Here is a 56,856-nt window from a genome sequence, read left to right as displayed (position 1 = left end):
ACGGCCAACCGGAAGACGTGTGGATGGACTTGCACTACAGCCCGCTGCCCGACGACGACGGCGCGCCGGGCGGCGTGCTCGCCGTCGTGATCGAGACGACCGAGCGCGTGCTCGCCAGACGCCATCGCGAACACGCGGAAGCGGCGCTGCAGGCGTCCAACGATGCGCTGCGCCGCCTGACCGAAACGCTCGAACAGCGCGTGGCCGATGCGATCGCGGAGCGCGCGGCGATCGAGGAACAGTTGCGCCACGCGCAGAAGATGGAAGCGATCGGCAGCCTGACCGGCGGCATCGCGCACGACTTCAACAACGTGCTGCAGGTGATCAGCGGCAACCTGCAAATCCTCTCGGTCGAGCTCGGCGAACGCGCGAGCGCGCAGCCGCGGATAGAAAGCGCGAACAACGCGGTGCGGCGCGGTGCGCAACTCGCATCGCACCTGCTCGCCTTTGCGCGGCGCCAGCCGCTGTCGCCAACGGTGCTCGATCCGCGCCAGCTGATCGACGGCATGAGCGAGATGCTGCACCGCGCACTCGGCGAAACCGTGCGGATCGTCCCGGCGCTTGCGTCCGACGTCGGCAACGTGCTCGCCGATCGGCACCAGCTCGAAAACGCGCTGCTCAATCTTGCGATCAATGCGCGCGACGCGATGCGCGGCGACGGTACGCTGACGATTGCCGCGTACAACGACGTGGCGCCGCCGCCGGCCCCGGGCGCACGTCACGCGCCGTTGCCGCCCGGCGACTACGTGACGTTCGAGGTCACCGACACCGGCAGCGGCATGACCGCGGACGTGCTCGAGCGCGTGTTCGAACCGTTCTTCACGACCAAGGGCGACGGCGAAGGCACGGGGCTCGGGCTCAGCATGGTATTCGGCTTCGTCAAGCAAAGCGGCGGCCACACGTCGATCGACAGCACGCCGGGCCAGGGCACCACCGTGCGGCTCACGTTTCCGCGCTGTCACGAGACGTACGCCGAGGAGCCGGCCCGTGCGCCGCAGCACGATCCCGTGCGCGGCCGCGAAACCATTCTGGTGGTCGAGGACGATGCCGACGTCCGGCTCACCGTGGTCGACATGCTCGCGCAGCTCGGCTACAAGGTGCTCACCGCGTCCGACGGCGAAGCCGCGTTGCGGATGCTCGACAGCAGCACGCCGATCGACCTGCTGTTCACCGACGTGATCATGCCGGGCCGCATCAAGGGCAGCGAGCTCGCGCGCCGTGCCGCGCAGCGCACGCCGCCGCTGCCTGTGCTGTTCACCTCCGGCTACACGCGCGACGAAATCTTCCACTCCGGGCGCCTCGACCCCGGCGTCATGTTGCTCGGCAAGCCGTATCGCCGTGACGAACTCGCAACCCGGATTCGCGGCGTGCTGGACGCGCACGCAAAGGCGGCGTGAGCGGCGCACGGGCGCACGGCAGTGTGCGTGGCTGTGCGCCGCTCCGGCCGACGGTCCGATGAATTTTTTTCGGGAGATGTCGATTCGCGCGATCGTCGCGCGTCGTAGTGTCGTAACCGCTCGTTTTGCCGGCCGCACGGCCGGCCGACGGCGGGTTCCCCCTTTCTCGTTCAAGGAGTAACGACAATGCGCGTCATGGTGATCGTCAAGGCCACGGCCTCTTCCGAATCGGGTGCGATGCCCGATACCGAACTACTGACGGCAATGGGCCGGTACAACGAGGAGCTGGTGAAGGCCGGCGTGATGCTCGCCGGCGAAGGGCTTCACCCGAGTTCGCGCGGCAAGCGCGTACACTTTTCCGGCAACGAGCGGACCGTCATCGACGGCCCGTTCGCCGAGACCAAGGAGCTCATTGCCGGCTACTGGCTGTGGCAGGTGAATTCGATGGAGGAAGCGGTCGAATGGGTCAAGCGCTGCCCGAATCCGATGCCGACGGAATCGGACATCGAGATTCGTCAGATCTTCTCGCCCGAAGACTTCGGCGAAGCGTTCACGCCGGAATTGCAGGAACAGGAAGCGCGGCTGCGGGCGGAAATGGAGGGCAAGTCGGGCGCGTAAGCCCCCCCGCCACCTGACAACCTCGTAGGATTCGCCGAAATTTGGTTGAAAGGCGCCGTTGCTAGAGTCGCCTGACAGGGTTTTCCCGATGCCCGACTGCCGAACGGAAACGACACATGCGAGGCTCCATGAACCTGGTACGCACGTTCTGGCTACTATTGCTGCTCGCCACCGCCGGCCCCGCGCTTGCCTACCAGGCGCGGGTCGTCGCGATCCCGAGCGCGGCGATGAACCAGACGCTGCAGGCGACCGTCGTGCTGCCGGACGCGTACGCGCGTCTGCATCACGGCCCCGAGCGCAGCGTCGAACGCTTTCCGGTCGTCTACCTGCTGCACGGCTCCGGCGGCGACCACACCGACTGGACCGCGAACACGCGGATCGCCGCGCTGGCCGACCGCTATCGCGTGATCCTGGTGATGCCGGACGGCGGACACGAAAGCTGGTACATCGACAGCCCGTTCGACTCGGGCAGCCGCTACGAAACCTTCGTCGGCGACGAAGTCGTGTCGTACATGGACATGCACTTCCGGACGATCGCGACCAAGGGCGCTCGCGCGATCACCGGGCTCAGCATGGGCGGCTTCGGCGCGTTGCGCATCGCGCTCGACCGGCCCGACACGTTCGGCGCGGTCGGCAGCATCAGCGGCGCGGTCGATCCGCGCTGCTGCGAGGACGAGCCCGGCATCGATCACGTATTCGGCGACCCCGTCCGCCATCCGTCGTTCTGGAACCGCAGCGCGATCGTCGAAAACGCACGCGCGTTCGTCCGCGCGCATCTGGACCTGATCATCGACTGCGGCCGCGACGATTCGTTCGTCGGCTCGAACCGCACGCTGCATGAGCGGCTCGTCGCGCTCGGCGTGCCGCACGATTATGCCGAACGTCCGGGCGGCCACACGTGGGACTACTGGGCGCATGCGATCCGCTATCAGATGCGGTTCTTCGCGACGTCGTTCCAGCACGGCGGCTACGCATAGAGCTCACCGTTCACGACGCGAGACGTCGAGCGCGTTGCCACATCGTCGCGGCACCGCAGCGCGCCGGGGCCGATGGCAGAATGCGCGGGCATCGACCACCACCCGACTTCGCCGATGCCGCGCGACAACTTTGCGCTTGCCCGACTTCGCTCATGCCGCCGGGGCGTGCATCGGCACAGGGTCTATGAATCCCGGTTGGACGATCGGCGGGCTGAACGTGTGAGGCCAATCGAATCAAGCGGACGTGCGTTACGCGCCTGCATGATGGGGTGTGCGCGATGGGCCGCCGGCGGACGATGAATGAACGACGTGCCGGGTGCTATCGTGACGCGCGTCGAACGCCGCACGATGCAGCGTAGAACAAAACGAAAAAAAGAAAGCGACAGACGCAAAGGCCGCAACAGCGCCTTCGGTTCAGTTGCCGTGCGGCGCGTCGGCGCTCACCACGCGATCGAAGAATTCCTGCGCACGTGCCAGTTCATCGAGCGCACGATCGAGGCGCGACATCGCGCGTGCATAGTCGGCCGACGAGATGTCGTCATCGCCTTCACCGCGTACGGCGCGAAACGCCTGATCGACGTTGCGCGTCGCTTCGACGAAGCGTTGTGCGGCCCGGGCTTCCCGCGAACAGATGTGGGTCGACATCGACACTTCTCCTTCAGGGTTGCTATGTGAAGCAAGCCGGCGCTCAGTGTGCGCGGCACGCATGTCGGCCGCGTGAACGCCGGCAGGCAGCCTGCCGGCGCACGATCGCCGTGCAGCGCGCTTCGTCGCGATTGTCGCTCCACACTCGCCGAACCGCTACGGCGAGATTGCAACAAATTCTTGCGCGCCGAACGGCGGCGACATCGATGCACGCCGCCGCACGCGCGTTCAACCGCGCGACTTCACATCATGCGCCGCATGCAGGCGGGCGAACATCATGCGCGCCCGATACGCGAATGCGCGAGACCGCCGAACGCGGCCGCTTCACCAGGCGACAGATCGAACAGGTCGCCGGTGAGTTCGCCCGGATGCTCGGCCGCGGGCCGGCTGCGCAGTCGCACGGCATGGGTGGGCGCAACATAGGCGGCTGCCGTTTCGATCGGCGGCACGTCGAACAGATCGCGCGTGACGCCGCGCACGGCATCCGTCGGCGACTTGCCGCGCAAGCGCGCGACCAGCTCGACGAATCGATCGAAATCGCCGGCGCGCGTCGCCTTGTTCACGTCGGCGAGATCGCGCGCCTTCAGCACGCTCGGCTGCGCGAGCCGCACGAAATACGGTGCTTCAAGCTCGACCGACAACGCGAGCGGATAGCTCTTGCCCGTTTGCTCCTTCGCACGCCCGATGCAGTCGACCACGGCCGCGCCCTGCGCGACGCCGAGCGGCTTGCCGGTGCTCACGCTGCGCAGGTGGTCGGGAAACACGCGCAATTGCGTGCCGACCGTCAGCGCGGTGGACGATGCGCAAACCAGCGCGTAGTGCTGCTCGCGACGCCGGCCCGACGGCAGCGTCGCGCGGCTCGCGATGAACGTGTGCGGCGGCAGCGGCCGCACCTGGCCGCTGGCATCGACCCATGCATTCCACAGCAGCGCGTCCTCGCGCTTGCGCTCGCCGGGACGCGTGCGCGACGCAACCGGCGAGAACAGCGCGAGCAGCGAGCCCGTGCGATGCGCGGCCACTTGCGCGCTGTTGCCGAGCGGCTGGCTGATGCCCCACAGGAAACGCCCGCCCCCCAGCCGGCGCTCCCATTCCTTGCGGAGCACGACGGTCGGCAGTTCCTCGCCGGACTCGGTACCGATCTTCGTCCAGCAGAACGTGGGAGGGAGGTGTTTCAGTGTCATCAACTTTCTCGGGATACAGCCTCGCTGGTGACAGCAAGCCCATTCAACAACCGTAACTGTATAGGTATAATGCATCGCATGGAAGCCCCGGATCATGATTTTCCTGTACAAGACCTGTTACGCCGTCTGCTGGCGGATACGCGCTCGTCCAGCGAAATTGCGCGACTCTCCGGGGTCAGCCAGCCGACGGTGTCGCGGCTGCGGCAGTCGAATGGACGACGGCTGCGGCGCAGCGCGCCATTCAATAAGCTATGCAGTTTCTATGGCGTCGATACCGGCCCGGCGCGCCGCCGCTATAACGATCTGCTGCGCGACGCGATCGTCGACGCGTGGGACGGCTCGGACGAACACGGGCGCGCGCTGCTGGTCGTGATCCAGGGGTTGAAGGATCTGCAGGCGAAGACCGACGACAGCTGATGGCGCGCGCGCCGGTCATTCGTCGAGATCGAACCTGACCGGCGCGCACGTCCGGATCCGCGCCGGCCCCTGTTCTGCGCAGGCGCCGCGCAGCGGCTCGCAGCCAGCGTCACGCGGCGCTGCATCGAGGCACGGATCACCCGCTGCCGGTCACGCCCCCCCCGGCGCCGCCCCAGTCTGCCGTATCGATCTCCAGTTTGACGAGGCGGTGCCGTGCCGGCTCGTGCAAATCATGCGATCGGCATCGAGAGGACTGCAGATCGGCCATTCCGACTCCCGTTACTCCGTATTGCCTCGCTCGCCTGAGCCGTCGTGGTCGACTCGCCGCGCGCCGTCGGCCATCACACTCCGCCGCACATTGCGCACCTGAATTCTTCCCGATGCGAAAGCCCGGCGGCGGTTCGCAGCGCGTCGCGCAACGCTGCGCGAATTGGCCAGCCCGCTCGACCAGGTCGACCTGGTCGTCATGGGCGGACGCTCGATGTTTACCCGACCTCAAGTCCGCGGCCGTGCGGCCGTCAAGTCAGGAACGCGCGCCCAATATCCGCGGGAACCCGGCGTGCATGCCATCAAGGAGACCCAGCAACGTGAACTTCTTCGGATTCGGCCGCGGCCGCCGTTCGTCGCGTGCGCTCGTCGGCGACATCGCCGAGCAGGCAGGCAGGCTCGGCATCGAGATCTGCGACGTATCGGGTCACGTCGAGGAAGTCGCGGCCCGCGTCGCCCGGCAGGCGGAGGTCTGCCACACGCTGCGCGAATCGGCCGCCGTCACGCTGCGCGGCAACCACCGGATTGCCGAGGCCGCGCAGCAGGTGCGCGACGTCAGCGCCAACGCGTCGAATGCGGTCCGGCAGTCGCAGCAGACGATCGAGGCCTCGCTTGCCGACATTCACGGACTCGTCGAGGGCGTCACCACGATCAGCGACCAGATGGGCACGCTGCGCGACGCGCTCGACCATGTGCGGGCCGTGTCCGAGGAGATTTCGGTCATCGCGCGCCAGACCCACCTGCTCGCGCTGAACGCCGCGATCGAGGCCGCGCGCGCCGGCGACTCGGGTCGCAGCTTCGCGGTCGTCGCGGCGGAGGTCAAGAATCTGTCCGCGAAGACGGGGCAGGCGACGGCCCAGATCGAAACGACTCTCGCGCGGCTCGCCGAGCAGACGGAACACCTGCTCGCGGAAGGCGCCGACAACGCCGCCCGCGCGCATCGCGTGCGCGAGGGCACGCGCACGATCGGCGAGGTCGTGCACGCGACCGGGCACGCAATCACCGAACTCGCCGGCGAAGCCGAACAGATCGCGTCGCTGACGGACGAAATCGAGACGCAGTGCCACCGGCTCGACGAGCAGGTGGGCGAGATGGCGTCCGGTGTCGAGAACTCGGCCGGAAATTTCTCGCAGGCCAAGGACCGGCTCGGCAACCTGCTCTCCGTCTCCGAGAGGCTGATCGAGCTCACCGCCGCGACCGGCATCGAGTCTCCCGATACGCGCCTGATCGACACCGCGCGGAGCACGGCCGCCGCGATCAGCAAGCTGTTCGAGGACGCAGTCGGCCGTGGCGACATCGCACTCGACGCGCTCTTCGACACGCACTACGAACCGATTCCGGGCACCGACCCGCAGCAGTTCATGACACGCTTCACGGCGTTCACCGATCGCGTGCTACCGGCCGTCCAGGAGCCGGTGCTCGACCTCGACGAACGCATCGTCTATTGCGCGAGCTTCGACCGGCAATGCTACCTGCCGACCCACAACCGGAAATTCTCGCAGCCGCAGCGCGCGGACGCCGCCTGGAACGCGGCAAACTCCCGGAATCGCCGGATCTATACGGACCGGACGGCCCGCATGTCGGTATCGCACGACAAGCCGTTCCTGTTGCAGACCTATCGGCGCGACATGGGCAACGGCCAGTTCGCGCTGATGAAGGATGTGTCGGCGCCGATCTTCGTCGGCGGACGCCCGTGGGGCGTCCTGCGCATCGGCTACAGCGTCTGAACCGGCGCGGCCAGGCCGCGCCTGCCCCGCCAGCCCCACACCCAACGGCCGCCGGTCGCGGCGCCCGTGGTCGTCGGCCACCTGCACCGCGTAGCGGCCGCCCATGCCGGGCCGCCAGAACAGCGCGGCGCCCGGCGCGCTGCGGTCTACATACGCATCGTCGACGATTCTGCGCAGCACATGCGCACTCGCATCGGCGGTCGCGTTGAACGCGATACGCGCCACCTCGGAGGTCTTCACGCGCAACGCACCGGTACTGCTGCGCAGCGCCGGCGCGATGCGCGGCGGATCGCCTTCGCTCTGTCCCGCATCGCGACAATCCGCATTCTGCGACGGCTGCCGACGCGGAATGCCGGCCTGCGCGACACCTGCTTTCGTCGCTTACGGCCGGCCTTCCGCGGAAGTTGAAGTCGCACCCCGCGCGCATATCGAAACTTTGTTTGACATGAACTAAAAAAGTTTGACACGCGCATTTCACTGCGATAACTTTGCGCAAGCTTCCGGAAAGCAATCCGGCCAGCGTGCCGGCCTCGCGTCGCGCTTTCCTGGGCCGTTGCAGCACCGCCGTTCGCAACATTCCCGCCTCATCGCATCGTGCCGCTCCGTTTCATCCGAAACCTGAAGGAAGCCTGGGCATGCCTGCATTTGATTCGCACTCCTGCATTCGTAGCGAACCGCCGCACTGACGATTTCCGTTCGGGGCGATGCGCTCGCCTCGACGCCAGCCGGAAGCGCGCCGCCCGACGTGCGCCGGCACCGGGCGAGACGCTCGTACGTGTTGCCCGCCGCTTTTGATGGTGCAGTTCCGCTTCATCCGCGCAGCACCCGGTAGGCCGCAGGGGGCGTATCGCGAGCCGGCCGGTTCCACACAATCACAAGAGACGAGGTCGATTCAATGAACATTCATCGAACCGGAATGCATCGCGCATGGCTGCCCGCGCTCGTCGCAGCCGCGACGCTCGCCGCTTGCGGCGGCGACGACGGCGGCGGCGTGGCCGGTGTGTCCGCGCTCGCGCAAGGTCAAGGCCAGGCTCAGGATCAACAGGCCGATAGCGCAGCGCAGCGACGCGTGTCGCCGTCCGGCGTCCCGTACGCCAACCTCGCCGGCAGCGGCCGCTACAAGCCGGTGATCAGCAACGGCCAGGTGCAGCCATCGCTGTCCGGCGGCACGATCGAGGAAAACGCGTGGGTCGACACGCCGGTCGATTCCGACCGCGACGGCACGAAAGACCGGATCCACGTGCGCATCGTGCGCCCGTCCGAAACCGCGAGCGGCGCGCGCACGCCGGTCATCGTGCTCGCGAGCCCGTACTACGCGGGACTCGCCGACAGCCCGAACCACGACGTCGACGTCGAACTCGACGGCACGCCGCATCCCGCCGCGGCCGCGGCTGCCGCCGGCGGCGCATCCACGCGCGTGATGGCGGCCGCGCCGCAGGTCCGGATGCTGCAGCAGCTCGAAGCGGCCGCGGCCGGCCGCTCATGGATCGAAAGCTATTTCATCCCGCGCGGCTTCACGATCGTTTATGCGGATTCGCTCGGCACCGCCGGCTCCGACGGTTGCCCGACGATCCTCACGCGCGACGAATCCGTCGCGATGGCGTCGGTGATTCGCTGGCTCGGCCGCGATGCGGCCGCGAAGGACGCGAGCGGCAAGGCAGTCGTCGCGAGCTGGTCGACTGGCCACGTCGGCATGTACGGTGTGTCATACGACGGCACGCTGCCGAAGATGGTCGCGAGCCTGCGCACGCGCGGGCTCGATGCGATCGTGCCGGTCGCCGGGCTGTCGAACATGTACGGCTACTACCGATCGGGCGGGCTCGTGCGCGCGCCGGAGGGCTATCAGGGCGAGGATGTCGACGTCTATATCAAGGCGCTGCTGACGAATGCGCATCCTGAACGCTGCACGCATCTGGTCGACGAAGCGCTGCAACAGGAAGACCGCAAGACCGGCGACTATTCGCCGTTCTGGGCCGCGCGCGACATTCCGACCGCGCATGCGGTCGCGCCGGCGCTCGTCGCGCAGGGGCTGACCGACGACAACGTGCGCGTCGACCAGTCGACGTCGTGGTATCTCGCGATGCGGCGCCAGAGCGTGCCGACGCAGCTGTGGCTGCATCGCCTGAAGCACACCGACCCGACCCGCGTGCCCGCGATGGCCGACGCGTGGACTGCAGAGGTGAACCGCTGGTTCACGCGCTACCTGATCGGCGTCGATAACGGTGTCGAGGGCGATCCGCGCGCGGTGGTCGAGCAAGCGGACGGCACGCTGCTGAAGGAAACGGACTGGGCCGCGCGGCGCGCGACGCCGGTCGCGTATTTCGCAGGTGGCGACGGCGCCGGCACCGGCACGCTGTTGCGGACGCCGAGCGGCGGCCCGCTCGCGCGCTTCACCGACGATGCGACGATTCCGGCGCTCACGCTCGCGAACGCGACGACCGGCGAGCATCGCGGCCGCTTCGAGACCGCGCCGTTCGCGTCCGCGACGCGGATCGCCGGCACCGCGACCGCACGTGTGCGGCTGACGTTCACCGGTGTCGCGAACGTGACGGCGCTGCTGGTCGACCGCGCACCGGACGGCACGGCGACGATCGTCACGCGCGCGTGGACCGATCCGCGCAATCGCGTGTCGGACTGGTTCTCCGAACCGGTGCTGCCGGGGATGCCGTATGACTTGAAGCTGACCTTCATGCCGCGCGACTACAAGCTCGAAGCGGGCCACAAGCTCGGCCTCGTCGTGCTGTCGAGCGACAACGAGGCGACGCTGCGGCCGGCGCCGGGCACGGGCCTCGCGCTCGATCCGGCAGGAACGTCGGTGACGGTGCCACTGGTTTCATCCTGAGCGCCGTCGGCATGACGCGCGTGCGATCGTTGACGATCGCACGCGTGCGGCGCCGGTTCCGCCGAGCCGCCGCAACCAGCGCGGGCCAGCGTTGACTCTTCATCCAGCGTCAATGCGGCGCGGCGGCACTGCGGAGGTAGTCGTCGCTCGTCTCCATGAACGCGCGGCTCCGGCGACGGCCGGGCCGCATCGAGCGAAAAGTTGTGTCAGCCGAGTCGATATTTCGGTTCTGAAAGGTACGCCGCGATGCGTTTTTTCCGGCTTTTGCACGCCAGTCGCGGACAAGGCGGTTCGTATCCGCTTCCGCAGCACCCCGCCGCGCCGCTCACACCGGCGTCAGCACCGGCTCCCCCGCGAAATGCCGCACGGCATTGTCGAGGAACTGCTGCACCGAACGATCGAGCGCCTCGGGCGACCAGCCGCCCATGTGCGGTGTCAGCACGACATTGTCGAGATCCGTCAGCGCGCGCGGCGGTTCGGGCTCGCCTTCATACACGTCGAGCCCAGCGCCCGCGATGCGCCGTTCGCGCAGCGCGTCCGCCAAAGCAGCGGTATCGACAACGCTGCCGCGCGACACGTTCACGAGAAAGCCGCCGGGCCCCAGCGCGTCGAGCACCGCGCGGTCGATCAAATGGCGCGTGCCCGCGCCGCCCGGCGTCGCGACGATCAGGAAATCGGCCCATTGCGCGAGCGTGTCGATGCGGTCGAAATAGCGATACGGAACGGGTTTCGCCGCGCGATTGTGATAACCGATCTCGATATCGAAGCCGGCCGCGCGACGCGCGCATTTCTCGCCGATCTTGCCGAGCCCGACGATGCCGAGCTTCTTGCCCGACACGTTCGGCGGCATCGGCAGCCCGTCGCGCCATACGCCCGCGCGGGTTTTCGCATCGAGCTGCACGACGTCGCGCACCACGGCGAGCAGCAGCGCGAACGCGTGATCGGCGACGCAATCGTCGTTGGTGCCGGCCCCCGTCACCACGGTGATGCCGCGCGCCTTCGCGTGCGCGACATCGATGTGCTCGTAGCCGGCGCCGAGCGCGCTGACGAACGTCAGCTGCGGCAGACTGTCGATCTCGCCGGCAGTCAGGCCCGTGCTGCCGTTGGTGAGCACCGCGCGAATCGTGGTGCCGTGCGCGGCGATCGCGCGCTCGCGTTCGTCGGCGGTGGGCGCATAGTGGACGTCGTACGACGCGGCAATCTGGCGGTGCGCGTCGCCGCGCAGCGCGATCAGGACCAGCAGCTCGGGCTTCATGTCAGCAAGTGTCCGCAGGCGGTGACGCGTTCCAGTGTAACAACGGCGCGTGACACGCGCGGGTTATCCCCACGCGCGCTGTGGACGTCCCGCCGCACGCGGTTTGCCAAAGCGGACTCACTCAAGTAACTTTCGGCGTACGTCCCCGTTCTGGAGATTGGCCCAGATGAAGCTCGCCCTGCCCGCCCGAATCCTGGGCTTCGCGTTCGCCGCCGCTGTCGTCGCACCCGGTGCGTACGCCGATACTCCCGTCGTCGTGTCGTCGAAGATCGACACCGAAGGCAACCTGCTCGGCAACGTCATCGCGCAGGTGCTGAAAGCCCACGGCATCCCCGTCACCGAAAAGATCGCGCTCGGCACGACGCCGATCGTGCGCAAGGCGCTCACGAGCGGCGAGATCGACATCTACCCCGAATACACGGGCAACGCCGCGTTCTTCTTCAACAAGGCCGACGATCCCGTGTGGAAGAACGCGAGCGACGGCTACGAGAGCGCGAAGAAGCTCGACTACGCGGCGAACCATCTGGTGTGGCTCACGCCCGCACCCGCGAACAATACGTGGGGCGTCGCCGTGCTCGCGCAGGTCGCGCAATCCCAGCATCTGAAGACCTTCTCCGATTTCGGCAAGTGGATCGCGGGCGGCGGCAAGCTGAAACTCGCGGCATCGGCCGAATTCGTGAACAGCGCATCGGCGCTGCCGTCGTTCGAGAAGGCATACGGCTTCAAGCTGAAACCCGACCAGCTCGTCGTGCTGTCGGGCGGCGACACGGCCGCGACGATCAAGGCCGCCGCGAACCAGACCGACGGCGTGAACGCGGCGATGGTCTACGGCACCGACGGCGGCATCGCCTCGAGCGGCCTCGCGGTGCTCGACGACGACAAGCACGTGCAGCCCGTCTACGCACCGGCGCCGGTGATCCGCGAAGCCGCGCTGAAAGCGCATCCGCAGATTGCCGACTTGCTGAAGCCCGTGTTCGCGAGCCTCGATCTGAAGACGCTGCAGATGCTGAACGCACGCATCCAGATCAACGGCGAACCGGCAGCCGGCGTCGCGAAGAGCTACCTGAAGTCGAAGGGCTTCGTTAAGTGACGGGACGCGCGATGGCGTCCGCGCGGCGCATCACGCTCGACAAGGTCGGCATCCTGATCGGTGTGCTGACGATCGCCGCGGTGTTCGCGATGCCGTTCATGGTGCTGCGGCCGAACCGCATCGCGGCCGGCACCGGGCTGTCGCTGTTCGCCGCGCTGCCCGCGATGCAGGGCGCCGCGCTCGCCGCGCTGTGGATCGCCGGCGCGCTATGGGCGATGACGGCGAGCCGCCCCGCGTGGCGGCTCGCGGCCGGCTGCACGTGGCTCGCGACGCTCGCGTACGCGGTCGGCGCGGCAGCCGCGCACGTCGTCGCGCCCGACGACATGCTTGCGCGCGTGTCGCCCGCGGCCGGCGTCTGGCTGCTGCTGTTCGCCTGGGCGGTGCTCGTCGCGGACGCGCTCGCGCGGCTCGCATTCGGCCCATGGCGGCGCCTCGTCGCGCTCGTCGTCGCGATAGCGGCGATTTCGCTGCCGCTCGCGAGCGGCTGGTGGGACGGGCTGTCCGTGATGCACGAATACGCGGTGCGCAGCGACGACTTCTGGCGCGAGGCGATCCGGCACGTATCGCTCGCCGGCGGCTCGGTCGCCGCCGCGCTCGTCGTGGGCGTGCCGCTCGGGATCGCATGCGCGCGGATCGCACCGGTTCGCACCGTCGTGATGCCGGTGCTCAATATCGTGCAGACGATCCCGAGCATCGCGATGTACGGGCTGATGATGGCGCCGCTCGGCCTGCTGGCCGCGCACGTACCGCTCGCGGCCGCGTTAGGCATTCGCGGAATCGGCGTCGCACCGGCGGTACTCGCGCTGTTTCTCTACTCGCTGCTGCCGATTGCGTCGAGCGTCGTGGTCGGCCTCGAGCAGGTGCCGCCGCACGTGACCGAAGCGGCGCGCGCGATGGGGATGACGCGCGCGCAGCGGCTGCTGCGCGTCGATCTGGTGCTCGCGCTGCCGGTGATCCTGAGCGGCGTGCGCATCGTGCTCGTACAGAACATCGGGCTGACCGCCGTCGCCGCGCTGATCGGCGGCGGCGGATTCGGCACCTTCATCTTCCAGGGGATCGGGCAATCGGCCGCCGATCTCGTGCTGCTCGGCGCGATCCCGACCATCGCGTTCGCACTGGCGGCCGCCGTCGTGTTCGAAGCCGCGACCACACTCGCGAAGGGACGCACCGCATGATCGAGATCGAACGCATCGGCAAACGCTTCGGCGATATCGTCGCCGTCGATGACGTATCGCTGACGATGCAGCGCGGCACGATCACCGCGCTCGTCGGCGCATCGGGCAGCGGCAAATCGACGCTGCTGCGGATGATCAACCGGCTGATCGCGCCCACCGGCGGCACGATTCGCATCGACGGCGTCGACACCGCGAGCGTGCCGCCCGAGCAGCTGCGGCGGCGCATCGGCTACGTGATCCAGGGGCATGGCCTGTTTCCGCACTGGAGCGTCGCACGCAATATCGCGACCGTGCCGCGCCTGCTCGGCTGGCCGGCGCAGCGCATCGACGCGCGCGTGCGCGAACTGCTCGACCTGTTTCACCTGAACCCTGCGGAATTCGCGGACAAGCTGCCGCACGAACTGTCCGGCGGGCAGCAGCAGCGCGTCGGCGTCGCGCGCGCGCTCGCGGCCGAGCCCGCGATGCTGCTGATGGACGAGCCGTTCGGTGCGCTCGACCCGATCATCCGCAACAAGGCGCAGGACGATCTGTACGCGTTGCAGCGCCGCCTCGGCATCACGATCGTGATCGTCACGCACGATATCGAGGAAGCGCTGAAGCTCGGCGACACGATCGCGGTGATGGACGGCGGCCGGCTCTTGCAGGTTGCGTCGCCGGCCGAAATACTCGGCAAGCCGGTGCCGGGCGTCGTCGGGCAGCTCGTCGCCGGCGTCGACAGGCCGCTGCGCCTGCTCGCGCTGACGCCGATCGATGCCGTGGCCGAGCCAGGCCACGCCGATGGCGAGCCGATCGCTGCGACGCGCACGCTGCGCGATGCGGTCTCGGAACTGCTGTGGCGCGGCGCCGACGCGTTGCCCGTCGACGACGGCCACGCACACGCCGTGCGCCGCATCACGCTCGACGCGATCCGCGCGCACGCGAGGCAGCCCGCATGACGGCGCGGCCCGCGAGTTCGGCGCCGGCGCATCGGCTGGCGGCCCATGTCGCGCGCGCCGCCGCGCTCGCGCTGTTGCTCGTGCTGCTGTTGCGTCCCGCGTGGCTGCAGGGGCTGTTCGCGCCGTTCGCGGACAATGGCGCGCCGGTGATCTACGATCGCGCGAGCCTGCTCGATCTCACGCTCGCGCATCTCGGCACGGTCGCGCTGTCGAGCCTGATCGGCACGATCGTCGCGGTCGCCGCCGGCATCGCAGTCACGCGGCCGGCCGGTGCGGATTTCCTGCCGGTCGCGCGCAGCGTCGTCGACATCGGCCAGACCTTCCCGCCCGTCGCGGTGCTCGCGCTCGCGGTGCCGGCCGTCGGGTTCGGGCTAAAGCCCGTGCTGATCGCGCTCGTACTGTACGGGCTCCTGCCGATCTTCGAGAGCACGATCGCGGGGCTCGAAGACGTACCGCGCGACGTCGTCGAAGCCGCACGCGGGATGGGGATGAGCGGCTGGCAGCAATTGTCGTCGGTCGAGCTGCCGCTCGCGCTTCCGGTGATCGTGAACGGCATCCGGCTCGCGGTCGTGATCAATCTCGGCACCGCGACGATCGGCTCGACGGTCGCCGCACGCGGTCTCGGGGACGTGATCATCGCCGGCCTGCAGACGTCGAACACGGCGTTCGTGCTGCAAGGCGGCGTGATCGTCGGGCTGCTCGCCGTGCTGGTCAGCGATGCGATCGGCACACTCGGGCGGGCGCTGAGCGCGCGGCGCGCGTAGAAAGCCGTCGCGAAATTTACGAAGGAGACGCCATGGCCGTTCTGGATACGGGCCCGTTTTTTCATGGCACGAAAGCGGATTTGCGGATCGGCGATCTGCTGACCGCGGGCTTCCGGTCGAATTATCGGGACGACGTCGTGATGAACCATGTTTATTTCACTGCGCTGCCCAAAGGCGCAGGCCTTGCCGCGGAAATGGCCAAAGGCGACGGTAGGCCGCGCGTCTACATCGTCGAGCCCACCGGCGAATTCGAAAACGACCCGAACGTGACGGACAAGAAATTCCCGGGCAATCCAACGCGATCGTATCGAAGCGCACTGCCGCTGAAGATCGTCGGCGAACTCGACAGCTGGGAGCCGTACGACCCCGAGTTCATCGAGCAGCTCAGGGCTCGCATCGAAACCGGCATCGGCGAGATCATCAACTAGCGTTTCGGCTGGCCGATTCTCGGACAAAGCCCGAACCGCGCGACGAAGGGAACGAGCGAGCCGAGGCCATTCCTCGAATACTGGCGAACGATCGCGTAAAAGGGCGAAAACGGGACGGACAATCTCCCGTTCATCCGGACTGCGATGCGTGTGCGTGCAACGATCGGCGCGCGGACCATTGCGAATGCAACAAGCCTACACACGGCTTTCATTCGAGCCGGCGCTCGACCGCAGGCTTCGATTGGCCGATATACTGTGCGCCTTCCATTTCCCCGCACTCGACCATGCGACGACGGTTTTTCTGGCTGATCGTGCTTTCGCTCGGCATTGCGCAACAGGCGTCGGCGCAGCAGGCGCCCGCACTGCCTGCATCCGCGCCCGAAGCGGCCGCATCCGCGCCGGCGGCCTCTGCGCCGTTCGCGAACGATCAGCCGAACGAAGAAAACCGTCGCATCACGGCCTATCTGACGAAGAAATTCGGTGTCGCGAAGGAAAAGGCCGCGAAGCTCGCCGATATCGTGAGCGTCACGGCGACGAAATATTCGCTGCCGCCGGCACTCGTTTACGCGATCATCTCGATCGAATCGCGCTTCCAGGAAAAGGCGCGCGGCCAGCATGGCGCGACCGGGCTGATGCAGGTCGTGCCGTCCGCGCACCGCGGCATGCTCCGCAACGTGAAGGATCTGACCGAACCGAATGCGAACGTCGACGCCGGCTCGCGCATTCTGTCGGGTTATGTGAAGGCGGCCGGTGGTAACGTGCAGGCCGGGCTGAAGAGCTACAGCGGCGGATCCAGTGCGTATGCGGCAAAAGTGATGCAGCGGGTCGATACGTTCCGGTTCGTGCTCGAACCCCATGACGACGCGAAAAGCACGAATGCCGCGAACGACGGGAAGGCGCACATGGTGCCGGTCAGCGATCCGTCCGGCGCGACGCCGGCCGCGAGCCGCAACCTGAAGTAACCGGTATCGGGATGTCGCGACGCCGCGCGCAGCGGCGCCGTACCAGTGGCCGGTGCAGCGCCCGCTTAGAGCAGCGCGGCGTCGACCTTCGGCACCATGGGCGCAATGCGCACGATACGCTCGGCCTGAGTACGTACGTAGTCCGAAATGCGATGCACCCATGCACGCTCGTCGCCCGTGTAGATGTCTGATTCGGCCAGCGCGGGAGCCAGCTTTGCAGCCAGCGTCGCCATGCGCGTCATTTCACGCGCAACGAGCGCCGGCCGAATCTGCACACGATGCGCGAAGTCCGCGAGCGCGAAGGCGGTCAATTCCTCTGTGCGAAACACGTCGCCATACGCCATCGCCATGTCCTGCACATAAGCATCGCCGTACACGTTCACGCAAACCAGGTCGTAAAGCGGCGCCGGTTCGAGGCCGCCACTACTGACGAAAAACGAAATGTTCTTGCCGTGCGCGTCGCTATTGCCGATCAGCAACTGTAGCAACGCCCAGCGCAGCATGGCCGAACGCGCGGCGGCCGGCGCTTCCAGAAACGGTGTCAACGAAAACAGTTTCTCGAAACTCACGCCTTCGCGGATATTGCGCACGTCCGCGTGGTTGCCGAGATTGCGTTCGTACTTGAGCATCGCCGGCAAATCGAGCGCCTGGCATCCGTCGATGACGTGACGTCGCCGCACCGCACTCACGCGCTGACGATCATTTGGCTCGGTCATCACGAGCCGGTCGAATCGTTCGACCAGCAAGATCGGCTCCGGGATACGCCGAATCTCGACATGCGCCACCGGCAAACCCATGCGCGCCGCCAACGTCATGCAGAAATGCTCGTTGGCGACCATGAACGGCGCATTTGGGCTGCGGGATTCGGGCTTGAGAATGTGCGAACTGCTGAGCGCTCCGTCGACGAGCGCGAAGTGCTCGCCTTCGACGAGCACTTGCAACTTGTCCTGGTGACCGGCGAGCGACAAGCGCACGCGGTCGTCCCAAACCGCGAACGGTATCGCGTCGCGTTTGCGGATACGGTCGGTCAACTCCTCCGCGCCGATCGGCCGCCGCACCGGTTCTTGCGTGGCGAGCGACCGCACGGCGTCATCGTCGTCGGGAACGAAGCTCAACGCACCGACGGGCTCCTTGCCGAGCATCCGGATCAAGCCGAATACGTTGTCCTTCGATATTTGATACATCGATGCAGCGACGTCGAGTGCACGGCCCTCGGGAAGCAAGTTGCCCACGAAGCGCTGGATCGCGCCCACCGGCGGCCTATCGCCATGGAGCGGAATGCACGGCGACAATGCGAACGCGTCCGCGCGCTCGAGCCACGCCGGATCGTAGGAAAAGTCGTAGTCGTCGCGACGGGCATCGTAAGTCAGCTGCCCGACGGACACGCCATCGGCGGCAATACGGAGGCGATGGATCATCGCGCGCGCTCGTTCGGACGGGACGAGCCCGGCGGACTCGGGTGTCCCGTTGCGTGATCATGCAATGCGCTGCGCACGACCGGGACGTCTCGTTTCGGCACGACGAACAAGTTGAGGCCGAAGCCGTCCAGTACCTTGAACAGCTTGTCGAGACTCACCGCCCGGCCGTTTTCGAGCCGGGACAGCACGTCCTTGGACACGCCGAGCATATCGGCCGCATCGTCGATCCGCATCTGGTTTTGCGCTCGCCGGTTGCGCACGAGCGCGCCCAGCGCGGCGAGATTCAGGGCCAGCGGATCGGGGGTGGCAATGGGTTGCGGTAAGGTGCGCGCCATAATTCCGGGATTTCAGGAATAAAACTCCGTCGCATGTCGAAGGCGACTTAGTTACGAGAATATCGGAATTATAGTGCAAGCTGGGATTGGCGGCGCATTGTTCCGATATTTCAGGAATAAATCGACGGCTTGCCCCGGACCGCGGGTTGTTCGCATATTTCAGGAACTATAAACGCGTACGGCGGCGCATTCGCGCCGCCGTCCCGTGAGATCACCGGATCATCTTCCTCGTGCGTTGATCCAGCCCCGATGATCAAAGCTGCCCGGCCGCCCCCGTCCACCGCAGGTAGTCCCCGCGCGTCCAGTCCAGCGACACGCCGACGCGCTTCGTCCCCGGCCGGATCTTCGGCTTGTACATCGACAGCGTCAGCGACTCCAGCGCCGGCCATTCGCGGAACGACATCACCGCGACATCCGCGACGAGCGTCTCCAGCAGCCGCGTGTGCGGCTTGTGCGACAGGAACGACGCGACGCGCGCGCAGTACCCGTCGTAGTCGATCCATTCGCCCTGCTCGCTCGGCTCGCACCGATAGCCGAGCCGCGCATCGATCACGACCGGCTGCGGCGCCTCGTGCTCGTGCGCATGGATGCCGATCCGCGCAGGCACCTTCAATTCGTCGACGAACACGCTCCAGCCACGCCCGCGCAGGCGCGGCGCGTCGATCGCCACGAACGGTTCGTCGAACGGCTTCATGACACGAGCGGCGCCGCGGCGTCGAGCATGATCCGCACGAAATAGTCGGCGAAGCTGCGACGCACGACGATCTCGAACGTATCGTCGCCGGTCGGGATCAGCGTGATCGGCGACTTGAAGTAGTGCGACTGCGCGCACTGGCCCGGCTTGAACACGCGCGGATGCAGATCGAGCGGGCAGCCGCGCGCGATCACGTCGCGCACGCGTTCGCCGGTGACTTCGACGACCGTGTAGCCGCTGCCGACGTCGACCGCCGCCGCGTACAGGCCCTGCACGGCCTCCGCCAGCTTCGCTTCAAGCACACCCGCCTGAACGGGCCCGTTGGATCGCACGAGCCATTCGTCGGGGCCGAGCCACAGCACGTCGTACTCGGCGCCGCGCGCGACCGTATTCGGGGCCGACGGCGGCCGGCAGCCGACCACGCGCTCGAACGCGCCGACGAATGCCGGGTCGCTCAGCTCGCCGCGCACGTTCACGAGATCGAGGAACGGCCGCTCGCGCAGCAGGAACTTCTTCGACGCGCGCGCCTGGTGCGGCTTCAGCACGTCGGCCGCGCCGACGAACGGCGATTCGAGCGTCACGCCCGTGCCCGCCACCGGCGTCTGGTTTCTCGTTTCATTCCACATGCTGGCGCACCCCTTCGGTATCGTAGAAAACCGGGCTCGAGATTTTCGCGGTGATGCGCTTGCCGTTGGCCAGCGGAATCACGACGCTCTCGCCCATCTTGTTCAGGCCGCCCTTCACCACCGCGAGCGCGATCGAGCGCTTCAGGATCGGGCTGTAATAACTCGACGTCACGTGGCCGATCATCGGCGTCGGATCGACCGCCGACACCTGCGTGTCCTTCGCGATGATCTGCGCGCCTTCCGGCAGCACGAACTGCTCGTCTTCGGTCAGCAGGCCGACGAACTGCTTGCGGCCCTCCTTCGCGGTATCCGAGCGCGACAGCGACCGCTTGCCGAGGAAGTCCTTCGACTTCGCGACGAGCCCGCCCATCCCGAGGTCGTACGGCGTGATCGAGCCGTCCGTGTCCTGGCCGACGATGATGTAGCCCTTCTCCGCACGCAGCACGTGCATCGTTTCCGTGCCGTACGGCGTGATGTCGAATTCGGCACCGGCCGCCATCAGCGCTTCCCACACCGCACGGCCCGCGTTGGCCGGCACGTTCACTTCATACGCGAGCTCGCCCGAGAAGCTGATCCGCATCACGCGCGCCTTCGCGCCCGCGACGGTGCCGTTCCGGTAGCTCATGAACGGGAATGCGTCGTTGCCGAAGTCGATGTCCTGGCACACCTTCTGCACGACCTTGCGGCTCTTCGGGCCGACCACAGCGAACGTCGCCCAGTGATCGGTGACGGACGCGAGCCGCACCTTCATGTCCGGCCATTCGGTCTGCAGCCAGCGCTCGAGCCACGTGAGCACGCGCGCCGCGCCGCCGGTCGTCGTCGTCATCATGAAATGCTGGTCGGCGAGGCGCACCGTCACGCCGTCGTCGAACACCATCCCGTTTTCGTCGAGCATCAGCCCGTAGCGGCACTTGCCGACTTCGAGCTTGTTCCACGGGTTCGTGTACATCCAGTTCAGCAGCTTCACCGCATCCGGGCCCTGGATGTCGATCTTGCCGAGCGTCGACGCATCGAGGATGCCGACGCCGTTGCGCACGGCGAGGCACTCGCGCTTCACGGCCGCATGGAGATCCTCGCCGTTCTTCGGGAAATACCACGGTCGCTTCCAGTTGCCGACGTCCTCGAACATCGCGCCGTGCTCGACGTGCCACTCGTGCACGGCCGTCTTGCGGATCGGATCGAGGAAGTCGCCCGTCTCGCGGCCGGCGAACGTACCGAACGACACGGGCGTGTAGTTCGGGCGGAACGTCGTCGTGCCCGTTTCCGGAATCGTCTTGCCGAGCGCCTGCGCGAGGATCGCCATCCCGTTGATGTTGCCGAGCTTGCCCTGGTCGGTGCCGAAGCCCATCGCGGTATAGCGCTTCACGTGCTCGACCGACTCGAAGCCTTCGCGCGCGGCCAGCAGGATGTCCGCGGCGGCCACGTCGTTCTGGAAGTCGACGAACTGCTTCGGACCGCGTGCGGCAGCCTCGCGGCTGCCGACGAGCCACAACGGCTGCAACGCGCCTTCGACCGTTTCGGCGACCTGCGGTGCGACAGGGCGCTGCGCGGCCGTGAAGCCGGCCGCCTTCGCCGCTTCGGCGCCCGCATCGACCGCGAGCCGTAGCGCACGGGCGAGACCGAATTCGCCCGCGGCCGCGCCGACACTTGCCTCGGCCTGCACGGGCTTGCCCGGCAGGAAGCACGCCTTCTCGTCGTTCCAGCACGCCTTGCCGCCCGACTGCGCGAACAGGTGCAACACCGGGCTGAAGCCGCCCGACATCGCGACGAGGTCGCACGGCAGCGACTGCAGCTTGCCGCCCGTCTGGCCGTTCGAGTAGGACGCGACGTCGACCGACGATACGCGCCACTTGCCCGAAGCGGCCGTCACGACCGCACCGCTCATCACCGTCACGCCCTGCCGCTTCGCGGCGGCGGGCAGCGCGCCGTTCGACGACGCGCGCGAATCGACGACCGTCACCTTCGCGCCGCACGCCTTCAGGTCGAGCGCGGCCTGGTACGCACGGTCGTTGTTCGTGAACACGACCGCGTTGCGGCCCGGCAGCACGCCGTAGCGATGAATGTAGGTGGACACCGCACCCGCGAGCATCACGCCCGGCAGGTCGTTGTTGCCGAACACGATCGGACGCTCGTGCGCGCCCGTCGCGAGGATCACGCGCTTCGCGCGGACCTTCCACAGCAGCTCGCGCGTGCCCTTGCGCATCGACACCGGCTGGTGATCGGTCAGCCGCTGCGTGATCGTCACGAGATTGTGGTCCTGGTAGCCGAATGCGGTGCTGCGCGACAGGATCGTCACGTCGGGCAGCTTGCGCAGTTCGGCCTCGATCTTCTCGACCCACTGCAGCGCCGGCTTCGCGTCGATTTCGGCACGGCACGACAGCAGACTGCCGCCGAGCTCGCGCTGGTCGTCGACGAGGATCACGCGCGCGCCGGCAACCGCTGCCGCGTGCGCGGCGGCGAGGCCCGACGGGCCGCCGCCGACCACGAGCACGTCGCAGTGCGCGTAGCATTTGTCGTAGCGATCGGCGTCGAGCACTTCCGGCGCCTTGCCGAGGCCGGCAGCCTCGCGGATCTTCTCTTCATACTTCGGCCACATGTTGCGCGGCCACATGAAGGTCTTGTAGTAGAAGCCGGCCGGCATGAAACGCGACAGCTTCTGATTGATCGCGTACTTGTCGTTCTCGAGCGACGGCTCCGCGTTCACGCTCGTCGCGACGAGGCCCTGGTACAGCTCGATTTCGGTCGCGCGCGCGTTCGGCACCGTGTACGGGCCGGTCTCGAGCTGCACGACGGCGTTCGGTTCCGCGACGTCGGCCGTCACGATCCCGCGCGGACGGTGGTACTTGAAGCTGCGCGCGACGAAGTGCACGCCATTGGCGAGCAGCGCGGACGCGAGCGTGTCGCCCTGGAAGCCCTGATACGTGCGGCCGTTGAACGTGAACGTCAACGGAATCGCGCGGTTGATGCGGCCACCGGTGCCGAGGCGGTCTTTCTGGCTCATTTGCTCGTGCCCTCTTCGTGTGCGTTGCCGGCAGCTGCGCCGTTGGCAGCCCCGCCGAACTTTTCGTAGCCCTTGATATCGTAAGTGACCGTGTCGCGCGTCACCTTGAACCAGCGGCGGCAGCCCTGCGTGTGCAACCATTGTTCCTTGTGCAGTCCGCGCTTGTTCTCGCGCATGAACACGTATTCGCCCCATTCGCGGTCGGTCATGGTCTCGTTCGCCACCGGGCGCACGATGTCGGCTTCGCCGCCGCACGTGAACTCGGATTCGGCGCGCGGCCCGCACCACGGACATTCGATCAGCAACATGTTTCCTTCTCCTTCAGTGCGGGGTTAGTGCGCGACGGCGGCTGCGCCGTGCTCGTCGATCAGGTGGCCGGTGTAGAAGCGGTCGAGCGCGAATGGCGCGTTCAGCGGATGCGGCTCGTCGCGGGCGATCGTGTGCGCGAACACCCAGCCCGAGCCGGGCGTCGCCTTGAAGCCGCCGGTACCCCAGCCGCAGTTGAAATACAGGCCCTTCACGTCGGTCTTGGTGATGATGGGGCACGCGTCCGGCGACACGTCGACGATGCCGCCCCACTGGCGGTTCATCCGCACGCGCGAGAACACCGGGAACATCTCGATGATCGCCTGCAGCGTGCTTTCGATGATGTGGAAGCTGCCGCGCTGGCCGAAGCCCGTGTACTGGTCGATACCCGCGCCGATCACGAGGTCGCCCTTGTCGGACTGGCTGATGTACGCGTGCACCGCGTTCGACATGATCACCGAGTTCACGACCGGCTTGATCGGCTCCGACACCAGCGCCTGCAGCGGGTGGCTTTCGATCGGCAGGCGGATGCCGGCCATGTCGGCGAGCGTCGTCGTGTTCCCGGCGGCCACCACTGCGACCTTCTTCGCCTTGATGAAGCCCTTCACCGTGTCTACGCCGACCACCGCGCCGCCTTCGCGGCGAATGCCCGTCACCTGGCAGTTCTGGATGATGTCGACGCCGGCGCGGTCCGCGCCGCGCGCGAAGCCCCAGGCCACCGCGTCGTGACGCGCGACGCCCGCACGGCGCTGGATCGACGCGCCGAGCACCGGGTAGCGGCTGTTCAGGTTGATCGTCGGCTCGATTTCCTTGATCTGCGCGGGCGTCAGGAATTCGGCGTCGACGCCGTTCAGCCGGTTCGCGTTCACGCGGCGCTCGGTGTCACGCACGTCCTGCAGCGTGTGCGCGAGGTTCATCACGCCGCGCTGGCTGAACATCACGTTGTAGTTGAGATCCTGCGACAGCCCTTCCCACAGCTTCATCGCCTTCTCGTACAGCGCGGCCGATTCGTCCCACAGGTAATTCGAGCGCACGATCGTCGTGTTGCGCGCGGTGTTGCCGCCGCCGATCCAGCCCTTCTCGAGGATCGCGACGTTCGTGATCCCGTGCTCCTTCGCGAGATAGTAGGCAGTCGCGAGGCCGTGGCCGCCGCCGCCGACGATCACGACGTCGTATTCCTTCTTCGGTTCCGGGCTCTTCCACTGCTTTTCCCAGTTCTCGTGATACGAGAGGCCGTTGCGGAACAGGCTGAATATCGAGTAGCGGCTCATGTTAGTGATCCTTCGTTAGCATTCGATGACGTTCACGGCGAGACCGCCGCGCGACGTTTCCTTGTATTTCGTCTTCATGTCGGCACCCGTCTCGCGCATCGTCTTGATGACCGAGTCGAGCGACACGTAGTGCTGGCCGTTACCCTTGAGCGCCATCCGCGACGCGTTCAGCGCCTTGATCGCGCCCATCGCGTTGCGTTCGATGCACGGAATCTGCACGAGCCCGCCGACCGGGTCGCAGGTCATTCCGAGGTTGTGCTCCATGCCGATCTCGGCCGCGTTCTCGACCTGGTCCGGCGTGCCGCCCATCACCGCGGCGAGCGCGGCCGCGGCCATCGAGCACGCGACGCCCACTTCGCCCTGGCAACCGACTTCCGCGCCGGAGATCGACGCGGTTTCCTTGTAGATGATCCCGATCGCGGCGGCCGTCAGCAGGAATTCGACGATGCCGGCTTCGTTCGAGCCCGGCACGAATTTCACGTAGTAGTGCAGCACCGCGGGAATCACGCCGGCCGCGCCATTCGTCGGCGCGGTGACGACCCGGCCGCCCGCCGCGTTCTCTTCGTTGACGGCCATCGCATACAGGTTGACCCAGTCGAGCATCGACAGCGGGTCGCGCAGCGACTCCTCCGAACGCGCACGCAGGCGCCCGTTCAGTTCGGCCGCGCGGCGCTTCACGCGCATCGGGCCCGGCAGGTCGCCCTCGACCTTGCAGCCGCGCTCGACGCATGCGGCCATCGTGCGCCAGATCGCCAGCAACCCGGCGCGCACCTCGTCTTCGGGACGCAGCGCGCATTCGTTGCGCAGCATCACTTCGGCGATCGACAGCCCGTGTTCGCGGCACTGGCGCATCAGGTCGTCGCCGGTGCGGAACGGATACGGCACGTCGGCGGCCGCGCGCACGCCGTTCACGCGATCGCCGTCGCGGTTGACGACGAAGCCGCCGCCGACCGAGTAATACTCCTTCTCGACGAGCAGCTGGCCGTGCTCGTCGAACGCCTGGAAGCGCATCCCGTTCGGGTGCACGATGCTCGTGCCGCTCATCAGCTTGCGGTAGAAGCCGATGTTCTCCTTTTCGTCGAAGCGGATCGTCTGCTTGCCGAGCAGCGACAGCGACTTCTCCGCGCGGATCGCGGCGAGCCGCGGCTCGATCAGGTCCGGATCGATCGTGTCGGGCAGATGGCCTTCGAGACCGAGCAGCACGGCCTTGTCGGTGCCGTGGCCCTTGCCCGTTGCACCGAGGGAGCCGTATAGTTCGACCCGCACGCGGCGCACGAAGCCGAGCAGGTTCGCGTCCTCGATGTGCGACGCGAAACGGCAGGCGGCGATCATCGGGCCGACCGTGTGCGAGCTGGACGGGCCGATGCCGATCTTGAACAGGTCGAACGCGCTGACGTTCATCTGGCTTCCTCTGGGGTAGGCGTACGTGAAATGTCGTTGGCGTCAGTACATCAAAGCGTAAAATTGGCCGATAGAACAAAAACGGCATCGGCGTGGGATACCGCCGCCAAGCCCGGCGAACGACGGCCGGAAAATGCGTTTTGACGATGATTGACGACGCAAAACCACAAGTCGGCAGCCAGCCGTGCCCGCAGAGTGAATGAAACGAGTGAGACCCGCCTTCCCGGCGTGACGAGATTGACCGCGATGACACCCGACGTACCCGCTTCCCCCCTCGCCGAACCGCCGCCGCAGCGCATCCGCTTCGGCATCGTGCTGCTGCCGAACTTCACGCTCACGGCGTTCTCGGGTTTCGTCGACATGCTGCGTCTGTCGGCCGACGACGGCGACTACAGCAAGCCGGTGCGCTGCGCATGGAGCGTGATCGGCGAAACGCTCGCGCCGGTGCGCGCGAGCTGCGGGATCCAGATCACGCCGTGGGAAACCTTCGACAGCGCCGAACCGTTCGATTACGTGGTCGTGGTCGGCGGGCTGTTGCATTCGGGACCGCAAGCGGGCCCCGAAACGCTCGAGTTCATCCGCCGCTCGGCGGCGGGCGGCGCGACGGTCGTCGGGATCTGCACGGGCGTGTTCGCGCTGATGCGCGCGAACGTTCTCGACGGCTACCGCGCGTGCGTGAGCTGGTTCCACTACTGGGATTTCATCGAACGCTTCCCGAACGCCGACCCCGACATGCTGATCGCCGACCGCCTGTTCGTGATCGACCGGCGCCGGATCACGTGCTCGGGCGGGCGCGCATCGATCGACGTCGCCGCCGCGATCCTGCTGCGCCACTTCGACCACGCGACCGTGCAGAAGGCGCTGCGGATCCTGCTCGTCGGCGAGATGCAGAAAGGCAACGCGCCGCAGCCGCATCCGCCGGGCCTCGAGCCGGCCACGCACCCGAAGGTCAAGCGCGCGATTCTTCTGATGGAACAGCATGTCGGGCGCGCGCTGCCGCTCGAAGAACTCGCGTGCAAGCTCGACATGTCGACGCGCCAGCTCGAGCGGCTGTTCAAGGCCGAGACCGGCAAGAGCCCGCAGGCGTTCGCGAAGCAGGTGCGGTTGCGCACGGCCGCGTGGCTGCTGACGAGTTCGGACCGCACCGTCGCCGATATCGCGTCGAGCTGCGGGTTCGCCGACGCGTCGCACCTCGGCCGCGAGTTCCGCAAGCAGTTCGGCGTGCCGCCCGCGACGTATCGCGAGCGCGGCGCGGAAGTCGCGGAAGCCGACGTGCCGGCCGCGACCGACGCCGACGCCGTCGAAGACATCGCCGACTGACGAGCGCGCGCGCCGATGCCGGCGCGCCCGCCCTCTTCCCCCGCCGCCCCCGTCACGATCGCCGCCGATCGAACGCGGATTGGAACCGGTTTCAATCAATTGACCGACGTTGCGACCGGTTCGACGAGGGTTATTCCGGATGCCGACATACGCTCAAATTTGTATGATGACCACATCACCTTACAAACCAGAGCGCCATGTTCGAGAAAATTCCCGCCCGCGCGATGAGCGATCACGTTGCGCAGCAACTGCTCAAGCAGATCGAAGTCGGCAGCTTCTCGGCCACCGGCAAGCTGCCGACCGAAGCCGTCCTCGCGCAGGAATTCGGCGTGAGCCGCACCGTGATCCGCGAGGCGATCTCGCGGCTGAAGAACGAAGGCGTGGTCGAGCCGCGTCAGGGCAGCGGCGTGTTCGTGAACCAGCACGGCGCGATCCGGCCGCTGCGGATCGACTACGCGGAAGCCGTCGAGGCGAGCTCGCTGCCGCACCTGCTCGCGGTACGCCGCGCGATCGAGGCCGAAGTCGCGGCCGAAGCCGCGCTGCACCACACCGCCGACGACATGGCCGACATCGACGACGCGCTGCGCAAGATCGACGACGCAGTGGCCGAAGGCCGCGACGGCGTCGCAGAAGACGTCGCGTTCCACCGCACGATCGCGGCCGTCACCGGCAATCCGTATTTCCTGAAGACGCTGCAGTTCCTGAACCAGTACCTCGAGGCCGGCGTGAAGGTCACGCGGCGCAACGAAGCGACGCGCGAGGATTTCTCGCGGCAGGTGCGCGACGAGCATGCGGCGATCGCCGACGCGATCCGCGCGCGCGACCCGATGGCGGCGCGCAACGCGGCGCGCACGCACATGTACAACGCCGCCCGCCGTCTCGCGGAAGCCGGCATCTGCTGAAGCGGGCGGCGCGCGAGCGCCGCCGTTGTCCCGAACCTCTCCCGAACCGATCAAGGTTGACCATGTCACGAAATGTTGGAGTCATCGGCCTGGGCGCGATGGGCCTCGGCGTCGCGCGCTCGCTGCTGCGCGCGGGGTTCCGCGTGCACGCGTGCGACGTGCGCGACACCGTATTGCAGGCGTTCGCGGCCGAAGGCGGCGTGGCGTGCGCCACGCCGGCCGAACTCGGCGCGCAATGCGACGTCGTCGTCACGCTCGTCGTCAATGCCGCGCAGACCGAAACGGTGCTGTTCGGCGAGCACGGCGCAGTCGCGGCAATGAAGCCCGGTGGCGTCGTGATCGCGAGTGCGACCGTCGCGCCCGATTTCGCGGTCGCGCTCGGCGCGCGTATCGAAGCCGCGGGCCTGCAGATGCTCGACGCGCCGGTGTCCGGCGGCGCCGCGCGCGCGGCGTCGGGCGAGATGACGATGATGACGTCGGGCCCCGCCGCCGCGTATGCGGCGTGCGACGACGTGCTCGCCGCGATCGCCGGCAAGGTCTACCGCCTCGGCGACGCACACGGCATCGGCTCGAAAGTGAAGATCATCAACCAGTTGCTGGCCGGCGTGCACATCGCGGCGGCGGCCGAAGCGATGGCGCTCGGGCTGCGCGAAGGCGTCGATGCCGACGCGCTGTACGACGTGATCACGCACAGCGCGGGCAATTCGTGGATGTTCGAGAACCGCGTGCCGCACATCCTGAACGGCGACTACACGCCGTTGTCGGCCGTCGACATCTTCGTGAAGGATCTCGGCCTCGTGCTCGACACCGCGCGCCGCAGCAAGTTTCCGCTGCCGCTGTCGGCCACCGCGCATCAGATGTTCATGAGCGCATCGAGCGCCGGCCACGGCGGCGAGGACGATTCCGCCGTGATCAAGACCTTCCCCGGCATCACGCTGCCGCCCGCCCGCTGATTCGAACGACGTTCCCGCCATGACCGTTTCCGCTTTCCGTCCCCTGCTCGGCTGCATCGCCGACGATTTCACCGGCGCGACCGATCTCGCGAACATGCTCGTCAGGAGCGGCATGCGCACCGTGCAGACGATCGGCGTGCCCGCCGACGGCGCCGCGGCCGACACTGCGATCGATGCCGACGCGATCGTCGTCGCGCTGAAGTCGCGCACGATTCCCGCGGCCGATGCCGTCGCGCAATCGCTCGCCGCATACGCATGGCTGCGCGCGCAGGGCTGCCGGCAGTTTTTCTTCAAGTACTGCTCGACGTTCGACTCGACCGACGCAGGCAACATCGGGCCTGTCGGCGACGCGCTGCTCGACGCGGCCGGCGGCGACTTCACGATCGCATGCCCGGCGTTCCCCGAAAACGGCCGCACGATCTTCCGCGGCCACCTGTTCGTCGGCGACGTGCTGCTGAACGAATCGGGGATGGAGAATCATCCGCTCACGCCGATGAAGGACGCGAACCTCGCGCGCGTGCTGCAGCGACAGACGAAGTCGCCGGTCGGCCTGATTCGCTACGACACGATCGCGCAGGGCGCGGCCGCGGTGCGCGCGCGCATCGACGCGCTGCGTGCGGATGGCGTGCGCTTCGCGATCGCCGATGCGCTGTCGGACGACGATCTTCATGTGCTCGGCGAAGCGTGCACGAACCTGCCGCTCGTCACCGGCGGCTCCGGCATCGCGCTCGGCCTGCCGGAGAATTTCCGCCGCGCGGGGCTGCTGCCGCAGCGCGACAACGCGGCATCGCTGCCGCGCATCGACGGGTTGTCGGCGGTGCTCGCCGGCAGCGCATCGAAGGCGACCAACGCACAGGTCGCCGCGTGGCGCGAAAGCCGCCCGAGCTTCCGGATCGATCCGCTCGCGGCAGCGCGCGGCGAACCCGTCGTCGACGAAGCGCTCGCCTTTGCGCGTGCGCATCTGCCGCAACCCGTGCTGATCTATGCAACCGCGACGCCCGACGAAGTGAAGGGTGTTCAGCGGGCGCTCGGCGTCGAAGCGGCCGGCCATCTCGTCGAAAGCACGCTCGCGGCGATCGCGCGCGGGCTGCGCGGGCTCGGCGTGCGCAAGTTCGTCCTCGCGGGTGGCGAGACGTCAGGCGCGGTCGTGCAGGCGCTCGACGTGAAGTCGCTGCAGATCGGCGCGCAGATCGACCCCGGCGTGCCGGCCACCGCCACCATCGACGCGCCGCCGCTCGGCCTCGCGCTGAAATCCGGCAACTTCGGCACGGTGGACTTTTTCGACAAGGCGCTGCGTGCGCTCGACGGAGCCGCATGATGAGCAGCGAAGCGAAACTGCGCGAGGAAATCTGCGTCGTCGGCGCGAGCCTGTATGCACGCGGCCATGCGGTCGGCAGCGCGGGCAACATCAGCGCGCGTGTCGCCGAAGGCTGGCTGATCACGCCGACCGACGCGTGCCTCGGCCGCCTGGATCCGAACGACATCGCGAAGGTCGGTCTCGACGGCCAGCCGGTGTCCGGCGGCAAGCCGTCGAAGACGCTCGCGCTGCATCGCGGCATCTACGCGCGCAACCCGCAGGCCAACGGCATCGTCCACACGCACTCGACGCACCTCGTCGCGCTGACGCTCGCGGGCGTGTGGCGCGACACCGACGTGCTGCCGCCGATCACGCCGTACTACGTGATGAAGGTCGGCCACATCCCGCTGATCCGTTATCGCCGCCCGGGCGACCCGGCCGTCGCGGCCGAAGTCGCGGCGCTCGCCGACCAGGTGCGCGGCGTGCTGCTCGACCGTCTGGGCCCGGTGATGTGGGGGCCGTCGGTGTCGCATGCGTCGTATGCGCTCGAGGAGCTGGAGGAAACGGCACGGCTGTGGCTGATGACGAACCCGAAACCCGAGCCGCTTTCCGACGCCGCGCTCGACGAACTGCGCCAGACGTTCGGCGCGCGCTGGTAACGCCACGCGCGCCGAACGAATCGTGCGTCGCGCTTCATGCAGGACTGCAAACCGATTCAGAAGCCCGCCGTGTGCGCGGGCCCTTCCGTCAGCACACGCATGATCCGGCGGCGCACACACCGCCGGCACATAACATTACTGGAGACGACGATGACTGCTCTCGACGCGGCCGCAAGCCGCTCGCCCGCCGCGGCCGCCCACTCGGGCGAACTCGACCGCACGTACAAGAAAGTGTTCTGGCGGATCGTGCCGTTCCTGATGCTCTGCTACGTGGTCGCGTATCTCGACCGCGTGAACGTCGGCTTCGCGAAGCTGCAGATGTCACAGGATCTCGCATTCAGCGAAACCGTGTTCGGCCTCGGCGCCGGCATCTTCTTCCTCGGCTACTTCCTGTTCGAGCTGCCGAGCAACCTGCTGATGCACCGCATCGGCGCGCGCATCTGGATCGCGCGGATCATGATCACGTGGGGGCTGCTGTCCGCGCTGTTCGCGTTCGTGAAGACGCCGACGCAGTTCTACGTGCTGCGCTTCCTGCTCGGTCTCGCGGAAGCCGGCTTCTATCCGGGCGTGATCCTGTACCTCACGTACTGGTTCCCGTCGCATCGCCGCGCGAAGATCATCGCGGTGTTCATGTCGGCGATTCCGGTATCGGGCATTTTCGGCAACCCGTTGTCGGGCTGGATCATGGAACGCTTTCACGGCGGCTCGGGCTTTCACGGCTGGCAATGGATGTTCATGATCGAGGCCGTGCCGGCCGTGCTCGTCGGCATCGCGACGATCCTGTATCTCGACAACAGCATCCGCGGCGCGAAGTGGCTCGACGAGCGCGAGAAGCAATTGCTCGAGGACGAAATCGCCGCGCAGCCGCAAGAGCAGCAGAAGCACGGTCACTCGCTGAAGGCCGTGTTCGCCGACCCGCGCATGTGGTGGATGTCGCTGATCTATTTCGCGTTCGTCACCGGCCAGTACGGGCTCACGTTCTGGATGCCGACGCTCGTCAAATCGACCGGCATCACCGACACGCTGCAGATCGGGCTGCTGTCGGCGATTCCGTTCGTCGTCGCGATCGTCGTGATGAACGTGTTCGGCCACAGCGCGGACAAGCGCCGCGAACGCCGCTGGCACTTGATCGTGCCGGCGCTGATGGGCGCGGTCGGGTTTGCGGTCGCCGCGTCGTACTCGCACAATACGGCGGTGTCGATCGTGTTCCTGTCGCTCGCGGCGGGCGGCGTGCTGACCTGCGCACCGCTGTTCTGGTCGCTGCCGACGGCGTTCCTCGCCGGCTCCGCGGCCGCGGCCGGGATCGCGATCATCAACTCGGTCGGCAACCTCGCCGGGTTCGCGAGCCCGTACGTGATCGGCTATCTGAAGGACGTCACGCACAGTACGTCGTCCGGCATGTACGTGCTGGCCGGCATGCTCGTGATCGGCGCGATCGCCGTGTGGCTCACGCCCGCAAAACTCGTGAACCGCTGAACCGACGAGCCGCTGCCGGACGCGCCATCATTCGACGCGGGGCGCCGTGCGCCCCGCCCCATTCATCCACAGGACCTGCTGCCATGCCGCGCTTCGCCGCCAATCTCTCGATGATGTACACCGAGCACGCGTTCCTCGAACGCTTCGCCGCCGCCTCGCATGACGGCTTCAAGGCCGTCGAATACCTGTTCCCGTACGACTTCGCCGCCGAGGACATTCGCGCGCGCCTCGACGCACACAACCTCGAGCAGGCGCTGTTCAACGCGCCGCCCGGCGACTGGGCCGCCGGCGAACGCGGGATTGCGTCGCTGCCGGGCCGCGAGGACGAATTCCGCCACGGCATCGACCAGGCACTCGACTATGCGCGCGTGCTCGGCAACAAGAAACTGCACGTGATGGCCGGGATGGTCGCGCCGGGCGCCGACCGCGCGCGCCATCGCGACACCTACGTCGCGAACCTGCGGCACGCGGCGCAGGCCGCCGCCGCACACGGCATCACCGTCCTGATCGAACCGATCAACCAGCGCGACATGCCCGGCTATTTCCTGAGCCGCCAGGACGATGCGCACGACATCTGCGCGGAGGTCGGTGCGCCGAACCTGAAGGTGCAGTTCGACTGCTATCACTGCCAGATCGTCGAGGGCGATCTCGCGATGAAGCTCAAGCGCGATTTCGCGGGCATCGGCCACATCCAGATCGCTGGCGTGCCCGAGCGTCACGAGCCGGATGTCGGCGAACTGAACTACCCGTATCTGTTCGCGCTGATCGACGCGCTCGGCTACGACGGCTGGATCGGCTGCGAATATCGCCCGAAGGCCGGCACGTCGGAAGGACTCGGCTGGCTGAAGCCGTACCTGTGATCCAAGCATTTCAACGAGGGCAACGAACATGAAAGTACTGATCACCGGCGGCGCCGGCTTTCTCGGCCAGCGTCTCGCGCGCAAGCTGCTCGAGCGCGGCGAACTGACCGGCCCCGACGGCCTGACCGGCAAGATCGACGAGCTGGTGCTGCTCGACGTCGTGCAGGGCAGCGACTTCGGCGACGCGCGCGTGACGTCGATCGTCGGCGACATCGCCGATCGCGCGGTGCTCGAAAGCGCGATCGACACGCAGACCGGCGCGATCTTCCACCTCGCGGCGATCGTCAGCGGACAGGCCGAAGCGGATTTCGACCTCGGCATGCGGATCAATCTCGACGCATCGCGCACGCTGCTCGAAGTGTGCCGCGCGCGCGGCCACAGGCCTCGCGTCGTGTTCACGAGCTCGGTGGCCGTGTACGGCGGCGCGCTGCCCGACGTCGTGCAGGACGACACCGCGTTGAACCCGCAATCGTCGTACGGCGCGCAGAAGGCGATCGCCGAGCTGCTGCTGTGCGATTACGCGCGGCGCGGCTTCGTCGACGGCCGCGTGCTGCGGCTGCCGACCATCAGCGTGCGGCCGGGCCGCCCGAATGCGGCGGCATCGTCGTTCGCGAGCGGCATCATCCGCGAGCCGCTGAACGGCGAGGAAAGCGTGTGCCCGGTGCCGGGCTCGACGCGGCTGTGGCTGCTGTCGCCGCGCGGCGCGATCGAAGCGCTCGTCGCCGGTTGCGAGCTCGACGGCGAGCAGCTCGGCAACAAGCGCGTGATCAACCTGCCGGGGCTGTCGGTGTCGGTCGATGAAATGATAGAAGCGCTGCGCGAAGTCGCGGGCAACGACGCCGTGAAGCTGATCCGCCATGCGCCGGACGAACGCGTCGAGAAGATCGTCGGCAGCTGGCCGGGCCGCTGGGACACGACGCGTGCGGAAGCGCTCGGGTTGAAGGGCGATACGTCGCTCGCGGACGTGATCCGCAGCTATATCGCCGACGAACGGCGTTGATGGCCGCGCCCTTCGCCCCCCCAGCGGGCGGCGCGAAGGGCGTGTGCAGCGGCATGACGCCACGCTCGGCACGCCGCCGCACGACGCGGCGATGTCCGCGGGCGCGCGTTACAGCATGCGCGCCGCGGGCGCCGCTTGCGCGACCGGATGGTCTGCGGCCGGAAGGTCCGTACGGGCACATCGGCGTCTAGTTTCCGATCTCGCCCGGCGCGCCCGCGCCAGCGGCAGACGCCGTCATTCGCGCGTGCTCCTCCGCGGCAACGCGCGCCTGCGCCGCCTGAATGTCCGCCGGATATTCACCGTCGTCGCCCTTCGACGGATCGTATCCGGCCGCCTCCAGGTGGATCAACTCTTCCCGAACCTGCGCGCGCGTCAGCGGCGCATTCGATTGCGCGAACGACGATTGACCGGCGAACGCGCCGACCACCATCAGTAGTGCGATATAAGTTCTCATCATCAGCTCCTGCAGGTTTTCTTTACCGATCCAACGGGTTGAAGATACAGCCGCGGCAAAGTGCGCGGCCAGCTCAGCTTCCGAAGTACGGCGTGCAGAAGCTCTCGGGGCCCACGCACGCGGCCGCGCGCGGAACCGACGGCGACATCGCGGGTCTGCCCGCTTCGGACGTCGTGGCCGGCGCGCTGCCGACCGCGGTCTCCGCCTGCCGTTGCGGCATCTGCTCGGCTTGCCGCTGAAACAGCGGGCTCGCCTCGGGATACGACGTGTCGGTCACGAAGCGCGACCCGTCGTTTTCAGCGTCGATCAATTGCTGCCTGACCTGCGCGCGCGTCAGTGCCTGTGCCGACGCGGGCGCCGCGACACTCGCGACGGAAATTGCCGCCACCGTGGCGGCCACCAGCCAATGCGTGTTCATGCTCAACTCCTTCGGAAGTCAACGAGACGACGTGCTGCATCCCGTATGACGACGCCCGATGGACGTTTATTCCCGCAGTCGCGAGCCGCATGCGCCGAATTTCATCGAACTGTCATTCTTTCGTCAGCCGGCGTAACCTGACGTAACGCAGGCCCCACCGCGCGTGGGGCAGACTGACGACACCTTGTGGATCGCCGAATCGACCATGTCCGTCGTTTACGACTATGCAGCCGGCCTGCTTCGCACGCTGTACGACCGCCATATCGACAGCGGCGCGGTGCTCGACACGGCCGCATTTCCCGACGCCGAACGTTTCGTGCGCGCGTGGCCGGCCATCCGCGCGGAAGCGCTCGCCGTCGCGCGCGACCTGCCGCGCATCCCGCGCTTTCACGAGATCATGCGCGAGCAGCACGACATCTCGGCCAACGACGCGCGCGACTGGCGGATGTTCATCATGCAGGCTTACGGCCAGCCGTTTCCGCGCAACCTGTCGCGCTGCCCGACCGTCGAGGCGATCGTCGCGGCGTCGCCGGACGTGCTGTCGGCGTCGCTGTCGTTCCTGGCGCCGGGCAAGCACATCCCGCCGCATCGCGGGCCGTTCCGCGGCATCCTGCGCGGCTATCTGGTGCTGTCGATGCCGAAACACGCAGACGGTACGCCGGCTGCCGTGCTCAAGGTCGACGGCCACGAATACCGGCTCGAAGAAGGCCGCTTCCTGCTGTGGGACGACACGTTCGTGCACGAGGTGTGGAACGACAGCGATGAAGTGCGGATCGTGCTGCTGCTCGATATCCGGCGGCGCGGGATGCCGCGCGTGCTCACTTGGCTGTCGAACGCGGTAATCGGCATCGTGCGGCTCGGGATCAAGGTGCGGGGGCAGTCGATTCCGGTTTAGCAGATCGCCGGGCGCGCGGTTGCCGCGCCTTCAATCGTCGCGCGCGAGCCGCGTCAGCACGTCCGCGAGCGCCTGAATCGCCGGTTGCGCGGCGCGCTGCGCCGGATAGACGAGGTAGTAGCCGAGACCGTTGCGCACTACATCCGGAAACGGCGCAACCAATGTTCCCGCGGCCAGCCGGTCCGCCGCCATGCGCGGATCGCCGATCGCGACGCCGTGCCCCTGTGCCGCGGCCGTCAGCGTCAGTTCCAGCGTATCGAACACGAGGCCGGCGGCCGGGTCGACCTGCGTCGCGCCGACTGCGTTCAGCCAGCAGCGCCATTCGTCGCGGTTGCTTGCAGGATGCAGCAGCGTCGCGCGCGCGAGATCGGCGACGGACTTCACCGACGCGCCGGCCTCGCGCGTACACATCGGCGTCAGGCATTCGTCGAACAGCGGCACCGCCGCCATGCCGGGCCAGTTTCCGCTGCCGCGCACGACGATCGCATCGAAACCGGCGTCGGTGAAATCCGGCGTGTCGTCCGCCGACGTATGAATGCGCAGCTCGGTGCGCGGCAACGCGTGATTGAGCGCCGCCAGCCGCGGCAGCAGCCAGCGGATCGCGAACGTGGAGGGCAGGCGCAACGTAAGGGTCGACGCGGCGTGCGCATGCGCATGCGCGTGTCGCGCCAACTGTGCGAGCACGTCGACGGCGACCGTCAGCAACGCGGCGCCTTCGGCGGTCAACGTGAGCCCCGACGGATGACGCACGAACAATGCGCACCGGTAATGCGCTTCGAGCTGCTGCACCTGCCGGCTCACCGCGCCCTGCGTCCGGCACAGATGCTCGGCCGCGCGGTTGAAACTGCCGAGCTCGGCGGCGGCGACAAAGGCCTGGAACGCCGTCAGCGGCGGCAGCGCGCGGGTGAGATCCGCGAGCGGATATGCGCGTCCGGCATACCCGGATTGCGGATTTTTCGTTTGTTCGGCCATCGCTGCATCGCTATCGTGATTGAGCCCGACCGCGATCGCGGATGGCTCGTCAACAATCAGCGGAGAAATACCATGATCTCGTCGTCCGACGCACTATACACGCGGCAGGTCGATACCTACCTGAAAACGCTCGAACGCGGCGACGCCGCCGCGATCTGCGCGTTGTTCACGCCGGATGCGCAAATATTCTCGCCGTTCCTCGGCTGGATGTCGCCACAGCCTTTCTTCGACAAGGTCGTGGCCGCATCGGGGCAAAGCCGGATCACGCCGATCGACATCTGCGTCAGCACGACCGGCGCACGTCGGGCGACCGGCTATTTCGTCTACGACTGGGGGCTGAAGGACGGCTCCGCGGTGCGGTTCGAGTGCGTCGACGTATTCGAATTCGCCGAAGACGCGCGCATCGAACGCATGATCATCGTCTACGACACGTATCCGGTCCGCAGCACGGTCGGCGACAAGTACGCATAGCGCGCCGCCGAGCGATCGGGCGCCGCGGTAATGGCGCGCCGCAGCAACGGTGCGGCAGCGCCGGCCTTACGGCAATGCCGCTCGCTACCGGCCCGATCGATCGCCTACACTACAGACCGTTCCCCCTGCGCGGCTGCTGCCAGCCACTGACATGGCTCACCTCTTCTTCGCGGCGTCGATCCAGCGGCACATCGACACGCCCGAGCGCGACGTCGGCGCCCGCACGCTCGCCGAAGCGCTCGAAACCGTGTTCGGCGAACAACCGCGGCTGCGCGGCTATATCGTCGACGATCAGGGCGCGCTGCGAAAGCACTTGTCGGTGTTCATCGACGGCCACCCGGTACGCGACCGGCAGCGCCTGTCCGATCCGCTCGGCGCGGACAGCCGCGTGTATGTCGTGCAGGCATTGTCCGGCGGATAACGGGCATATCCGCATCGAAGCACGCGCCCGATCGAGCCCAAGGAGACACCCGACATGAACGATCGACTGCTCGTCGCGACCCGCAAGGGCCTGTTCGTGCTGCACGCCGACGGTCGTGGCGGCTGGGCGCTCGGCGAACCGGACTTCATTGGCGAACCGGTCAGCATGGCGCTCGCCGACCCGCGCGACGGCACGCTGTATGCAGCGCTCAACCTTGGCCATTTCGGCGTAAAGCTGCATCGCCGCCGCGCCGGCGCGCCCGCATGGGAAGAATGCGCGGTGCCCGTCTACCCGCCTCAGCCCGCCGACCCGCCGCGCGCCGACACCGGCGCACACGCAAGCGCCGGCGGCGCCGCCGACGCCGACGAAGCGCCCGCTCCGCCGCGCCCGCCGTGGACGCTCCAGCAGATCTGGTCGCTCGAAGCCGGTGGCGCCGACGAGCCCGGCGTACTGTGGGCAGGCACGATACCAGGCGGACTGTTCCGCTCCGCCGACGGCGGCGATTCATGGGCGCTCAACCGCGCGCTGTGGGACCGCCCGGAGCGGCCGGAGTGGTTCGGCGGCGGCTACGATGCGCCGGGCATCCATTCGGTGATGGTCGATCCGCGCGACAGCCGGCACGTGACGATCGGCATCTCGTGCGGCGGCGTGTGGCAAACCTTCGACGGCGGTGCGACGTGGCGCGTCAGCGCCGACGGCATGGAAGCCGACTACATGCCGCCCGAGCGGCGCGGCGAGCCGAACGTGCAAGATCCGCATCGCGTCGTCCAGTGCGCGGCCAACCCCGACGTGCTGTGGACTCAGCATCACTGCGCGATTTTCCGCTCGACCGACGGCGCCGCGCACTGGCAGCGGATCGAAGCGCAGCCGTCGAGCTTCGGCTTCGCGGTCGCCGTGCATCCGCGCGATCCCGACACCGCGTGGTTCGTGCCGGCCGTGAAGGATGCATGCCGGATTCCGGTGAACGGCCGGCTCGTCGTCACGCGCACGCGCGACGGCGGCCGCAGTTTCGAGAGCCTGTCGGACGGCTTGCCGCCCGCGCCCGCCTACGACCTCGTGTATCGGCACGGGCTGGCGGTGGACGATACGGGCGCGCGTCTCGCAATCGCGTCGACGACGGGCGGGCTATGGACGTCCAACGATGGCGGCGAACACTGGCGACAGGTTTCCGCACATTTGCCGCCGGTGTATTGCGTGCGCTTCGGGTGACGAACGACGCGATGCGCGCGCTGCGCGCGCAACGCCGGCGCTGAACCGTTGCTTCAAGCGCGCGGCGCGATCCGCGCGACCGCCGCGCGCGTCTGCGCGATTTCCGCTTCGAGCCAGTCGAGAAACCGGCGCACCTGCGGCTCGCGTTCCCTGCCGGGCCGGCACAGCGCGACGAAGCGCGCGCCGGGGAGCCGCACCGACGCGTCGATCGGCATCAGCACGTCGCGCTCGACGTGCTCGGCAGCCAGCACCGAGCTGAGCAGTCCGATGCCTTGCCCGTGCAGCACCGCCTGCAGCGCGTAGTGCTCGTCGTCGTAATGGCGGAACACCGCGCGCTCGAGCCATGCTTCGCGACCGGCCGCGCGGCACCATGACGCCCAGTCGATCGATACCGGCAGCGGCGTATCCCACGTGGTTTCGATCAGCTCCAGCCGCTCGTCCGCACGACGGACGTCGAAATCGCGCGCCGCGTACGCACCGAAATACTCGTCGATCAACGCGATCTCGTGCAGCGCCGCAAAGGTGCGCGACGTCGCGCGTATCGCGAGGTCGATCCGTGCGTCGCGTTCGAGATCGGCGAGCGCATTGCCGGTTTCGACCTTGATGTGCAGTTGCCGATCGACACGGCGGAACCGGCCGAGCCGCGGAATCAGCCACATCGCCGCGAACGCGGGTGTCGTGGTCAATACCAGTGTGCGCGCGTCGGCCGCCGCCGGCCGCACCGCATCGAGCCCGCGGCTCATGGCGAGCAACGCGTCGTGGCACGCGCGAAACAGGCGCTCGCCCTCTTCCGTGAGCCGCACGCCGCTCGCGCCGCGCTCGAACAGCAGCACGCCGAGCCGGCTTTCGAGCGACTTGATCTGATGCGATACGGCCGCCGGCGTCACGGAGAGTTCGTCGGCGGCCGCCTTGAACGTGCCGAGCCGCGCGCACGACTCGAATACACGCAATGCGGTCAGGGGAATTTTCGAGAACACGGAGCCTCGCGGGCCGGTCTGCCGGCCGGGTGAATTCGATTCAATCCGGGTGAGATTAGGTGAATTGAAGCACGCGCGCAACGCGGCTAGCCTTGCAGGACGTCGCGGCATCGTGCCGCCGCAACCCCGTCGAACCGGAGGAACAACGTGCAAGGCCTACCGCGCAGGATCATGCAGGCGGTGCTCTACGAAGCGATCGCCGTTTTCTGCATCTCGCCCGTGATCGCTGCACTGTTCAAGCAGGGCCTGGTCTATTCGGGCGCGTTGTCGGTGACGATGTCGGCGATCGCGATGCTGTGGAACATGATCTTCAACGCGCTGTTCGAGCGGTGGGAAGCGTCGCGCCGGCAGCCGCGGCGAACGCTCGCACGGCGGATTCTGCACGCGACCGGTTTCGAGGGCGGGCTCATCTTCATTCTCGTGCCGGTCGTGTCGTGGTGGCTCGACATCTCGTGGTTCGACGCACTCGTCGTGGACGTCGGACTGTTCACGTTCTTCTTCTGCTACGCGTTCGTGTTCCAGTGGGCGTTCGATCGCGTGTTCGACGTGCCGGCGGCGACGAAGCGGTCCGGGAACCGCCCCGATCACGCGCCGGCGGACAACTTCGGCAACTGCCAACCATAGCGCACCGCCGCCATGCGCAACGTGAAGCACGCGACGCCGCCCAGCACGGCCGCGACGACCGGCGGACATCCGGCGCGCCGCGACGACACGACGAGCGCCGCGCCGAGCAGCGCCGCACTTGCATAGATATCCGCGACCAGCACGATGGGGATCCGCGCGAGCAGGACATCGCGCACGACCCCACCGCCGCAACCCGTGACCGCACCCATCAACGCGGCAATGAACGGATGCATCCGGAATTCGAGCGCCTTCACTGCGCCGGCGACCGCGAACAATGCAAGGCCGGCCGCATCGAGCGTCGTCAGCAGCGCGGGCGAGAACGCGGCGACCCGCGCATGAGAGACGAACGTGAGCAGCCCGGACGCGAATGCCAGCGCCGGATATCGCCAGTCGAGCACGGCGCTCGGCGGTCGCGCGCCGATCAGCAGGTCGCGGATCACGCCGCCGCCGAGCGCGACGACGAGCGACAGCACCATGACCCCGAACAGGTCGAGTCCGGCGTGGATCGCCGCATTGGCGCCTTCGATCGCGAACACCGCCGTGCCCGCGAGATCGGCGGCGAGGACGAGTCGCTCGATGCGGTTCATGCGAATGAATGGCCGGCGAGCGGCGGCGTCCCGTTGCGACGATCGTCGCGGCACGCAGGCGCGCGATTCGGCCGGCTGCCGGCGTGCCGCCATCCGGATGCCATACGTGCGCTGCGAATCATTGCGGCCCCCCCGATCGAGATCGAGCAGTCTAACGCACGATTCGCGCGCCGTTTGCGCCCCCTTCGAAAACGACAAAACCGCCGGCAGCAGGACGTCAGCCCTGCCGCCGGCGGTTCGGTGTCGGCACCGGGCTTCCGGCCGCAGCCGGCAAGCCCGCACGTATTGCTCAATGCACGCCGAGATACGCCTTCACCGCCGGCAGGCCCGGCTTGCCATCGATCGTCGTCACGCCGGCCAGCCACTTGTCGAGCGATTGCGGATTCGCCTTCAGCCACGCGGCGGCGGCCTTGTTCGGGTCTTCCTTGTTCATGATCGGCACCATCACGTGGTTCTCGATCGACGTCGTGAACTGCAGGTTCGACACGAACTTCGCGACGTTCGGGCAGCGCTGCGCGTAGTCGGGCGGCGTGGCCGTCAGCACCTTCGCTTCGCCGTAGTTCGGGCCGAACACGTCGTCGCCGCCGCTCAGGTAGTCGATCTTCATCTGCACGTTCATCGGATGCGGTTCCCAGCCGAGGAACACGATCCACTGCTTGTCGCGGATCGCGCGATTCACCTCGACCAGCATCCCGGCCTCGCTCGACTCGACCAGCTTGAACTTGCCGAGCCCGAACTGGTTGCCGTCGATCATCTTCTTGATCAGCGCATTGCCGTCGTTACCCGGTTCGATCCCGTAGATCTTCCCGTTGAGCTTGTCCGCGTATTTCTGGATGTCGGCAAACGACTTCAGGCCGCCCTGATAAACGTAGTCGGGCACGGCGAGCGTGTATTTCGCGCCGGTCAGGTTCGGCGTCGCGAGCACCTTGATCGTGCCGGCCTTCGTGAACGGCTGGATGATCGGATCCATCGTCGGCGACCAGTAGCCGAGGAACACGTCGATCTGCTTGCTCTTGATACCGGCGAACGTGATCGGCACCGACGCGATCGTCTTGGTCGGCGTATAGCCGAGCCCCTGCAGCATCGTCGCGGCGAGGCCGGTGGTGGCCGCGATGTCGGTCCAGCCGACGTCCGCGAAGCGCACGTTCTTGCACACGGGCGGGTCGGCCGCATAAACGGCCGACGTCGGCGCGGCAATCCCGATCCCGCATACCGCTGCGATCAATAGGCGCTTCATCTGTCTTCTCCTCAAAGTGACGTCGTTTTTCATGGGTGCGGGATCGATGGTCGAAGCCGCGCGCCGCGATCCCGGCGGCGTCGCGGACCAGAGGGTTCGCGCCGGTCGCGTCAGCGTCCCGGCAGCCGGCGCTCGTAGCTCGGCGCGTGACCGAACTGCGCGCGATACGCCTTGCTGAAGTGACACGGCGAATGGAAACCGCACGTCGTCGTCACGCGCGCGATCGACGCGTCGGTCGTGCGCAGCAGGTCGCGTGCGCGTTTCAGCCGCAGCGTCAGGTAATAGTGGGTCGGCGATACGTTCAGGTACACCTTGAACATCCGCTGCAGGTGCCGCTGCGACAGCCGCACCAGCCGCGCGAGTTCTTCGAGCGACAGCGGCTCCTCGATGTTCGCCTCCATCAGCCGCACGACCTCGATCAGCTCCGCGCGCGAGAAGCCGACGCGCGCATCGACCGGAATCGGCTGCGTGTCGGTCGAGCTGCGGATGCGCTCGAGGATGAACTGTTCGGACACCTGCGCGGCGAGCTGCTGGCCGAAGCGCATGCCGACGAGGTTCAGCATCAGGTCGAGCGGCGCGGTGCCGCCGGTGCAGGTGAGCCGGTCGCGGTCGACGACGAACAGCTCGTCGGCGAACCCGACCTGCGGAAACTCCGCGTGCAGCGCGGACAGGTTTTCCCAGTGCACGGTGCAGCGATAGCCGTCGAGCAGCCCGCTCGACATCAGCGCATACGCGCCGGTGCAGATGCCGCCGAGCGGCAGCCCGCGCTCGGCGAGCGCCGCGAGCGTGTCGCGCGCACCGTCGTCGACCACGTCGCGGATGCGGATCCCGCCACACACGATCATCACGTCGGGCAGGTTCGCGTAGTCGAGCGCCTGTGTCGGCCGCACCGCGATCCCGTTGCTCGCATGCACGGGCGCGCCGTCGAGCGAGTAGATCGACCACCGGTAGTGGTCGGCACGTCCTACGTAGTTCGCCATCCGAAGCACTTCGACCGCGCTCGAGAACGCGATCATCGAAAAGTTCGGCAGCGTGAGAAAACCGAAATGGGCAAGCGACGAAACCGGTGAAACGCAGGCGGCAGGCACGGCGGCAGCGGCGGCGGACGTCACATCGGGCTCCTGACGAACGGTTGAGCAGGTTGCAGGGCGCCAGCCCCGCGGCATACGCAGCGGAAAGCCGGTGTCGAAACGGGGAAGGCGGCCGGCAGACGAGCCGGCCGCCGGTCAATCAGGCTTGAACGGGCGCGGCCTTCGCGCGGAACAGCTGCTTCAGGCCCGAGAACAGCGGTGCTTTCGCGGCGCCCGGCGCGCGGCCGAAGCTCTCGGTGATGCGGTCGAGAATGATCGCGAGCAGCACGACCGACAGACCGCTTTCGAAGCCGAGACCGATGTCGAGACGCTGGATACTCGCGAGCACGTCGTTGCCGAGGCCGCCCGCGCCGACCATCGACGCGATGATCACCATCGACAGCGCCATCATGATCGTCTGGTTCACGCCCTGCATGATCGACGGCAGCGCGTTCGGGAACTGCACCTTGTACAGCAGCTGCCACGGCGTGCAGCCGAATGCCTGGCCGGCCTCGACGATCTCGCGGTTCACGTGGCGGATACCGAGGCTCGTCAGACGCACGGCCGGCGGCATCGCGAAGATCACCGTCGACAGGATCCCGGGCACGCGGCCGAGGCCGAACAGCATCGCGGCCGGAATCAGGTAGACGAAAGCGGGCATCGTCTGCATCAGGTCGAGAATCGGACGCACGATCGCGGCGACCCACTTGCTCTTCGCGGCCCAGATGCCAAGCGGAATGCCGAGCACGAGGCTGATGATCGTCGACGACAGCGTGAGGCCGAGCGTGATGACCGTCTGGTCCCAGAAGCCCGTCGCGAAGATCAGCAGCAGCGACAACGTCGTGAACAGCGCGAAGCGCCAGCCCACGCGCCACAGCCCCACGCCGATGAAGACGGCCATCATCAGCCACATCGGGATCGCCTGCAGGCTGTGCTCGACGAGTGCGGCGAGCCCTTCGATCGCGCGGCCGATCGCATCGAACGTCGCCGCGTCATGGTCGAGCAGGTAATGGACGGACTGGTCGACCCAGCTACCGAGCGGAATCATTTCAGACATGGGAGCCTCGCGAACGCGTGATGGCCTTCAGGATGAGTGCACGGTCGACCGAGCCGCAGTAGCAGCCGTCGTCGTCGACGACGGGCAGTGCATTCGGGCTCGCGACGACGCGGGCGACGACGTGTTCCAGCGACGCATCGCGGCGGATGCTCTCGATCGGCCGCACGGACGGCGTGTCCTGGCCGATCGCGTCACGCGTGACGAAGCCGCGGATCTTGCGCTGCGCATCGAGCACGAACGCGTATTCGGCGCTGCCGTTGAGCGTGGCCGCGACGTTTGCGGCATCGCACTTCGACACGATCGGCACGGCGCCCGTCTGCATCAGGTCGCCCGCCGTCAGGTAGCGGCTCGTGTCGATGCCGTCGAAGAATGCGCGCACGTAATCGTCGGCCGGGTTCGCGATGATGTCCTGCGGCGTGCCGACCTGCACGAGGCGGCCGCCTTCCATGATCGCGATGCGGTTGCCGATGCGCAGCGCCTCTTCCAGGTCGTGCGACACGAACATGATCGTGCGGCGCTGTTCCTTCTGAAGTTGCAGCAGCACGTCCTGCATTTCGCGGCGCTTGAGCGGGTCCAGCGCGGAGAACGCCTCGTCCATGATCATCAGCGACGGGTTCACCGCGAGTGCGCGGGCGAGGCCGACGCGCTGCTGCATCCCGCCCGACAGCTCGGACGGCAGCTTGTGCGAGAACGGTGCGAGACCGACCTGTTCGAGCACTTCCATCGCACGGCGCTCGCGTTCCTTCTTGCCGACGCCCGCGACCTCGAGACCGAACGCGGCGTTCGACACGACGGTGCGATGCGGCATCAGCGCGAACGACTGGAACACCATGCTCATGTCCTTGCGTCGCAGCGCGGTCAGCGCCGAGCGGCGTGCCGACGCGACGTCGAGCCCGTCGATCAGCACCTTGCCGGCGCTTGGATCGACCAGCCGGTTCACGAGGCGGATCAGCGTGGATTTGCCGGAGCCGGACAGGCCCATCAGCACGAATATTTCGCCTTCCTGCACGTCGAACGAGACGTTGTGCACGCCGACGACCTGGCCGGTACGCTTGAGCACATCGTCTTTCGTCGCACCGGCGGCGAGCATGTCGAGCGCCTGTTGCGGGTTGCTTCCAAACACCTTGCACAGACCTTCGACCACGACCTTGGGGGCATCCATCGAAACCTTCTCCTCGTGTAGCGGGGACTCACGCGTGTTCCTAGCGTGCCTACATAGTTGCCAGAAAAAACCCCGACCTGCCGACGAATTACGACAAACGCTTGCGCAAATACGACACGCCCGGCAGCCGCGCCACGCGGGGCTCCGCGCCCGGCACCACCCGATTGCGGCGACGCAATACGCGCACGGCCAGCAACGACGGGCATCGCACGTCGGCGTTGTGCGCAGCAGCGCGACGCGAAAGCGGTGTCGTTTTGCGCCAATCCGCATCGGGCGCCCGTCGCTTTGCGACAATTCCGCGTCCGATCGGACCGTGTCGGTTGCGTCATGCGGACAAAGCGAATGGTCGTACGAAAACCGTGCACCACAAGCGCGCAACAGCCCCGTTTTGGCGCCCGCCCGCCACCCGGAAAATCCCGCATGGGCGCTGTGATACATTGCCGGCAGCCACACCGATCGCGACGTCGCCGCGCACCTGCGCGCCCCGACGTGCCCGCGATGCAAGCATGCCGGTTCGCCTGCCGCCATGCCGAAACAGCCTCGATCGGCCGCGCGGCGATCGAAGGACGATAACGAAATGAGAGAGGGAGCTCGGCGATGAATTGGGCCTTTGCCGCAATCGGTTTCATCGTGGGCGGTATTGCCGCATTACTCGGGGATTTCCCGGCCGCCACCGGCATGCTGCTCGGCGCGGCGCTCGGGTTCGGCATCGGCCTCAAGCTGCAACAGCGCGCGCGCAAGAACAGCGGCGCGACGCCCGGCACCTACGCGATGTCGCCGACTTCCGCGACGCCGCCACCCGGGCCCGTGCCGCTCGCCGAGCGCGTCGCACGTCTCGAGACGACCGTCGATACGCTCACGCGCGAGCTCGACATGCTGCGCGCGCAACTCGCCGGTACGCAGGCCGCAACCGGCGCAACCTTCAACACGGCACTCGCGCCGCCAGCAACGCCCGCCGCCGCGAGTGCCGGCGCGGCTTCGCCGACATCGACGCCGGCGCCCGCGCAGCCAGCCGCCGTGCCAACGAGCGAAGCACCGGTCGCCGCCGGCGCCTCGATGGATGCGCCCGCAACCGATGCGCAGCGTCCCACTGTGCGGCCCCCATCGAAGCCCCGCGAACCAGGCATCGCCGAACGCGCGCTGCATGCCGCGCGCGACTGGCTGCTTGGCGGCAACACGGTCGTGCGCGTCGGCGTCATCGTGCTGTTCTTCGGCGTCGCGTTCCTGCTCAAGTACGCCGCCGACAACGACATGCTGCCGATCGAATTCCGCCTGGCCGGCACCGCGCTCGCCGCGGCCGCGCTGCTCGCGATCGGCTGGCGCGTGCGCGCGCGCCGTGCCGCGTACGGCCTTGTGCTGCAGGGCGGCGGCGTCGGCATGCTGTACCTGACGATCTTCGCCGCGACCAAGCTCTACGCGCTGCTGCCCGTCGGCGCGGCGTTCCCGCTGATGGTCGCGGTATGCGCGCTGAGCGCGTTCCTCGCGGTGAAGCAGAATGCGCTGCCGCTCGCGTTCATGGGCAGCGCCGGCGGCTTTCTCGCGCCGGTGCTGCTGTCGGCCGGGCACGGCAGCCACGTCGCGCTGTTCGGTTACTACGCGTTGCTGAACGCCGGCATCTTCGCGATCGCGTGGTTCAACGCGTGGCGTCCGCTGAACCTGCTCGGCTTCGTGTTCACGTTCACGGTCGGCTCGGCGTGGGGCGTGACCGCATACCGCCCCGCGCTGTTCGCGACGACCGAGCCGTTCCTGATCCTGTTCTTCCTGATGTACGTCGGCATCGCGCTGCTGTACGCGGTGAAGCGCGAGCTGGCGCTGCGTCACTATGTGGACGGCACGCTCGTGTTCGGCACGCCGATCGTCGCGACCGCGCTGCAGGCGTCGCTCGTGAAGGACATGCCGTTCGTACTCGCGTGGAGCGCGGTCGCGCTGTCGGCCTTCTACGTTACGATCGCCGCGTGGCTCGCCCGGCGCCGCGCGCGCCTCGCGCTGCTGTTCGAAGCGATGCTCGCGCTTGCCGTGATCTTCGCGACGCTCGCCGTGCCGCTCGCGTTCTCGGGCCCGACCACGAGCGCCGCGTGGGCGATCGAAGGCGCGGCCATCGTGTGGGTCGGCGTGCGCGAGAGACGCGTCGCGCCGTTCGGCTTCGGCGTCGCGATGCAACTCGCAGCGGCCGGCGCGTTCTTCACGAGCCTGCTCGGGCCGGCCGATCCTAACGCGCTGCCGGTGCTCAACAGTACATACATCGCGATGCTGCTGATCGCGCTCGCCGGGCTGTTCACCGGCTGGTGGCTGCACGGGCGCGACGAAGCGCGCGCGTGGCACGCGTGGATGCCGGACCTGGGCGTGGCCGCCGCGGCATGGGGGCTGCTGTGGTGGCTGAGCGGCGGGCTGCACGAGATCCTTGTCTACGCAAGCCGCCACGTCGATCTGCATGCGGACCGGTTCGTCGTCGATGCGACCGCGCTGTTCGCCGCGGGCACCGCGTGGCTCGCGCACGTCGCGCGCCGCAAGCTCGCGTGGCCGATCGCCGGATGGCCGGCGCTCGCGCTCACGCCTGTGCTCGCGCTGCTCGCATTGCGCGCGTTCGATTCGCATGAAGCGCCGTTGTCCGGCATGGGCGCGTTCGCGTGGCCGGTCGCCGTCATTGCATGCTATGCGCTGCTGTCGCGTCAGTCGCGCAGCGTCGCGGCCGCGGGGACGACGACCGACGCCGTGAGCGCGACGCGCGCAGCATCCATCCCGACGCAGGTGCTCGCGCCGTTGCACACGCTGATGTTCTGGACGTTGTGCGGATTGTGCTCGCTCGAAGGCTTCTGGCGCCTGCACACGTTCGTGCCGGAAGGCGCGTGGAGCTGGAGCGCATGGGCCTATGGCTTCGGCGCGCTGCTCCTGCTCGTGTCGGGCCCCGGCTCGCGCCTTCGCTGGCCGATCGCCGCGTTCCCGCGCGCGTATCAGGTGTGGGGTGCCGCGCCGCTCGCCGCGCTGCTGTGGCTGTGGAGCGTCGGCAGCGTCGCGAGCGACGGCGACGCATCGCCGCTCTACTGGCTGCCGTTGCTCAATCCGCTCGACGTCGCGCAACTGCTGATTTTCGTCGCGTTCGCGACGTGGCTGCGCCGCCTGAAGACGCTCGGCGTCAACACGCATCCGCTCGCGTCGAATCTTGCGGTGCTCGCGATCGTCTTCCTGTGGTTCAACGCGCTGCTGCTGCGCACGCTGCATCACTGGGCCGGCGTGCCGTACGCCGTCGACGCGATGGCGGCATCGACGCTCGTGCAAGCGTCCGTTTCCGTGTACTGGACGCTCTGCGCGCTCGCGACGACGATCTGGGCCACGCGCCGCGGCTCGCGTGCGCTGTGGTTCGTCGGCGCGGCGCTGCTCGCGCTCACCGTGATCAAGCTGTTCCTGTTCGACCTGTCGCACGTCACCGGCATCGAACGCATCGTGTCGTTCATCGGCATCGGCGTGCTGCTGTTGTTGATCGGCTATTTCTCGCCGCTGCCGCCGAAGGCCGCGGCCCAACGGAACGGCACCCAGTCATGAAACGACTCGCAGCCTTGCTCGGCTTGAGCCTGCTGACGTCGCTCGCGGCAGCCGGCGACACGCCCGGCGCCGAACGCGTCGCCCGGCGCTTCGCACTGGATCTCGACGGCAGCGCAGCGTATTACCAGCTCACCGTGCCGCAGGCCGTGTATGCGGCCAGCCGGCGCGGCGATCTCGGCGACGTGCGCGTGTTCAACGCCGCGGGCGAGCCCGTCCCGTATTCGCTCGACGCGCCATCCGCGGCAGCCGTGCCGCCGTCGCGCACGCCGGTGCGCTGGTTTCCGCTGCCGCCGGCCCGCACCGACGACACTCGTGCGCCGCTCGGCGTGTCGGTCGCGCCGGACGGTTCGCTGCGCGCGGCCGTCACTGCGCCGCCGCGCGCGAAACGTTCGGCCGATCTCGTCGACCTGTCGCATGCCGACGGCGAAATCGACGCGCTGCTCGTGCACGTGAGCGACGACAGCTACCAGGGGCGCGTCGCCGTCGAGGCGAGCGACGACCTGCGCAGCTGGCGCTCGCTCGGCAGCACGCAACTGCTCAAAGTCGGCCGCGGCGGCGACATGCTGGTGCAGGAGCGCATCGCGCTCGAAGGCACGCAGCCGCGCTACGTGCGGCTCGACTGGCTCGACGGCGTGCCCGCGATCGGGTCGATCGACATCGAGACGCAGCCGCGCGATGCGCATACGGCGGACACCGCGGCCGTGCCGCGCCAGTGGCGCGACGCCGTGCACATGCGCGCAGGCAGTGCGCCCGGCGAGTACCTGTTCGACACCGATGGCGCATATCCGGTCGACCGCGTGCGCATCGAGCTGCCGCAACCGAATACGGTTGCGCGCGCAACGTTGCAGAGCCGCACCGACGCGCAGGCGCCGTGGCGCGACATCGCAGGCGCCGTGCTGTTCCGGCTGCGGGGCAAGGGCGGCGAACAGCGCAATGCGCCGCTGGCGTTCGCGCCGAACGCCGATCGCGCGTGGCGGATCGTCGTCGACATGCGCAACGGCGGGCTCGGCGGCGGTCAGCCGGCGGTCGCGGTCGGCTGGCATCCTGCCGCGCTGACCTTCGTCGCGCGCGGCACGCCGCCGTTCACGCTCGGCGTCGGCAATGCGTCGCTGTCGTCGTCGGCCGTCGGCCGCGATGCGCTGCTGGTCGGAATGGCGCCGGAAGTGCGGCCTGCGCGCGTCGGTGCGCCGTTGCCGGCGTCGGCAATGCCGCCGGAGTCGCCCGCCGATGCGGATGCGACGCGCAGGTACGTGTTGTGGGGTGCGCTGATCGTCGCGGTCGGCGTGCTCGGCACGATCGCGTGGCGCCTCGCGCGCGGCGGCGCCGGCACGCCAAAGCGCGACGATTAAGGTTTTGCCGATACGCTGCGGCCGGCGGGCGCGTCATGCCAGCGCATCGCGCCCTCTTTCCCGGCACCGGACGAAAAAAAGCCCCGCCTGCATCCGCGTGGCGGGGCCAACCCATGTCAGTAGAGACATCATGGAGGAGACGCGCCCATCTTATCGAGCGCGGCGCGCGGTCCCAACCAAGCATTTCTGCTATTCATCTGCATCGCCGCGCGCACGCCCGACTCGCGTGGCGCGCATATCGATAGAACGAAAAGTCGTTTTCAGAGTGGCGGCGGGGTCGTTACCATCCGGTTTTAAGCCTGTGCTTAGCCGGGCAAGCCATCCCAAGGAGCGCCCCTTGACTGCATTCGATCAACACCGCCGCCCGTTCGTGGTCGGCATCGGCGGCACCACCCGGGCCGCGTCGTCGACCGAGCGCGCGCTGTCGTTCGCGCTGCGCGGCGCGCAGGCCGCCGGCGCGCGCACGCGCCTGTTCGACGGCCCGTTCCTGCATACGTTGCCGCACTATGCGCCCGAGCATAAAACGCTGACCGACGCGCAGCGCGAATTGATCGACACCGTACGCGAAGCCGACGCGATCATCATCGCGACGCCCGGCTATCACGGCGGCGTGTCCGGCCTCGTGAAGAACGCGCTCGATACGCTCGAGGAGCTGCGTGCCGACGAGCGCCCGTATCTCGACGGCCGCGCGGTCGGCCTGATCGTCACCGCCTACGGCTGGCAGGCCGCCGGCACCGTGCTTACTTCGCTGCGTTCGATCGTGCACGCGCTGCGCGGCTGGCCGACGCCGTTCGGCGCGACCGTGAATACGCTCGAAACGCGCTTCGACAGCGCCGACAGCTGCTCGGATCCGAAGGTCGTCGCACAGCTCGAGACCGTCGGCGCGCAGGCAGCCGAGTTCGCGCTCGCGTTCGCGTCGCATCGTGCGGCCACGCATGCCGCCTCGGTCGACGCGCTCGCCCCCGTGCTGAAGATCGCCAACCAGTAACGCCCGCCTTTGCGCCGCCCGCGCCCGGCCGACGACGTCGCCGCGCGCGGGCGGTGCGTATCCGGCTGTCCGCTGGCCGAATATCGCGCCGACATCCGCTCTCCATACCCGTTCCCGTGCCGATAACGATTCGGCGCACAGCGTGATTTGCATTGGCCGAAAGATTGGTTCACGCGGGCCACGGGTTTTCGTACGCTGAAAGCCCGAACCTCCCATGCGCACGCCATGAACCGCACGATCCGCTACAAGGGCTATGAAGTCGCCCCCGCCGCCGCCCGGCTGCCGAACGGGCTGTTCGCCGCGAACCTGACGATCGAGAAGGCGAGCGGCGGACCGTCGCCACGCGCCGTATCGTTCGACGCAATCGACTTCTTCTTCGAAGAGGAACACGCGCTCGCCTATGCGTCCCGCTGGGGACGCCTGTGGGTCGACACGCAAGCCTGAACACGGCGTGCCGCGGCGCGGACAGCCGCACGAGAATGCGCGATTACGTAAGCTATGCAAGAATCTTTCGTCTCGTAATCGCATAACAACGCCATGTCCGACACGCTGCAGGACGAACATGCAGCAGCAGATCACGCAATGCGCAACTGGACCTTCGAGCACGAAGGCCCGGTCAGGATCGGTTCCGATGCGCACAGGCAAATGTTCTGCCGCATGCTGCTCGACACGCACAACCCATACAAGCCGGCCGTCATCGATTGGCCGCCGCTCAAGCCCGACGAACTGAAGCGGCTCACGTCGCTGCCTATCTGGGACATCGCCGTGCAAACGGAAGGCCGCGCGTCGGTCCGCGTCGCCACGTTCGCGGCCACCGTCGGCGATCCGCTGCTGCGTCGCGCACTCGAGATGGACGGCGGAGAGGAAGCCCGGCACAAGGTCGTGCTGTCGAAGCTGGTCGAGGCATACGGGATCAAGCTCGCGCCCGAACCGCCCTACCCGGCGCCGAAGGATCCCGAGTGGGCGTGGATGGTGACCGGCTTCAGCGAGTGCATCGACAGCTTCTTCGCGTTCGGTTTGTTCCGTTCCGCGCAGCGCTCCGGCTATTTCCCGGCCGAACTCGTCGAGACCTTCGAGCCCGTGATCCAGGAGGAAGGCCGCCACATCCTGTTCTTCGTCAACTGGTATGCATGGTACTGGCGCAACCTGCCGTGGTGGCGCCGGCCCTGGTTCTTCGCGCGCGTCGCCGCCGTGTGGGCGTTCCTGATCCGCGAGCGCGTGAGCATCGCGCGCGGCATCGACGCCGACGGTGTCGCCCGCGACGCGAACTTTCCGGCCACGAGCACGGCGGACATCGGCGAATCGCTGAACCCGCGCGAACTGATCGAGCTGTGCCTCGTCGAGAACGACCGGCGCATGGCCGGATACGACAAACGACTGCTGCGCCCGATGTTCGTGCCGCGCATCGCACGTTTGGCGCTGCGCTTCATGCGGAAGTAACGCTACGGCGAACGGCAGCGGACCGGGCAGCGCGGATGGCGGTTCCACGCGGGTCGTCCGGGGCGGTCTGCTGCGCCGCCGGGACCCGCCTGTGCGAGCGGGAATCTTGCACGCAGGCAATCCTCCGCATTCGCCCGGTCGGGTCGGCGCGCCAAGGTCCCCGATCGACACCCCGAACCGACCATACGAATGCCCGCAATTCGCGCTATTCCAAAGACGAATCCCGATAGCGCGACGGATTCGCTCGTTGCACTTTTTTACAACTTCATGAAAGCGACAGCGGCAGAAGGCCCGCGCCATGGGCGAGCCGGGCCGACGCAATGCGCGAATCGGCATACCCCGGCAGCATTCCAGTGACGTTTATTCACTTTTATTGATACTCAGCTAAATCAATAAAAAATCGCCACCCCAAATATAACTTAATAAATTATCGGTCTGACGGAACAGAGCCGAATTAGCAACAGCGCAGCCTCAAAAAATAGAAAGATACCAAGCACGCGCAAACGTTTGCTATTTCATTCGTCTTACTTTTCCGGTGCGGAAGTGTGCGGGAGACCACACATCAACCCGCCAACCCTTTGATTTTTCAAGGGATTGTAGTCTCGCATCAACCGACACCACTCCCAACACTCGGCGCCAGCGACATTTTCGATTCCGCTACGCCCGAATACTTCAAAAGTAGATTCATTAACCATCTTTTAACTTTACAGACCTTCAATTTTTCACTGTTTGTCAATCTTAAAATAGCCCCTCCAATAAACTCCGCCCGTCAATTTTGAGATTCGCGCGGGCGCCCGGCAGATTCCTCTAACGAAAGAGACCGGTGTGTGACGTGCTTATTTGGAGGTAGCAGGAAATGAACCGCACATACCGCTCGATCTGGAACGAAGCCCTTGGCGCCTGGGTCGCGGCATCCGAACACGATTCGGCTCGAGGCAAGCCGAACAAGTCGGCCGTCGTGGCGGCTGCGCTGGCAACACTCGCCCTCGGGCTGCCGGCGCTCGGCGAGGCCAATACGCTCAATACCCAACAGACGTGCCTCACGGGAAGCAGTAGCGCAGTAGGCCGCGTGAATCCGGGCGGCACGCAAAACCAGGCCGGGGACGGTTCCGGCACGTATTCGGTCGTCGCGGGCTGTAACTCCAACGGCAATCTCTGGACCGGCGTCACGGTCTATGGATCGTTCGCGCAGGCGACCGGCAACGGTGCGGTCGCCAACGGCATGCTGTCTTCCGCCGGCTTGTGGGGTGTCGCGGCCGGCCTCGAAACGACGGCCAGCGGCACCGGAGCAACTGCACTGGGCTTCGGTTCGACCGCGAACGCGCTGAATTCGGTCGCGATCGGCGGGGCCGGCGGCAACGGTACGACGCCGCTGTCACAGGCGAACTCGACGATCGCGTCGGGTGCGGGCGCGATCGCGATCGGCAGCAACGCAACGAAGGGCGCGCAATCGGCCGCGTCGGACGGCATCGCAATCGGCGGGCAATCGTCCGTCGTGTCGGCCGCAACGTCGGGCATCGCGCTCGGCCGCGGCGCGACCGTCAATGGCGCGTACGGGATCGCCCAGGGCGACGGCGTCGTCTCCGGCGCGACGGGGCAGAACGTCGCGATCGGCTCGAGCGGCACGATCGCCAACAGCAGTACGGCTGCGGGTGGCGCCGTCGCGATCGGCCGCGGCCAGACGGCGACGGGCAACGGCGCGGTCGCGATCGGCGACCCGAACTCGGCGATCGGAACGGGCGCGGTCGCGCTGGGCGCGAACGACGCATCGAACGGCCAGGGCGCCGTCGCGATCGGCAATGCCAATTCGGCGACCGGCCAAGGCTCGGTCGCATTGGGCAACAGCAGCACGGCTACCACCGCCGGCGGCATCGCCATCGGCGATACGGCAGTGTCCAGCGCCGCCAACGCTCAGGCCTTCGGCACCGGCGCCAACGCGAGCGTGGCGGGTTCGGTCGCGCTCGGCTCGGGCGCCGCCACGACCGGCACCGCAACGGCGGCCACGGGCGGCACGGGCACCGTGAGCAGCACGACGATCGGCGGTCAGACGTTTGGCACCTATGCCGGCGCGAGTTCCTCCGCTGGTGTCGTCAGCGTCGGCGCGGCCGGGGCGGAGCGGCGCGTTCAGAACGTCGCCGCCGGCCTGGTCAGCGCGACCAGCACGGACGCGATCAACGGCAGCCAGCTTTATGCGGTCGCCAGCACGACGACGTCGAGCATCACGAGCCTGTCGACGTCGGCATCGACGGGCATCAGTTCGCTTTCCACCGGCTTGAGCGCGACCAATAGCTCGGTTACTTCGCTTTCGTCGTCCACGTCGACCGGGTTGTCGTCGGCGAATAGTTCGATCGCGTCGCTCTCCACGTCGACTTCGACCGGTATCGGCTCGCTGTCGACGGGCCTGAGCTCGACCAAGAGCTCGGTTACTTCGCTTTCGTCGTCCACGTCGACCGGCTTGTCGTCGGCCAATAGCGCGATCTCGTCACTGTCCACGTCGACTTCGACCGGCATCAGCTCGCTTTCCACCGGCCTGAGCTCGACCGATAGCTCGGTTACTTCGCTTTCGTCGTCTACGTCGACCGGCTTGTCGTCGGCCAATAGTTCGATCTCGTCGCTCTCCACGTCGACTTCGACCGGCATCAACTCGCTTTCCACCGGCCTCAGCTCGACCAACAGCGCCGTTGCTTCGCTTTCGTCTTCCACGTCGACCGGCTTGTCGTCGGCCAATAGTTCGATCTCGTCGCTTTCCACGTCGACTTCGACCGGCATCAACTCGCTTTCCACCGGCCTCAGCTCGACCAACAGTTCCGTTGCTTCGCTGTCGACTTCCACGTCGACCGGCTTGTCGTCGGCGAACAGTTCGATCGGGTCGCTTTCCACGTCCACGTCGACTGGTTTGTCCTCGGCCAATAGCTCGATCTCGTCGCTTTCCACGTCGACCTCGACCGGTATCGGCTCGCTGTCCACCGGCCTCAGCTCGGTCACGACCAAAACCGACAATCTCGGCAACAGCACCGCCGCAGCTCTCGGCGGCGGCGCGAGCTACGACCCGGCAACGGGCACGGTCTCGGCTCCTTCGTACACGACGTACAACGCGAACGGCACGACGTCGACCGCGAGCAGCGTCGGCTCGGCGATCGACAGCATCAACGGCCAGGGCATCAAGTACTTCCACGCGAATTCGACGGGCGCGGACAGCCAGGCGCTCGGCACCGACTCGGTCGCGATCGGTCCGAATGCCATCGCCAACCACGCCGGCGACATCGCGCTCGGCAGCGGCTCCGTGACCGGCACGCCGAACGCGACGCCGACCGGTACGATCGGCGGCGTGACGGCCACGTTCGCGGGCGGCAATCCGACGAGCGTCGTCAGTGTCGGCAACGCGAGCACGGGCACCACGCGCCAGATCACCAACGTCGCCGCAGGTCAGATCACGGCGACCAGCACCGACGCAATCAACGGTTCCCAGCTCTTCGCGACCAATTCGGCCGTGAATTCGCTGTCGACGACGGTGTCGTCGTCCAGCAGCGCAATCTCGTCGCTTTCGACCGGCATCGGTTCGTTGTCGACGGGGCTGAGCTCGACCAACAGCTCGGTCGCATCGCTGTCGACTTCGACGTCGACGGGCCTCTCGTCGGCCAACAGCTCGATCAGCTCGCTGTCCACGTCGACCTCGACGGGCATCAACTCGTTGTCGACGGGCCTCAGTTCGACCGACAGCTCGGTCGCGTCGCTGTCGACTTCCACGTCGACGGGCCTGTCGTCGGCGAACAGCTCGATCAGCTC

The 56,856-nt window shown here is 67.4% G+C and carries 50 protein-coding genes and 2 pseudogenes (1 of these 52 only partly in view); 31 read left to right on the top strand and 21 right to left on the bottom strand.

The genetic code is table 11. The features are described 5' to 3' along the window. From BSE24067_RS00260 to BSE24067_RS00250, 3 genes are all read left to right on the top strand, one after another. Positions 1-1,397: the 3' portion of an ATP-binding protein gene (locus BSE24067_RS00260; protein ID WP_151063018.1), read on the top strand. 373 nt of this gene lie to the left of the window's left edge; only the last 1,397 of its 1,770 coding nucleotides appear in the window; its start codon lies beyond the left edge, outside the window; it ends in the stop codon at positions 1,395-1,397. A gap of 186 nt (positions 1,398-1,583) precedes the next feature. Then, complete coding sequence (locus tag BSE24067_RS00255) at positions 1,584-2,015, top strand: YciI family protein (RefSeq protein WP_151063019.1); 432 nt, start codon at positions 1,584-1,586, stop codon at positions 2,013-2,015. 128 nt (positions 2,016-2,143) lie between these two features. Then, positions 2,144-2,992 (top strand): alpha/beta hydrolase, encoded by an 849-nt coding sequence (locus BSE24067_RS00250; protein WP_174904673.1) that lies wholly within the window; start codon positions 2,144-2,146, stop codon positions 2,990-2,992. Positions 2,993-3,406: 414 nt separating this feature from the next. Here the strand turns inward: BSE24067_RS00250 and BSE24067_RS00245 are convergent, their stop codons facing one another. Then, positions 3,407-3,637, bottom strand: a complete 231-nt coding sequence (locus BSE24067_RS00245) for a hypothetical protein (protein ID WP_151063021.1) — start codon at positions 3,635-3,637, stop codon at positions 3,407-3,409. Between the two features lie 275 nt (positions 3,638-3,912). Next, positions 3,913-4,818 (bottom strand): hypothetical protein, encoded by a 906-nt coding sequence (locus tag BSE24067_RS00240; RefSeq protein WP_151063022.1) that lies wholly within the window; start codon positions 4,816-4,818, stop codon positions 3,913-3,915. A 78-nt stretch (positions 4,819-4,896) separates the two neighbouring features. Between BSE24067_RS00240 and BSE24067_RS00235 the strand changes: the two genes are divergently transcribed. Together BSE24067_RS00235 and BSE24067_RS00230 are read left to right on the top strand one after the other, a co-directional pair. Beyond that, positions 4,897-5,235 (top strand): helix-turn-helix domain-containing protein, encoded by a 339-nt coding sequence (locus tag BSE24067_RS00235; protein ID WP_151063023.1) that lies wholly within the window; start codon positions 4,897-4,899, stop codon positions 5,233-5,235. A 587-nt stretch (positions 5,236-5,822) separates the two neighbouring features. After that, a complete protein-coding gene (locus tag BSE24067_RS00230; protein WP_151063024.1) occupies positions 5,823-7,229 on the top strand; it encodes a methyl-accepting chemotaxis protein in 1,407 nt (468 codons plus the stop codon). A gap of 111 nt (positions 7,230-7,340) precedes the next feature. Here BSE24067_RS00230 and BSE24067_RS32210 read toward each other — a convergent pair. Beyond that, positions 7,341-7,496: pseudogene (locus BSE24067_RS32210) on the bottom strand (transpeptidase-transglycosylase); the annotation flags it as partial. 628 nt (positions 7,497-8,124) lie between these two features. On the opposite strand from BSE24067_RS32210, the gene BSE24067_RS00220 reads away from it, so the two are divergent. Next, positions 8,125-10,071 (top strand): Xaa-Pro dipeptidyl-peptidase, encoded by a 1,947-nt coding sequence (locus BSE24067_RS00220; RefSeq protein WP_151063026.1) that lies wholly within the window; start codon positions 8,125-8,127, stop codon positions 10,069-10,071. Between the two features lie 325 nt (positions 10,072-10,396). On the opposite strand, the gene BSE24067_RS00215 is transcribed toward BSE24067_RS00220, so the two are convergent. After that, positions 10,397-11,326: a 2-hydroxyacid dehydrogenase gene (locus tag BSE24067_RS00215; protein WP_151063027.1), complete on the bottom strand. Its 930-nt coding sequence runs from the start codon at positions 11,324-11,326 to the stop codon at positions 10,397-10,399. 166 nt (positions 11,327-11,492) lie between these two features. Here BSE24067_RS00215 and osmF point away from each other — a divergent pair, with 166 nt between their 5' ends. From osmF to BSE24067_RS00185, 6 genes are all read left to right on the top strand, one after another. Further along, positions 11,493-12,416: a glycine betaine ABC transporter substrate-binding protein OsmF gene (gene osmF, locus BSE24067_RS00210; RefSeq protein ID WP_151063028.1), complete on the top strand. Its 924-nt coding sequence runs from the start codon at positions 11,493-11,495 to the stop codon at positions 12,414-12,416. Further along, positions 12,413-13,591, top strand: a complete 1,179-nt coding sequence (locus tag BSE24067_RS00205) for an ABC transporter permease (RefSeq protein WP_151063029.1) — start codon at positions 12,413-12,415, stop codon at positions 13,589-13,591. The genes osmF and BSE24067_RS00205 overlap by 4 nt, the downstream gene beginning before the upstream one ends. After that, on the top strand, positions 13,588-14,526 hold the full coding sequence (locus tag BSE24067_RS00200) for an ABC transporter ATP-binding protein (RefSeq protein WP_151063030.1): 939 nt from the start codon (positions 13,588-13,590) through the stop codon (positions 14,524-14,526). The genes BSE24067_RS00205 and BSE24067_RS00200 overlap by 4 nt, the downstream gene beginning before the upstream one ends. Continuing rightward, positions 14,523-15,290, top strand: a complete 768-nt coding sequence (locus BSE24067_RS00195; protein ID WP_151063031.1) for an ABC transporter permease — start codon at positions 14,523-14,525, stop codon at positions 15,288-15,290. Before BSE24067_RS00200 ends, BSE24067_RS00195 begins: the two co-directional genes overlap by 4 nt. A gap of 32 nt (positions 15,291-15,322) precedes the next feature. After that, positions 15,323-15,718 (top strand): NAD(+)--rifampin ADP-ribosyltransferase, encoded by a 396-nt coding sequence (arr, locus tag BSE24067_RS00190; protein ID WP_151063032.1) that lies wholly within the window; start codon positions 15,323-15,325, stop codon positions 15,716-15,718. A 284-nt stretch (positions 15,719-16,002) separates the two neighbouring features. Then, positions 16,003-16,680, top strand: a complete 678-nt coding sequence (locus tag BSE24067_RS00185) for a lytic transglycosylase domain-containing protein (RefSeq protein WP_151063033.1) — start codon at positions 16,003-16,005, stop codon at positions 16,678-16,680. Between the two features lie 65 nt (positions 16,681-16,745). Here the strand turns inward: BSE24067_RS00185 and BSE24067_RS00180 are convergent, their stop codons facing one another. The 8 genes from BSE24067_RS00180 to BSE24067_RS00145 all read right to left on the bottom strand — a co-directional run bounded on the left by BSE24067_RS00180 (position 16,746) and on the right by BSE24067_RS00145 (position 25,732). Then, positions 16,746-18,098, bottom strand: a complete 1,353-nt coding sequence (locus tag BSE24067_RS00180) for a HipA domain-containing protein (protein WP_151063034.1) — start codon at positions 18,096-18,098, stop codon at positions 16,746-16,748. Next, the gene (locus BSE24067_RS00175) at positions 18,095-18,433 is read right to left on the bottom strand and encodes a helix-turn-helix domain-containing protein (RefSeq protein ID WP_151063035.1); all 339 of its coding nucleotides are present in this window, start codon (positions 18,431-18,433) and stop codon (positions 18,095-18,097) included. The genes BSE24067_RS00180 and BSE24067_RS00175 overlap by 4 nt, the downstream gene beginning before the upstream one ends. 253 nt (positions 18,434-18,686) lie before the next feature. Continuing rightward, the gene (locus BSE24067_RS00170; RefSeq protein WP_151063036.1) at positions 18,687-19,127 is read right to left on the bottom strand and encodes a dihydroneopterin aldolase; all 441 of its coding nucleotides are present in this window, start codon (positions 19,125-19,127) and stop codon (positions 18,687-18,689) included. After that, entirely contained in the window at positions 19,124-19,753 is a 630-nt protein-coding gene (locus BSE24067_RS00165) for a sarcosine oxidase subunit gamma (RefSeq protein WP_151063037.1), read from the bottom strand. The genes BSE24067_RS00170 and BSE24067_RS00165 overlap by 4 nt, the downstream gene beginning before the upstream one ends. Beyond that, positions 19,743-22,754: a sarcosine oxidase subunit alpha family protein gene (locus BSE24067_RS00160; RefSeq protein WP_151063038.1), complete on the bottom strand. Its 3,012-nt coding sequence runs from the start codon at positions 22,752-22,754 to the stop codon at positions 19,743-19,745. Before BSE24067_RS00160 ends, BSE24067_RS00165 begins: the two co-directional genes overlap by 11 nt. After that, positions 22,751-23,062 carry a sarcosine oxidase subunit delta gene (locus tag BSE24067_RS00155; protein WP_034204197.1) on the bottom strand — a complete coding sequence of 104 codons (312 nt, stop codon included), beginning with the start codon at positions 23,060-23,062 and terminating at the stop codon, positions 22,751-22,753. The genes BSE24067_RS00160 and BSE24067_RS00155 overlap by 4 nt, the downstream gene beginning before the upstream one ends. A 24-nt stretch (positions 23,063-23,086) precedes the next feature. Then, the gene (locus BSE24067_RS00150; RefSeq protein ID WP_034204196.1) at positions 23,087-24,331 is read right to left on the bottom strand and encodes a sarcosine oxidase subunit beta family protein; all 1,245 of its coding nucleotides are present in this window, start codon (positions 24,329-24,331) and stop codon (positions 23,087-23,089) included. Positions 24,332-24,346: 15 nt separating this feature from the next. Further along, positions 24,347-25,732, bottom strand: coding sequence for an L-serine ammonia-lyase (locus BSE24067_RS00145; RefSeq protein WP_151063039.1), 1,386 nt, complete (start codon positions 25,730-25,732; stop codon positions 24,347-24,349). A 246-nt stretch (positions 25,733-25,978) separates the two neighbouring features. Here BSE24067_RS00145 and BSE24067_RS00140 point away from each other — a divergent pair, with 246 nt between their 5' ends. The 8 genes from BSE24067_RS00140 to denD all read left to right on the top strand — a co-directional run bounded on the left by BSE24067_RS00140 (position 25,979) and on the right by denD (position 34,199). Next, positions 25,979-27,052, top strand: coding sequence for a GlxA family transcriptional regulator (locus BSE24067_RS00140; RefSeq protein WP_151063040.1), 1,074 nt, complete (start codon positions 25,979-25,981; stop codon positions 27,050-27,052). Positions 27,053-27,249: 197 nt separating this feature from the next. Continuing rightward, entirely contained in the window at positions 27,250-27,954 is a 705-nt protein-coding gene (locus BSE24067_RS00135; RefSeq protein WP_151063041.1) for a FadR/GntR family transcriptional regulator, read from the top strand. A gap of 62 nt (positions 27,955-28,016) precedes the next feature. Next, entirely contained in the window at positions 28,017-28,907 is an 891-nt protein-coding gene (ltnD, locus tag BSE24067_RS00130) for an L-threonate dehydrogenase (RefSeq protein ID WP_151063042.1), read from the top strand. A 19-nt stretch (positions 28,908-28,926) separates the two neighbouring features. Then, positions 28,927-30,225, top strand: a complete 1,299-nt coding sequence (otnK, locus tag BSE24067_RS00125; protein ID WP_151063043.1) for a 3-oxo-tetronate kinase — start codon at positions 28,927-28,929, stop codon at positions 30,223-30,225. After that, complete coding sequence (otnC, locus tag BSE24067_RS00120; RefSeq protein WP_151063130.1) at positions 30,225-30,863, top strand: 3-oxo-tetronate 4-phosphate decarboxylase; 639 nt, start codon at positions 30,225-30,227, stop codon at positions 30,861-30,863. Before otnK ends, otnC begins: the two co-directional genes overlap by 1 nt. Positions 30,864-31,013: 150 nt before the next feature. After that, the gene (locus BSE24067_RS00115) at positions 31,014-32,339 is read left to right on the top strand and encodes an MFS transporter (RefSeq protein ID WP_151063044.1); all 1,326 of its coding nucleotides are present in this window, start codon (positions 31,014-31,016) and stop codon (positions 32,337-32,339) included. Between the two features lie 83 nt (positions 32,340-32,422). Next, a complete protein-coding gene (otnI, locus tag BSE24067_RS00110) occupies positions 32,423-33,199 on the top strand; it encodes a 2-oxo-tetronate isomerase (RefSeq protein ID WP_151063045.1) in 777 nt (258 codons plus the stop codon). 28 nt (positions 33,200-33,227) lie between these two features. Then, positions 33,228-34,199: a D-erythronate dehydrogenase gene (gene denD / locus BSE24067_RS00105; RefSeq protein ID WP_151063046.1), complete on the top strand. Its 972-nt coding sequence runs from the start codon at positions 33,228-33,230 to the stop codon at positions 34,197-34,199. A 187-nt stretch (positions 34,200-34,386) separates the two neighbouring features. On the opposite strand, the gene BSE24067_RS00100 is transcribed toward denD, so the two are convergent. Both BSE24067_RS00100 and BSE24067_RS00095 read right to left on the bottom strand, forming a co-directional pair. After that, entirely contained in the window at positions 34,387-34,653 is a 267-nt protein-coding gene (locus BSE24067_RS00100; protein ID WP_151063047.1) for a DUF4148 domain-containing protein, read from the bottom strand. A gap of 73 nt (positions 34,654-34,726) precedes the next feature. Beyond that, positions 34,727-35,071, bottom strand: coding sequence for a DUF4148 domain-containing protein (locus BSE24067_RS00095; protein ID WP_151063048.1), 345 nt, complete (start codon positions 35,069-35,071; stop codon positions 34,727-34,729). Positions 35,072-35,276: 205 nt separating this feature from the next. Between BSE24067_RS00095 and BSE24067_RS00090 the strand changes: the two genes are divergently transcribed. Then, the gene (locus BSE24067_RS00090; protein ID WP_151063049.1) at positions 35,277-35,966 is read left to right on the top strand and encodes an aspartyl/asparaginyl beta-hydroxylase domain-containing protein; all 690 of its coding nucleotides are present in this window, start codon (positions 35,277-35,279) and stop codon (positions 35,964-35,966) included. 30 nt (positions 35,967-35,996) lie between these two features. Here the strand turns inward: BSE24067_RS00090 and BSE24067_RS00085 are convergent, their stop codons facing one another. Continuing rightward, positions 35,997-36,938, bottom strand: a complete 942-nt coding sequence (locus BSE24067_RS00085) for a LysR substrate-binding domain-containing protein (protein WP_151063050.1) — start codon at positions 36,936-36,938, stop codon at positions 35,997-35,999. Positions 36,939-37,010: 72 nt separating this feature from the next. Between BSE24067_RS00085 and BSE24067_RS00080 the strand changes: the two genes are divergently transcribed. The 3 genes from BSE24067_RS00080 (at position 37,011) to BSE24067_RS00070 (ending at position 39,039) form a co-directional block, all read left to right on the top strand. Next, the gene (locus tag BSE24067_RS00080) at positions 37,011-37,409 is read left to right on the top strand and encodes a nuclear transport factor 2 family protein (RefSeq protein ID WP_151063052.1); all 399 of its coding nucleotides are present in this window, start codon (positions 37,011-37,013) and stop codon (positions 37,407-37,409) included. 151 nt (positions 37,410-37,560) lie between these two features. Beyond that, complete coding sequence (locus BSE24067_RS00075; RefSeq protein WP_151063054.1) at positions 37,561-37,830, top strand: MoaD/ThiS family protein; 270 nt, start codon at positions 37,561-37,563, stop codon at positions 37,828-37,830. A 54-nt stretch (positions 37,831-37,884) separates the two neighbouring features. Beyond that, positions 37,885-39,039, top strand: a complete 1,155-nt coding sequence (locus tag BSE24067_RS00070) for a WD40/YVTN/BNR-like repeat-containing protein (protein ID WP_151063056.1) — start codon at positions 37,885-37,887, stop codon at positions 39,037-39,039. 53 nt (positions 39,040-39,092) lie between these two features. Here the strand turns inward: BSE24067_RS00070 and BSE24067_RS00065 are convergent, their stop codons facing one another. Continuing rightward, positions 39,093-40,016, bottom strand: a complete 924-nt coding sequence (locus BSE24067_RS00065) for a LysR substrate-binding domain-containing protein (protein WP_151063058.1) — start codon at positions 40,014-40,016, stop codon at positions 39,093-39,095. Positions 40,017-40,163: 147 nt separating this feature from the next. On the opposite strand from BSE24067_RS00065, the gene BSE24067_RS00060 reads away from it, so the two are divergent. Continuing rightward, positions 40,164-40,640, top strand: a complete 477-nt coding sequence (locus BSE24067_RS00060) for a PACE efflux transporter (RefSeq protein WP_151063060.1) — start codon at positions 40,164-40,166, stop codon at positions 40,638-40,640. Here BSE24067_RS00060 and BSE24067_RS00055 read toward each other — a convergent pair. From BSE24067_RS00055 to BSE24067_RS00035, 5 genes and pseudogenes are all read right to left on the bottom strand, one after another. Next, positions 40,601-41,227: a trimeric intracellular cation channel family protein gene (locus BSE24067_RS00055; RefSeq protein ID WP_151063062.1), complete on the bottom strand. Its 627-nt coding sequence runs from the start codon at positions 41,225-41,227 to the stop codon at positions 40,601-40,603. The genes BSE24067_RS00060 and BSE24067_RS00055 overlap by 40 nt on opposite strands. A 289-nt stretch (positions 41,228-41,516) precedes the next feature. Continuing rightward, complete coding sequence (locus tag BSE24067_RS00050) at positions 41,517-42,464, bottom strand: choline ABC transporter substrate-binding protein (RefSeq protein WP_040138662.1); 948 nt, start codon at positions 42,462-42,464, stop codon at positions 41,517-41,519. A gap of 110 nt (positions 42,465-42,574) precedes the next feature. Further along, positions 42,575-43,576 (bottom strand): GlxA family transcriptional regulator, encoded by a 1,002-nt coding sequence (locus tag BSE24067_RS00045; protein WP_151063064.1) that lies wholly within the window; start codon positions 43,574-43,576, stop codon positions 42,575-42,577. A gap of 118 nt (positions 43,577-43,694) precedes the next feature. Continuing rightward, on the bottom strand, positions 43,695-44,591 hold the full coding sequence (choW, locus tag BSE24067_RS00040) for a choline ABC transporter permease subunit (RefSeq protein ID WP_151063066.1): 897 nt from the start codon (positions 44,589-44,591) through the stop codon (positions 43,695-43,697). Then, positions 44,584-46,042, bottom strand: a pseudogene (locus BSE24067_RS00035) (quaternary amine ABC transporter ATP-binding protein); the annotation flags it as partial. The pseudogene BSE24067_RS00035 and the gene choW, both read right to left, overlap by 8 nt. 308 nt (positions 46,043-46,350) lie before the next feature. Between BSE24067_RS00035 and BSE24067_RS00030 the strand changes: the two are divergent. From BSE24067_RS00030 to BSE24067_RS00005, 6 genes are all read left to right on the top strand, one after another. Then, positions 46,351-49,293 (top strand): DUF2339 domain-containing protein, encoded by a 2,943-nt coding sequence (locus tag BSE24067_RS00030; protein ID WP_151063067.1) that lies wholly within the window; start codon positions 46,351-46,353, stop codon positions 49,291-49,293. After that, positions 49,290-50,642, top strand: coding sequence for a DUF3999 domain-containing protein (locus BSE24067_RS00025; RefSeq protein ID WP_151063069.1), 1,353 nt, complete (start codon positions 49,290-49,292; stop codon positions 50,640-50,642). Before BSE24067_RS00030 ends, BSE24067_RS00025 begins: the two co-directional genes overlap by 4 nt. A gap of 337 nt (positions 50,643-50,979) precedes the next feature. Then, complete coding sequence (locus BSE24067_RS00020) at positions 50,980-51,630, top strand: NADPH-dependent FMN reductase (RefSeq protein ID WP_151063072.1); 651 nt, start codon at positions 50,980-50,982, stop codon at positions 51,628-51,630. A gap of 225 nt (positions 51,631-51,855) precedes the next feature. Further along, on the top strand, positions 51,856-52,074 hold the full coding sequence (locus tag BSE24067_RS00015) for a hypothetical protein (RefSeq protein ID WP_006749916.1): 219 nt from the start codon (positions 51,856-51,858) through the stop codon (positions 52,072-52,074). Positions 52,075-52,167: 93 nt separating this feature from the next. Beyond that, positions 52,168-53,070, top strand: coding sequence for a ferritin-like domain-containing protein (locus tag BSE24067_RS00010; RefSeq protein ID WP_151063074.1), 903 nt, complete (start codon positions 52,168-52,170; stop codon positions 53,068-53,070). Between the two features lie 856 nt (positions 53,071-53,926). Next, on the top strand, positions 53,927-56,856 hold a 2,930-nt coding region (locus BSE24067_RS00005), incomplete at its 3' end, for an ESPR-type extended signal peptide-containing protein (RefSeq protein WP_302478993.1).

The organism is Burkholderia latens (genome assembly GCF_902499045.1).
GTDB classification, from domain to species: Bacteria; Pseudomonadota; Gammaproteobacteria; order Burkholderiales; family Burkholderiaceae; genus Burkholderia; species Burkholderia latens.
This window is presented reverse-complemented; position numbering and strand designations above follow the sequence as displayed.

Excerpts from the sequence above, each read along its gene's own strand:
- BSE24067_RS00255 (WP_151063019.1), top strand. The coding sequence starts at position 1,584 with ATGCGCGTCATGGTGATCGTCAAGGCCACGGCCTCTTCCGAATCGGGT.
- BSE24067_RS00250 (WP_174904673.1), top strand. The coding sequence starts at position 2,144 with ATGAACCTGGTACGCACGTTCTGGCTACTATTGCTGCTCGCCACCGCC.
- BSE24067_RS00245 (WP_151063021.1), bottom strand. The coding sequence starts at position 3,637 with ATGTCGACCCACATCTGTTCGCGGGAAGCCCGGGCCGCACAACGCTTC.
- BSE24067_RS00240 (WP_151063022.1), bottom strand. The coding sequence starts at position 4,818 with ATGACACTGAAACACCTCCCTCCCACGTTCTGCTGGACGAAGATCGGT.
- BSE24067_RS00235 (WP_151063023.1), top strand. The coding sequence starts at position 4,897 with ATGGAAGCCCCGGATCATGATTTTCCTGTACAAGACCTGTTACGCCGT.
- BSE24067_RS00220 (WP_151063026.1), top strand. The coding sequence starts at position 8,125 with ATGAACATTCATCGAACCGGAATGCATCGCGCATGGCTGCCCGCGCTC.
- BSE24067_RS00215 (WP_151063027.1), bottom strand. The coding sequence starts at position 11,326 with ATGAAGCCCGAGCTGCTGGTCCTGATCGCGCTGCGCGGCGACGCGCAC.
- osmF (WP_151063028.1), top strand. The coding sequence starts at position 11,493 with ATGAAGCTCGCCCTGCCCGCCCGAATCCTGGGCTTCGCGTTCGCCGCC.
- BSE24067_RS00200 (WP_151063030.1), top strand. The coding sequence starts at position 13,588 with ATGATCGAGATCGAACGCATCGGCAAACGCTTCGGCGATATCGTCGCC.
- BSE24067_RS00195 (WP_151063031.1), top strand. The coding sequence starts at position 14,523 with ATGACGGCGCGGCCCGCGAGTTCGGCGCCGGCGCATCGGCTGGCGGCC.
- arr (WP_151063032.1), top strand. The coding sequence starts at position 15,323 with ATGGCCGTTCTGGATACGGGCCCGTTTTTTCATGGCACGAAAGCGGAT.
- BSE24067_RS00185 (WP_151063033.1), top strand. The coding sequence starts at position 16,003 with ATGCGACGACGGTTTTTCTGGCTGATCGTGCTTTCGCTCGGCATTGCG.
- BSE24067_RS00180 (WP_151063034.1), bottom strand. The coding sequence starts at position 18,098 with ATGATCCATCGCCTCCGTATTGCCGCCGATGGCGTGTCCGTCGGGCAG.
- BSE24067_RS00175 (WP_151063035.1), bottom strand. The coding sequence starts at position 18,433 with ATGGCGCGCACCTTACCGCAACCCATTGCCACCCCCGATCCGCTGGCC.
- BSE24067_RS00170 (WP_151063036.1), bottom strand. The coding sequence starts at position 19,127 with ATGAAGCCGTTCGACGAACCGTTCGTGGCGATCGACGCGCCGCGCCTG.
- BSE24067_RS00165 (WP_151063037.1), bottom strand. The coding sequence starts at position 19,753 with ATGTGGAATGAAACGAGAAACCAGACGCCGGTGGCGGGCACGGGCGTG.
- BSE24067_RS00160 (WP_151063038.1), bottom strand. The coding sequence starts at position 22,754 with ATGAGCCAGAAAGACCGCCTCGGCACCGGTGGCCGCATCAACCGCGCG.
- BSE24067_RS00155 (WP_034204197.1), bottom strand. The coding sequence starts at position 23,062 with ATGTTGCTGATCGAATGTCCGTGGTGCGGGCCGCGCGCCGAATCCGAG.
- BSE24067_RS00150 (WP_034204196.1), bottom strand. The coding sequence starts at position 24,331 with ATGAGCCGCTACTCGATATTCAGCCTGTTCCGCAACGGCCTCTCGTAT.
- BSE24067_RS00145 (WP_151063039.1), bottom strand. The coding sequence starts at position 25,732 with ATGAACGTCAGCGCGTTCGACCTGTTCAAGATCGGCATCGGCCCGTCC.
- BSE24067_RS00140 (WP_151063040.1), top strand. The coding sequence starts at position 25,979 with ATGACACCCGACGTACCCGCTTCCCCCCTCGCCGAACCGCCGCCGCAG.
- BSE24067_RS00135 (WP_151063041.1), top strand. The coding sequence starts at position 27,250 with ATGTTCGAGAAAATTCCCGCCCGCGCGATGAGCGATCACGTTGCGCAG.
- ltnD (WP_151063042.1), top strand. The coding sequence starts at position 28,017 with ATGTCACGAAATGTTGGAGTCATCGGCCTGGGCGCGATGGGCCTCGGC.
- otnK (WP_151063043.1), top strand. The coding sequence starts at position 28,927 with ATGACCGTTTCCGCTTTCCGTCCCCTGCTCGGCTGCATCGCCGACGAT.
- otnC (WP_151063130.1), top strand. The coding sequence starts at position 30,225 with ATGAGCAGCGAAGCGAAACTGCGCGAGGAAATCTGCGTCGTCGGCGCG.
- BSE24067_RS00115 (WP_151063044.1), top strand. The coding sequence starts at position 31,014 with ATGACTGCTCTCGACGCGGCCGCAAGCCGCTCGCCCGCCGCGGCCGCC.
- otnI (WP_151063045.1), top strand. The coding sequence starts at position 32,423 with ATGCCGCGCTTCGCCGCCAATCTCTCGATGATGTACACCGAGCACGCG.
- denD (WP_151063046.1), top strand. The coding sequence starts at position 33,228 with ATGAAAGTACTGATCACCGGCGGCGCCGGCTTTCTCGGCCAGCGTCTC.
- BSE24067_RS00100 (WP_151063047.1), bottom strand. The coding sequence starts at position 34,653 with ATGAGAACTTATATCGCACTACTGATGGTGGTCGGCGCGTTCGCCGGT.
- BSE24067_RS00095 (WP_151063048.1), bottom strand. The coding sequence starts at position 35,071 with ATGAACACGCATTGGCTGGTGGCCGCCACGGTGGCGGCAATTTCCGTC.
- BSE24067_RS00090 (WP_151063049.1), top strand. The coding sequence starts at position 35,277 with ATGTCCGTCGTTTACGACTATGCAGCCGGCCTGCTTCGCACGCTGTAC.
- BSE24067_RS00085 (WP_151063050.1), bottom strand. The coding sequence starts at position 36,938 with ATGGCCGAACAAACGAAAAATCCGCAATCCGGGTATGCCGGACGCGCA.
- BSE24067_RS00080 (WP_151063052.1), top strand. The coding sequence starts at position 37,011 with ATGATCTCGTCGTCCGACGCACTATACACGCGGCAGGTCGATACCTAC.
- BSE24067_RS00075 (WP_151063054.1), top strand. The coding sequence starts at position 37,561 with ATGGCTCACCTCTTCTTCGCGGCGTCGATCCAGCGGCACATCGACACG.
- BSE24067_RS00070 (WP_151063056.1), top strand. The coding sequence starts at position 37,885 with ATGAACGATCGACTGCTCGTCGCGACCCGCAAGGGCCTGTTCGTGCTG.
- BSE24067_RS00055 (WP_151063062.1), bottom strand. The coding sequence starts at position 41,227 with ATGAACCGCATCGAGCGACTCGTCCTCGCCGCCGATCTCGCGGGCACG.
- BSE24067_RS00050 (WP_040138662.1), bottom strand. The coding sequence starts at position 42,464 with ATGAAGCGCCTATTGATCGCAGCGGTATGCGGGATCGGGATTGCCGCG.
- choW (WP_151063066.1), bottom strand. The coding sequence starts at position 44,591 with ATGTCTGAAATGATTCCGCTCGGTAGCTGGGTCGACCAGTCCGTCCAT.
- BSE24067_RS00030 (WP_151063067.1), top strand. The coding sequence starts at position 46,351 with ATGAATTGGGCCTTTGCCGCAATCGGTTTCATCGTGGGCGGTATTGCC.
- BSE24067_RS00025 (WP_151063069.1), top strand. The coding sequence starts at position 49,290 with ATGAAACGACTCGCAGCCTTGCTCGGCTTGAGCCTGCTGACGTCGCTC.
- BSE24067_RS00015 (WP_006749916.1), top strand. The coding sequence starts at position 51,856 with ATGAACCGCACGATCCGCTACAAGGGCTATGAAGTCGCCCCCGCCGCC.
- BSE24067_RS00010 (WP_151063074.1), top strand. The coding sequence starts at position 52,168 with ATGTCCGACACGCTGCAGGACGAACATGCAGCAGCAGATCACGCAATG.